A 55,265-nucleotide genomic window follows, 5' to 3' on the forward strand; every position below is an offset into this window, starting at 1 on the left:
GGGGGGGGGGGGGGGGGGGGGGGGGGGGGGGGGGGGGGGGGGGGGTTGGTTGTGGCCCCCCCCCCCCCCCCCCCGCCCCAAACCACACGACAAGCCCTAGACCGCCGGCTCCGCCACGCCCACGAGGTAGTTCCGCGCCGCTGGCCGCACCTGCGCCGCCCAGCCGAGCGAGGCCAGGTCCCCGGTCAGCGCCTCGGCCTCGTGGAAGACCTTCACGATCCGGTACCGGCTGCCGTCGTCGAGCTCGCGCACCGCCGCCGGGGACGCCTCGCCCGTCAGCACCTCCTCGTCCGCGGCCATGGACGGACCGTCGTCGACGAAGACGACCTTGCCGCCCGGCGCGAGAGAGGCGGCGACGGTGTTCCAGAACCCGGGCATCCGGGCCGGCGGCACGTGCGACAGCCAGAAACCGAAGAAGACGGTGTCGTAGCGCCGCGAGGGCCGCCAGTCGAACAGATCGGCCTGCTCGAAGCGGACGTTGGGCGCGACGACGCGCTCGCGCGCGATCGCGAGCACTTCTTCCGACGCGTCGACGGCCGTCACGGTCGCGGCCCTCGGCGCCAACACCGCGGTCCACTGCCCCGTCCCGCAGGCCAGCTCCAGCACGTCCCCGCCGACGGGCCACTCCTCGCTGGCCCGCAACAACTCCCGCAGGTCCGCCCGTTCCGCATAGGGCCGGTCGTACTGGGGCGCCCGTGCCCGGTAGTAGGCGAGCTGTTCCGTCTCCAAGGCGTCATCGAGGCTCATCCCCCGACCGTAACGGCCAAAGATCACCCTCGTCAGGCATTCAAACATCAAGTCGGCCCGGCACCCATCAAGTCGGCCCGGCACCCATCAAGTCGGCCCGGCACCCATCAAGTCGGCCCGGCACCCATCAAGTCGGCCCGGCACCCACCAAGCCCGTCCGGCGATTGAGGACAAAAAAGAACGAGGCCCGGGGACACCGCCCCGGACCCCGACCCCCAACCGCTCAGCCGCCGGAGGCAACCGGCTGGGGCGTGATCCCCAGTGCCGTCGTGTACTTCGCGAGCGCGAGCTTGCCCATCGCCGGGTACGCCCCCAGCGGCTCCGCTACGGCGCACCCCGCGTCCTTGGCGGCAGCCTCGAGCACGGCCGGGTCGAGCTCGGGCCCGACGAGATACGGCGCGAGCGCCAGCTGCTGCGAACCGGAACCGCGCAGCTGCTCGGCGGTGGCGGCGACCGCCCCCTCCTCGTCGAGCGCGGCGGCCATCACCGGCACGGCGAGCCGCGCGGCGAGCAGCATGCCGGTGATCCCGGCGGCCTGTACCGCCTCCTCGCCGCCTATGGAGGCGAGGATGATCCCGTCCGCGGCCGTGGTCACGGCGAACAGGCGTGCGCGGTCGGCGCGGGCCAGGCCGGCCTCCGAGAGCCGCACGTGCAGCGCCTCGGCGAGCAGCGGGTGCGGGCCGAGCACATCGGTCAGCTCCGCGGCGACCCGGCTCTCGGCGATGGCCTGCCGGATCTGCCGCAGCTGGGCGTTGTCCGGGCCCGCGAGCAGCGGCACGACGACCCCGACGGGTCCGGCCGGCTCCTGCGCCTCGACACCGGCCGCGAGCGCCTGCTCGTAGCGGGCGGTGCGCTCCTTCGCGGCGTGCGCGAGCACGGACGCCAGCGAGGGGAACTCCGCGGAGATCGGGAAGTCGGTGAGCTCACCCTCCACGAAGCCGACCCGTGCGTCCAGGCCGGGCAGCTCGGAACGGGCGATGCTCACCACCTCGTCGGCGAGCATGCGCGTGGCGGCGCTGGGAGTGCCGGGCACCGCGAGCACAAGAGACGGCGCGCCCTCGGGGGCGGCCACGGGTTCCGGACGACGGTGGCGTCCGGGCTGGCGGGGTCGCGGCATTCGTACGGGCAGGCCGGATGCGGGCCCAGTGGGGGTGCTCATGGCGCCGCATGCTACTGGCTCGACCGGCTTCGTTGTTCGGTCAGGGTGCAGGTGAGCGGTTTCCGTCCGAGATTGTCCTTTCAGTTACGAATCCTGTAAGTGTCCTGGTCCGGACGGGTGTGCGGCGGATTCGAAGTGAATTACGGCACATGCAGCAGGCGGTGGTCGCGCGGCAGCCGGAGCCCCTCCGTCGCGAGCGCGGAGGCGATCACGAGAGCGCCGTGCAGGGGGTCGCCGGTGGCGGTCACGACCGTGGCCCGCGGAAGCTGTGTGGTCAGCTCCTCGCGCAGCGGTCCGAGCAGCGGCTCGCCCGTCTTGAAGAGGCCACCGGTCAGGGCGACCTCGCCGCCGTCGGCCGGGCAGACCGCCGCGGCCGCCTCCGCGATGTGGCCGGCCGCCCGGCGCAGGATGCCGGCGGCCACGGGGTCGTCGGCGGCGCAGCGCGCCACGTCGGGGGCGAAGGAGGCGAGCGCGGCCGGGCGGTCGGTGCGCGGATAGATCAGGCCCGGCAGCTCGACGGCGGGCCCGAAGCGTTCCTCCGCGAGCGCGAGCAGCGCCTTGCTGCCGCCGCGCCGCCCGTCGAAGGCGCGCATCGCGGCGTCGAGCCCGGCCTGCCCGATCCACGAGCCGCCACCGCAGTCGCCGAGCAGATGCCCCCACCCGTCGGCCCGCAGCCAGCTCGCGAGGTCGGTGCCGAGGGAGATCATCCCGGTGCCCGCGGCGACGACCGCGCCGCGCCGCTGCCCGAGCGCACCCGCGTACGCGGTGACGCCGTCGGCGGCCAACGCGAGCCGCTCGACGCCCAGTTCACGCGCGAGCGCCCCCGGCAGCTCGGCCCGCAGCCCGTCGCCGAGCGTCGCCATCCCCGCCGCACCCAACGCGACGCCGGACAGCGTGACTTCCCCGGCGCGGTCGATCAACTCGCGGGCCATGGGCACCAGTTGCTCCACCATGTGCCCGGGGTCGATGCCGGAGCCGGACGTACGCACAGGGGCGGGCGAAGCGGTCGTCAGCGCGCGCTCGATGCCGCCGACGGGCGCGAGAGCGACACGGAGCCCCGAGCCGCCCGAGTCCACCCCGAGCACCCAGTCGGCCGACGTACGGGTCACGGCAGCCGCCAGTCGACGGGCTGCGCGCCCTGGCGTTCGAGCAGGTCGTTGGCCCGGCTGAACGGGCGGGAGCCGAAGAAGCCGCGGTCCGCCGACATGGGCGACGGATGCGGGGACTCGACCGCCGGGTAGTCGCTGAGCAGCGGCCGCAGATTGCGCGCGTCACGGCCCCACAGGATCGACACCAGCGGCGTTCCGCGTGCGGCGAGGGCGCGGATCGCCTGCTCGGTGACCTGCTCCCAGCCCTTGTCGCGGTGCGAGGCGGGACGGCGCGGGGCCACCGTGAGCGACCTGTTGAGGAGCAGTACACCCTGCTGCGCCCACGGCGTCAGATCCCCGTTGGAGGGCTCCGGCACGCCCAGGTCCGCGTTCATCTCGCGATAGATGTTGATGAGGCTGGGCGGTAGGGGGCGTACGTCCGGGGCCACCGAGAACGACAAGCCGACAGCGTGCCCTGGCGTGGGATACGGATCCTGCCCGACGATCAGCACCCGCACGTCGTCGAACGGCTGCTGGAAGGCGCGCAGTACGTTGGCGCCCGCCGGGAGGTAGGTGCGTCCGGCGCCGATCTCCGCGCGGAGGAATTCCCCCATCGCGGAGACCTGCCCGGCCACGGGCTCGAGGGCCTTCGCCCAGCCCGCTTCGACGATTTCATGCAGAGGTCGTGGTGCCACGGGCGTCACCCTACTGCCGCACCGGCACCCCGCCTCAACCGGCCGCCGTCAACCTCCCGTCGTGGTAAGGGCGGTGCGCAGCGCCCATGGGGTCGCCGCCGCCCACGCCTGCGGGGAGCAGGAGTGCGGGTAGGGGACGATCGCCACGATCCGCGCCACGGGCGACTCCCGCCGCTGGCTGGAGCTGACCTGCGAACACGAGAACGGCGCGGTGAGCCAGGCGTCACTCTCCGGCACCGTCTCCCGCGATCGCGCCCTCACCCGCGTCGAACTCTTCGGCCCGGACCCGGAACTCGTCTACGACACGGCCGAGATCGACCACGAGGAGTGCTGGCCGATCCTGCGACGCGAGTTCGCGAAGTCGGTCCGAACGGGCCGACCCGGCGAACTGGACGCGCATCGGGGGCTGCACCTGCAACGCCTGCTGGAGCAGGCAGATCAAGCCGGACCGGGCAATTCAAGCCCCTCCGGCGATTGCGGAGCGGGGTCCGGGGCAGAGCCCCGAAACCGCAACCCCGCCGCCCGCGGAGGAACGCCGACGTCACCCGACCAACGCCGCCCGCACACACAACACATCCGGCAAATGCGACGCCACCTGCTCCCACGTGTCGCCGTCGTCGGCCGAGGCGAACACCTCGCCATTGCGGTTGCCGAAGTAGACGCCCGCCGGGTCGTTGTCGTCCGTGCACAGGGCGTCGCGCAGGACCGTGCCGTAGTGGTCCTCCGCGGGGAGGCCGTGGGTGAGGGGTTCCCAGGTCGTGCCGGCGTCCTGGGTGCGATAGACGCGGCAGCGGTGGTCGGCCGGGACGCGGTCGATGTCCGCCGTGATGGGGAAGATGTACGCCGTGTCGCCGCGGTGCGGGTGCGCGGCCGCGGCGAAGCCGAAGGTCGAGGGGAGGCCCTCGCCGATGTCGAGCCACTTTCCGCCGCCGTCGTCGCTGCGGTACACGCCCCAGTGGTTTTGAAGGTAGAGGCGGTCCGGGTCGGCGGAGTCCCGCGTCACCTTGTGCACGCACTGGCCGAACTCGGGGTTCGGGTCGGGAAGGAAGACCGCCGCCACTCCGTTGTTCGCCGGTGCCCAGCTCTCCCCGGCGTCCGTCGTGCGGAAGACGCCTGCCGTGGAGACGGCGACCGTCACCGCCCGCGGGTCACGCTCGTCCGTCAGGATCGTGTGCAGGCCCTCTCCGCCGCCGCCCGGCACCCACTGCGACCGCGTGGGGTGCTCCCACAGCGGGCGGCACAGCTCGAAGGTCTCGCCGCGGTCCTCCGAGCGGTACAGCGCCGCCGGTTCCGTGCCCGCGTACACCACGTCCGGCTCCGAGGCGGAGGGGTGCAGCTGCCAGACCCGCTCCAGGGAAGTGCCCGTGAAGTCGGGGAACTTGACCGCGGGTTTGGGCGGCTCGGTCCAGGTGCGGCCCAGGTCGTCCGAGTGGAAGACGGACGGGCCGAAGTGCGCGCTGTCGCCGCCCGCGAGGAGTCGTGGCCGCTCCCCGCGGGTGTCGATGGCGACCGAGTACACCGCCTGTGCGTTGAAGTACGGGCTCTCGTCGAACTCGAACGAAGCCGAGCCGGCCCCCGAGCCGCCCACGCGCTTGCGGCCCAGAAAAAGGCCCTTGCGGGTGCCTACCGCCAGTAGTACGCCAGTCATGCCGACCCTCCGAAACGTCGTTGTCTCCAGGTATCGGCCAGTCTGCACCTCGGCACTGACAATGGCCCCCGCACGACGTATCGGTGCAGGTCAGGCCGGTGTCGGAACCGCCAGCGGGAAGTGGCACGCCACCCGGTGACCCGCCGAGTCCGGCGTCGACACCGGCGGCTCCGTCGTCGCGCAGACGTCCTGCGCGATCGGGCACCGCGTGCGGAACCGGCAGCCCGACGGGGGCTGCGCCGCCGACGGCGTCTCGCCCGTCAGCGGAGCTCCCGCGGCGTCCGCCTCCGGATCCGGCACGTTCACCGTGTCGAGCAGGCCCCGCGTGTACGGATGCAGGGGGCGCGCGTACACCTGCTCCGCCGGACCCACCTCCACCAGCTTGCCCAGGTACATCACGCCGACCGTGTCCGCGAGGTAGCGGACCACCGCCAGGTCGTGCGAGATGAACAGGTAGGTGAGGCCGCGTTCGCGCTGCAGCTCCCGCATCAGGTTCAGGATCTGCGCCTGCACCGACACGTCGAGCGCCGACACCGGCTCGTCCGCCACCACCAGGTCGGGCGAGAGCGTCAACGCTCGTGCGAGGCCCAGGCGTTGGCGCTGGCCGCCGGAGAACTCGTGCGGGTAGCGGTGCACCGCGCCGCGCGGCAGGCCCACCGCGTCGAGGAGTTCGCCGATCAGCTTCTCCTGCTCGGCCTTGTCGCCGACGCCCTGGATGACCAGCGGCTCGCGCAGGATCTCACCGACTCGCATCCGCGGGTCCATCGCCGCCGTCGAGTCCTGGAACATCAGCTGGACGTCGCGGCGGTGCGCGCGGCGTTCCGAGCGGGACAACGAGGCGCGGTCCCGGCCCCCGAAGCGTACGGAGCCCGCCGTCGGCTCCTCCAGGCCCGCCACGATCCAGCCGAGCGTCGTCTTGCCGCAGCCCGACTCGCCGACCATGCCGAACGTCTCACCCTTGCGGATGCTCAGCGACACCCCGCCGACCGCGCTGACCGTGCCGCGGCTGCGCGAGAACGGACCGCCCTTGAGCGGGAACTCCTTGACCAGGGAGTCGAGTTCGACCAGGGCCTCGCCGGGGGCCGCCTGGGAACGGATCGGGGCCGGGGCGATCACCTCGTCCGCGCCCGCCGCCTCCGCCTCGTGCGGCACCGGGTGGAAGCACGCGAACCGGTGCTCCGCGCCCTGCACCTCGTCCTCCTCCAGGAAGGGTTCGAGGGTCCGGCAGTCGTCCGTCGCGAACAGGCAGCGCGGCGCGAACCGGCAGCCCGTGGGCCGCACCGTCAGGCTCGGCGGCAGGCCTGGGACGGTGTGCAGCTGCGTCGCGTTGTCCGCCGCGCGCTCGGGCAGCGCCGCGAACAGCGCCTCCGTGTAGCGGTGCCGGGGCCGGGCGAACAGGCCGCGTACGTCGGACTGCTCCGCCACCTGGCCCGCGTACATCACGGCCACCCGGTCGACCCGGTTCGCGATGACCCCGAGGTCGTGCGTGACCAGGATCATCGCCATGCCGAGCCGCTCGCGCAGATCGTCGATGAGCTCCAGGATCTGGTGCTGGGTCGTGACGTCCAGGGCCGTCGTCGGTTCGTCCGCGATCAGGAGTTTCGGTTCGCAGACCAGGGCCATGGCGATGGCCACGCGCTGGCGCATGCCGCCGGACAGCTGGTGCGGATACGCCTTCATCCGCTCGGCCGGCTGCGGCATTCCGACCAGGCGCAGCGTCTCCTCGGCGCGCGCCCACGCCTCCTTCTTGGTCACGTTCCGGTGCAGCAGGAGCGGCTCCGCCACCTGCGCGCCGATCGTCATCGTCGGGTTCAGGGAGGTCAACGGGTCCTGGAACACCATGCCGATGGTGTTGCCGCGCACATCCTGGAGGACCGGCGCGGGCGCCGCCGCCAGATCCTGGCCGTCGAACAGGATGCGGCCGCCGGTCACCTCGCCGCCCGGCGGCAGCAGGCCGAGCACCGACAGGGCCGTCATCGTCTTGCCGCAGCCGGACTCGCCGACGATGCCGAGGGCTTCGCCCGGCGCGAGTTCCAGGGAGACGCCGTCCAGGGCGTGCACCGTGCGGTCGCGCGTGGCGATGTCGACGCGGAGGTCCTCGATGCGGAGCAGGGGAGTCGTCATGGTCGTGGTGCGGCCCTTCTCGCCGGTCAAATCCCTTGGTTCGTACGTCACTTGCGCAGCCGTACTTCGAACGCGTCGCGCAGTCCGTCGCCGATGAAGTTGAACGCGGCGACGACCAGGACGATCGCGATGCCCGGCGGGAAGATCAGCCACCAGTAACCGTTCTGCGTGTAGGTGATGCCGGAGGACAGCATCGAGCCCCAGTCGGCGGACGGCGGCGGGATCGACAGGCCGAGGAAGGCCAGGTAGCTGACGTAGAGGATGGCGTCGGCGATCTGGAACGTGCAGTTGACGATGACCGTGCCGATGGCGTTCGGGACGATGTGCTTGAAGACCGCGCGGGCGCCGCCTCCGCCCATCATCCGCATCGCCTGTACGTACTCCCTGTTACGAAGGGACAGCGCCTCGCCGCGCACCAGGCGGGCGGGGGAGAGCCAGGCGACGCCCGCGATGATGAGGATCAGGATGCCCTTGCTGGGCGTGATGATCGCGGCGACGACCACGAGCAGGAACATGGCCGGGATGGCGAGCGCGGCGTCGGTGATGCGCATCACCGTGGCGTCGACCCAGCCGCCGAAGTATCCGGCGACGGCGCCGTAGACGGTGCCGAAGAGGGTCGCCAGGAGGCCTGCCGCGAGGCCGATCTCCAGGGACGTCTGCCCCGCGACCATGAGCCGGCCCACCATGTCGTAGCCGAGGTCGGTGGTGCCGAGCAGATGTCCCGACGTGCCAGGGGAGAGGTTCGCCTGCGACAGGTCCGTGTGGACCTGCTCGGTCGGCATCAGCAGCGGGCCCAGGTAGCAGAAGGCCAGGAGCAGGACGAGCAGGATCACGCCGCCCAGGGCCAGCTTGTTGCCCGTGAACACGCGCAGGGTGCGGCGGGCCAGCGAGGGGGTGGCCTGGGCCGCCTCCTCGTGCCCGGGTATGGCAGAGGTCGTCACCGTGGTGGTCATGACACGCTCCGGATCCGCGGGTCGAGGACGGCGTACAGGATGTCGGTGAGCAGCGAGCCGAGGACGGTCGCGATGCCGACGACGAGCGTCACACCGAGCAGGACGGGGAAGTCCGAGCCCTGCGCGGCGTTCCAGAACAGCAGCCCCATGCCGGGATAGTTGAACATCGACTCGACGACGAGGGCGCCGCTGAACAGCGTCGGCAGATAGAGGCCGAGGAGGGTGGCGAGCGGGATCAGGGCGTTGCGCAGCACGTGCTTGACCATGATCCGGCGGCTCGACTGGCCCTTCGCCATGGCCGTGCGCACGTATTCCTCGGTGAGGTTGTCGAGGACCGCGGAGCGCATGTAGCGGCTGAACATGGCGACGATGCCGAACGCCATGGTCACGACCGGCAGGATCAACCCGGGCAGGTCGCCGAGGAGTTCGGAGATCGTCTCTCCCTGCGGGGCCTCCGCCGGGAAGATCGGCAGCACCTGCGCGAACAGGATGATCATGATGAGGCCGAGGAAGAACACGGGCGTCGCGTACAGCAGGAACGCGAGACCGGTCAGCGCGTAGTCGGACGCCTTGCCGCGCCGCACCGCCTGGAGCAGGCCGAGCGGCACCGCGATGATCACCGCGAGCACCGTCGACATGAGGGTCAGCAGGAGCGTCTTCGGCAGGCGCTGGGTGAGCAGGTCGAGCACCGGCGAGTTGAGCTTGTACGACTCGCCGAGGTCGCCCGTCACCAGGCGCTTGAGGTACATCAGGTACTGCGTCGGCAGCGAACGGTCGTAGCCCTGCGCATGGTTGAAGTGCTCGATCTGCTGCGGCGTGCCCTTGGGGCCGAGGATCGCGCGGGCGGGTCCGCCCGGCAGCAGGTGCAGCAGGGCGAAGACGATGATCGAGACGAGGAACAGGACGACGAGCGCCTGAAGGAAACGCTTGACCAGAAAGCCGGTCACTTCTCGGCCTCCTTCTTTACGCTCTTGGAGTTCTTGACGAAGTACCAGTGCGACGGCTGGAAGGTCACGGTCGGGTTCTGCTCGATGCCGCGCAGATCGTTGCGGATGACCGACACCTGGTAGGCGGGGTTCGGCATCCACATCACCGGCAGCTGCTCCGCCAGGTACTCGCCGTATTCATGAATGGCCTTCATGTCGGGTGCGTACTGCACGCCACGGATGAGGCGGTCGGCCTTCTTGTCGCTGTAGTTGCCGAAGTTGGAGGAGGCGCCGGTGGAGAACAGCTGCTCGCCGCTCGGGTTGAGCGGGTAGTACCAGCTGCCGGCCGTGCCGAAGAAGGACATGTCCCAGCTGCACCCGGGGTCCTTCGCCTTGCACGGAACGGAGTTGCCGAGCACGGAGTTGAGCGGCTGCTGGCGGACCGTCAGGTCGATGCCGGCCTTGCTGAGCGAGGACTTGAGCTCCTGCATCATGTTCGTCGTCTCGGTCGAGCCGGACTGCGAGAGCAGGGTCAGTTCCAGCGGGTCGTTCTTTCCGATGCCCTTGCCGCACTCGTCGTCGCCCGTGCCGGGCCGTACGCAGCGTGCCGTGCCGTCGACCGTCTGCCAGCCGTGCGCCGACAGCAGGGACTTGGCCCTGGAGACGGAGAACGGGTACTGGTTGTGCGCCATCTCCTTCGACAGGTACTGGCTCTTCGGTGTGACCGGGACCGGGCCGAGCGTCGCGGTCGCGCTGCCCTGCCAGATGACCTTGCTCATCGCGTTCTGGTCGACGAGGTGCTGCATCGCCTGGCGGATGTAGAGCTGGTTCATCTCCGGGCCCGCGTGCGTGGAGTTGAAGTTGTAGACGATGTAGGTGGCCGCCCAGCCCTCCCACGGGTCGACGCGGTACCCCTTGTCCTCGAACTTCTCCTTCTGCGCCATCACCGACGGCGGGATGTAGCCGTAGTCGACGCCGCCGGAGCGCAGCACGTTGTACTCGGAGTCGGCGGTGGTGAACGGCTTGAAGACGACCTTGTCGAGGTGCGGGCGCTCCGACGCCGGGCCGGTGTACTTCTCGTTCGGGACGAGCGTCACCTGCCCGTTGTCGCGCCAGCCGGCCAGCTTCCAGGGCCCGTTGACGGTCTTCCACAGCGGGTCGCTGCCGTACGAGCCGAGGCTCTTGGCGTGCCGGGTGAGGCGGGCGAAGACCGCCTTGGCGCCCTTCGTGGTGCGGTCGAAGTCGCCGACCTCGCCGCCGTCGGTCTTGGCGTCCCAGGCGTGCTGCGGCAGGGCGCGCATGTAGTAGAGCTGGTTCGCGGTGAACCAGTCCGGGTTGTACGCGCGCTTGAGGTGCAGTCGTACGGCGTGGTCGCCGACGAGCTCGAACTTCTTGACGTTGTCCGGGATGTTGCCGACCGAGTAGCCGCCCCAGTCGGCTTTGTTCGCCTTGACGAGGTTGAACCAGAACTCGAGGTCGCGGCCGGTCACCTCGGTGCCGTCGGACCACTTCACGCCCTTGCGCAGCGGCACGGTGACGGTCTTGTTCCCGTCGCTGTACCTCGGCTTCAGGCCGAGCGTGCTCGGGCCGTGCGTGACCAGCTCGCCCTTCTCCTGCACGGCGTCGTACACGGGCAGGTAGAGCTGGGACTGGATCGCGTAGTTGTAGGAGCCGCCGTAGCCGGGGGCGCCGATCGGGAAGATCCAGTTCGGGGTCGCCGCGGGCGGCAGGGCCATGGTGGCCGTGCCGCCCGCGACGGGAGTGCCGCCCGTGCGACCCATGGCGATGCGGCCGGCCTCGTGCGTGCAGCCGGTGAGCGCCACGAGCGCCGCCGCGAGGGCGAGCGCCACGGACGCCTTTGACCTGAGGGAACGCATGCCGAAGGGCCTCCAAGGGGACGGGATCCAGCCCCGTGTGAAGATTCGACGAGGGGCGCCCGAACGCTAAGTCGACCGTTCGAATCAAGTCAATAGGTTCATTCGGAAAGTAGTGTAAAAACCGGTGGGGCCTGGCGGACTTGGTTCGCTGATGGTTAGTGTTCGGTTCGACCTCGAACGAAGAAACCGAAGTAAGTCTCCAGGGGGACCCGATGGCGGACACCGCGAACGAAGGCGAGCCGGGTTCGGCCCAGCACATACTCCGGCTCGTCTCGTCCGGAGCCGCGTCCTCCCGCGCCGACCTCGTCAGGGAACTGGGGCTCGCGCCCTCCACCGTCTCGCTGCGCGTGCAGGAGCTGGTGACCCAGGGAGTGTTGACCGAGTCCGGCGAGGGCGCCTCACGCGGCGGCCGCAGGCCCCGCCTCCTTCGGGTCAAGGCGCAGGGCGGCGTCGCGCTCGCCGCCGACCTCGGCAGCCGGCACGCGCGGCTCGGCGCCGTCGACCTCGGCGCGGCCGTGCACGACGCCCTCGACCTGCCGCACGACATCACCGCGGGACCCGAGTCCGCCGTCGACTGGCTCTGCGCCCAGGTGGCCGAACTCGCCGAGCGGCAGCGGGAGTCGGGGCGGACCGTGCGCGCGCTCGGCGTCTCCTTCCCCGGCCCCGTCGACCCGGCGGACGGCCGTGTGCTGAGCCCCTCACGGATGCCGGGCTGGCACCGCTACCCGCTGCGCGACGTCCTCGCCGAGCGGCTCGGCATGCCGGTGACCGTCGCCAACGACGCCACGATGATGGCGGTCGGCGAGCACCGCACCTCCCGGCCCGAGCTCGACCACATGGTCGTCGTGAAGGCCGGCCGCGGCATCGGCAGCGGCGTCATCGTCGCGGGCCGGCCGCACGACGGCGCCAACGGAAGCGCCGGCGACATCAGCCACGTCCGCGTGGAGGAGGCCGGCGAGCGGCCCTGCTCCTGCGGGAACATCGGCTGCCTGGAGACCGTCGCGAGCGGCGCGGCCCTCATCCGCGATCTGGCGGCGCGGGGCGTCGACGTGGCCAACACGACCGAACTGCTCCAGCTCGTCGCCGACGGCGATCCCGTCGCCACCACCCTCGTACGGACCGCCGGTCGGCACATCGGCACCGTCCTGTCGGTCGTCGTCAACTTCTTCAACCCGCGGGCCGTCGCCATCGGCGGCGTCCTCGCCACCGCCGAACCCCTCGTCGCCGCCGTCCGCGGCGTGCTGTACGAGCGCTGCCTGCCGCTGGCCACGGCCGACCTGGAGATCACCACGACGGCCGCGGGCCGCGACGCGGGCCTGCTCGGCGCGGGCCTGACGGCGCTGCACCAGAACCTGTCGTCCACCGCCCCCGCCCTCAAGGAAGAGAGCCTCCACGCATGACGAGAACCACCCCGATCACCGGCCGCCGGCTGCGCATCGGTATCGGCGGCATCGGCATCGAGTCGTCCACGTTCTGCCCGCACCGCTCCACCACCGACGACTTCCGGCAGACGCGCGGCCAGGACCTCCTCGACCGCTACACGTGGACGCGGCCCGACTCCGACCTCGCCGAACTGGTCGAGTGGGTGCCGCTGCTGCACGCGACCTCGCTGCCCGGCGGCCCGGTGGAGGCCGAGTCGTACTTGATCCTCAAGGACGAACTCGTCGGCCGGATACGGGAGGCGGGCCCGCTCGACGGACTCGTGTACGACATCCACGGCGCCATGAGCGTCATCGGCCTCACCGACGCCGAGGGCGACCTCACGGAGGCGGTCCGCGCGGCGCTCGACCACAACGGCACCCCGGACGACCCGACCGGGGGCCGTCCCATGATCTCCACCGCCATGGACCTGCACGGCAACGTCTCGCGCCGCTTCGCCGAGCCGATCGACCTGCTGACCGCGCACCGCCTCGCCCCGCACGAGGACGCCTGGGACACCCGCGAGCGCGCCGCCCGCAACCTCGTGCGCTGCCTGCGCGAGGGCGCCCGCCCGCACCGGGCCTGGGTACAGGTCCCGGTGCTGCTGCCCGGCGAGAAGACCAGCACCCGCCTGGAACCCGCCAAGTCCCTCTACGCCTCGCTCGCCGACATCGAGCGGAAGGACGGCATCCTCGACGCCGCGATGTGGGTCGGCTACGCCTGGGCGGACGAGCCGCGCTGCAAGGCGGCCATCGTGGTGACCGGCGAGAACGCCGAACTGGCCGCGCAGGAAGCCGAGTCGCTGGCCCGTCGCTACTGGGACGCGCGCAAGGACTTCCTCTTCGTCGGCCCGACCGGCAGCGCCGAGGAGTGCATCGACCAGGCCGTCGCCTCCGACCAGCGGCCCTTCCTCATCAGCGACTCCGGCGACAACCCGACGGCGGGCGGCGCGGGCGACCTCGCGTACATGCTGGGCAGGCTCCTCGAGAACGACTCGATCCGCACGGGGAAGGTCACGGCGGTCCACCCCGGCATCACCGACCCGGTCGCCGTCGCGGCCTGCTTCGAGGCCGGAGTCGGTGCCGAGGTCACCCTCTCCGTCGGAGGCAAGGTCGACGCGAACCACGGCGGTCCCTACGAACTCACCGGCACCGTCGAGGCGTTGCAGCGGGCCGCGGACCAGAAGGGCCGCGCGGAGGGCGGGGCGTACGACCGCGGTGTCGACATGGCGGCCGTCCGCGCCGGCGGTCTCACCGTGATCCTCGTCGAGCGCCGCAAGCCGTTCCACACCCTCGCCGACTTCACGGGCCCGTCCGAGGGCGGCCTCGGCATCGATCCGCGCACGTACGACGTGGTCGCCGTCAAGATCGGCTACCTGGAGCCGGAGCTGCACGACATGGCCGCGGACTGGCTGCTCGCGCTCACCCCCGGCGGCGTCGACCAGGACCTGCTGCGCCTGGGACACCACCGGGTGGAGCACCCGCTGTACCCCTTCGACGAGGACGCGTACGAGGTCGGGACCGGTCCCGACCTCACACCCACCCTCCTGTAGGGCTCAACTCAGCCACTCCGCCTCGTACGTCTTGTACGTGCCGTCGTGCGTGGCCAGGTGGACGAACTGGTCGACGTACTCGTGGAAGTCGCGGTCGCCGCGCGGCGTCGCGTACGCCTTCTCCGCGAACGAGAACGGCTTGTCGGGGTGGATCGAGCACAGTTCGGGGTGGAGCTTGGACTGGTAGAGCGTCTCGCTGGCGTCCGTCATCATCACGTCCGCCCGGCCCGCCACGATCTCGTCGAAGATCGTGCGGTTGTCCGGGTGGACCTTGATGGTGGCGTTCTTGATGTGTGCCCGGGCGAACTGCTCATTGGTGCCACCGGGGTTGACGACGACCGTCGTCCCGGCCTGGTCGATGTCCTCGAGCGTCTGGTACTTGTCCTTGTCGGCGCAGCGCACGATCGGCGTCTTGCCGTCCTCGCGGGTCGGCTCGCTGAAGTACACCTGACGGGCGCGCGGCAGGGTGATCGAGACACCGCCGACCGCGACATCGCACTTCCCGGCGGCGAGGTCGCCCGACAGGTTCGCCCACGTGGTGTCCACCCACTTGGCCTTGGCATCCAGGCTCTTGGCCAGGTCCTTCGCCATGTCGATGTCGATACCGCTGTACGAACCGTCCTTCGGGTCCTTGTAGGTGAACGGCTTGTAGTCACCGGTCGTGCACACCCGCAGCACACCGGACTTCGGCACCGAGTCGAGCAGGCTGACGGGCTGCTTCTTGGCGCCCTGCTGAGTGGCCGACGGCGCCGCGGGCGCGGCGGCCGTCAGCCCCAGCAGACACACCAGGGCGGACAGGGTGGCGACACGTTGTCTGGATGTGCGGCGGCTCATCGCGACGGCTCCTCGGAAGGGTGATTGCAGACTGAACGGATCTCTCAGCCGCACACCCTGTCAGAAGAGTTCACACCGGTGAAGCCACTGTCCACGGCTCGGGCCCCTCAAGGCCCGCAGTCGATTGCCGGCACATCAAGCCCCGCCGGTGATTGAGGCGCGGGGTCCGGGGCAGCGCCCCGGCGTCACGCCGCCGCGGCCAGCCAAAGATCCGGCCCGAACACCTCGTAGTGGATGTCGGCCGCGGCCACCCCCTTGGCCAGCAACTGCTCCCGCATGCCCCGCATGAAGGGCAACGGACCGCACAGGTACGCGCGCGTGCCCGGCGCGACGGACACCTCCGCGAGATCGGCGAACCCCGTGTTCCCGCCGGCCGGAGCCCCCTGCGCGTACCAGAAGTGCCCGGCCCCCTCGGCGAGTTTCGCGGTGAGGGCCGCGTGCTCGGTGCGCAGTGCGTGGGTGTCGGGGGAGCGGTCGGCGTGCACGACGGTGACCGGGCCCGCGTGCCGGGCGGCCACCAGGTCCTCCAGCATGGCGAGCATCGGGGTGCAGCCGATGCCGGCGGAGGCGAGCAGCAGGGGCGCCTCGTCGGCGGTCAGGACGAGGTCGCCGTACGGCGCCGAGACCCGCAGCCGGTCGCCCTCGCGCACGCGCGCGTGCAGGTGGTTCGAGACCTCGCCGTCGACCCGCTTCACCGCGATGGACCGGCCCGTGGCTCCGGGCGCACCGGTCAGGCTGTACTGGCGTATCTGCCGCGCCCCGTCCGGGAGTTCGACCTGTACCGACACGTACTGGCCCGCCCGGAACGCGGGTGCGGGGGCGTCGTCGGCCGGGCGCAGCAGGAAGGACGCGACGTCGGGCGTCTCCTCGGCGCGGGACACCACGTCCCACTCCCGCCAGGCGTCGCCGTCGACCGCGCCCTGCTCCGCGTAGAGCCGTTCCTCGATGGCGATGAGGGCGTTTGCCATCAGCCAGTACACCTCGTCCCAGGCGGCCGCGACCTGTGGGGGGACGGCGTCGCCGAGCACCTCGGCGATGGCCGCGAAGAGGTGCTGGTGCACGACCGGGTACTGCTCGGCGCGCACGCCGAGGGAGGCGTGCTTGTGCGCGATGCGGGCGAGCATCACGTCGGGCCGGTCGTCCGGGTGGTTGACGAGGTACCCGGCGAACGCGGCGATCGACCCGGCGAGCGCCTGGCGCTGCGTGCCGGCCGCCTGGTTGCCGCGGTTGAACAGGTCGCGCAGCAGCTCGGGGTGGGCCGCGAACAGCTTCTCGTAGAAGAGGCCGGTGATGTCCTCGATGGCGGCGCCAACGGCGGGGAGGGTGGCGCGGACGACGGTGGCCGACTGGTCGGTGAGCATCGGCAGGGCTCCTTAATCTGACTCTCAGATTCATATTCAAGCGCGCGGGTGTTTCCCGGCTTGACGGGAGGCGGGTCGCGGGCGGCTGCCCGGCGTGTGTGCGCCGGGGTCAGCCCGTCCCGGGAGGGGCTGAAAGGGCCACCAGCAACGGGCCGGTGGGGGCCTTGACGAGATCGCTGAGGGCGAGCGGGTCGAGCGTCGCGAAGAACGCCTCCTGCGCCTCGCGCAGCGCTCCCCGCAGTCGGCAGGCCGAACGCAGGGGGCAGGGGGTCGCCCCCTCGCACTCCACGACGTCCCCCGGCCCTTCGAGTTCGCGCACGAGGGCGCCGACGGAGGCCGACCGCCCGGCCGCGGTGAGCGCGAGCCCGCCGCCCCGGCCGCGCCGCGCCTCCACAAGGCCCATCCGCTGGAGCTTGGCGACGACCTTCGCGGTGTGTGTGTACGGCGCCTCCATGGCGCCCGCGACCTCACGGGTGGTGGGCAGCTCGCCCTCCTCGACCGCGAGGCGCATCAGTACGCGCAGGGCCAGGTCCGTGAATCGCGTCAACCGCATGGGCGCAGGTTATTAATGTTGCATTTGAAAGGCAAATTAAACGGTGGTCGGCTCTGCGGGCGAGGCCGCCCGCATAAAAATGTTGACCTGAGCGTGAATATGCATCAAAGTGGCCCAGTCGCGGTGTTCCCCGAGGTCAGCGCAGGTCCGCACTCGGGGCCGTGCTGACGGGTCTCCGTGTCGCGCACCGCCCCCACGCCTTGTCCCAGGGAAGCCCGTGAGTTCATCCACACGCCTGTTCCACCGCTGCGCCGCGCTCGCGGCCGCGGCCGGCCTCGTGGCCGTGACCACCTCGTGCAGCAATGGCGCCGAGGCCACGACCACCGCGGACGGGGTGAAGCTGGTCCACAAGGGCCGGCTCACGACCTGTACGCATCTGCCGTTCGCTCCGTTCCAGTTCGAGAAGGACGGCAAGGTCGTCGGCTTCGACGTCTCCCTGATGGACCTCGTGGCCAAGCGGCTCGGGCTGAAACAGGACGTCATCGACAAGTCCTTCGAGACGATCAAGACCGGCGCCGACCTCAACGCGGGCCTGTGCGACGTCGCCGCCGCCGGCATGACGATCACCGACGAGCGCAAGCAGAACCTCGACTTCGCCGACCCCTACTTCGACGGTGAGCAGGCGCTGCTCGCCCGCAAGGGCGTCGACGCGAAGACGATCGAGGACGTCCAGCACGGGAAGTGGACGCTCGGCTCGCAGGCCGCGACCACCGGCGAGTCCCTGGCGCACGACAAGGGCATCGACTCGGTGTCCTTCGAGAGCTCCGACGCCGAGCTGAACGGGCTGCGCACCGGCCAGGTCGACCTGCTGATCCAGGACTACCCGGTCGCCCGGAACTGGCTCAAGACCAACGCCGACGACGCCGCCAAATTCAAGGTGGTCGGCTCCATCCCCACCGGCGAGCAGTACGGCTTCGCCGTGAAGAAGAACGGCAACCCCAAGCTGCGCGCCGCGATCAGCGACACGATCGCGCAGGCAAAGAAGGACGGGACGTACAAGAAGTTGTACGAGAAGTGGATCGGCCCGATGCCGAAGGACGTGACCTCGAAGTGAGCACCGTGAAGACACCGCACGCGGACGGAAGTTCGGAGCGTGCGACCGTGGACCGGCCGCGCATGTCGCCGCGTCGTCGGCGCAAGGTCACCCAGGGCGTCCAGTACGCGGTCCTCGTGGTCGCGGTGCTGCTCGTCGCGTCGCTCGCCGACTGGGGGCAGCTGCAGCGCCAGTTCCTCGACCCGACCGTCGCCCGGCAGATGTTCCCGGACCTGATCACCACCGCGCTGGTCAACACGGTGATCTACACGCTCTCCGGCTTCGGCGTCGGTCTGGTCCTCGGCCTGGTCGTCGCCCTGATGCGGCTCTCGTCCGTGGCTCCCTACCGCTGGCTCGCCTCGATCTACATCGAGTTCTTCCGCGGGCTGCCCGCCCTGCTCATCTTCATCTTCATCGGTGTCGGCGTGCCGCTCGCCTTCCCCGGCACGGCGCTGCCCGGCGGGGTGTACGGGCAGGTGGCCGTCGCCCTCGGCCTGGTCGCGGCCGCGTACATGGCGGAGACGATCAGGGCCGGCATCCAGGCGGTGCCGCGCGGTCAGATGGAGGCCGCCCGCACGCTGGGCATGTCGCGCTCCCTGGCCATGCGCTCGATCATCATCCCGCAGGCCTTCCGCGTCATCGTGCCGCCGCTCACCAACGAACTGGTGCTGCTGTTCAAGGACTCCTCGCTGGTCCTGTTCCTCGGTGTCTCACTGGAGACCCGTGACCTCACCAAGTTCGGCCGCGACCTGGCGGGCGAGTCCGCGAACAGCACCCCCATCTTCGTCGCGGGCCTGTGCTACCTGCTGGTCACCGTCCCGCTCGGTTATCTCGTACGCCGCCTCGAAGCGCGGCACGCGAAGGCCAGGTGAGGCCGGAATGACGAAGGAAACCACCAGTGGGCACCGGGACGAGGACACCGACATGACGGCCGCGGCCATCGAGATCCAGGGACTGCACAAGTCGTTCGGCGACCTGGAGGTGCTGCGCGGCATCGACTTCACCGTCGCGCACGGCGAGGTGGTGTGCGTCATCGGCCCCTCCGGGTCCGGCAAGTCCACCCTCCTGCGCTGCACCAACCTGCTGGAACAGCCCACGTCCGGGCGGGTGGTGGTGGCGGGCGCCGACCTCACCGACCCGGACCTCGACATCGACCGGGTACGCCGCCGGATCGGCATGGTCTTCCAGCAGTTCAACCTCTTCCCGCACCTCAGCGTCCTGGAGAACCTCACCATCGCGCAGCGCCGGGTCCTCGGACGGGGCCGGGCCGAGGCGGAGGCGACGGGGCGCGCGAACCTCGAGCGCGTGGGCCTCGCCGACAAGGAGAGCAGCTACCCGTCCCAGCTGTCCGGCGGCCAGCAGCAGCGCGTCGCCATCGCCCGCGCCCTGTCGATGGGGCCCGAGCTGATGCTGTTCGACGAGCCGACCAGCGCGCTCGACCCGGAGCTCGTGGGCGATGTGCTCGGTGTGATGCGCTCGCTCGCCGACGAGGGCATGACGATGATGGTCGTCACGCACGAGATGGGCTTCGCCCGCGAGGTCGCGGACCGCGTCGTGTTCATGGACGGCGGCGTGGTCGTCGAGGAGGGGACACCGGACGAGGTGTTGGGCAACCCCCGCCACGAGCGCACCCGTTCGTTCCTCGCCCGGGTCGTGAACCCGGGGGACGCGGCGGCCCCCGCGGACACGGAGCAGGACACCGAGCAGGACACGGAGCCGCGGACGTAGCGGACCGGCGCGGCGTTCAGCCGGTGAGCGGGGCTGTTCCCCACAGGTCCGGTGTCACCAGCCGTTCCCGCGTCCCGTCGGGACCCAGGATCTGCGCGCCCAGTTTCTGGATGCGCAGCGCCAGGGTCGTCTCGGTGACCCGGACCGAGGGGACTGCGCGGGTCAACCGCTCGGCGTACTCGGCGAGCTGGGCGGGGGAGCGGAGCCAGGCGCAGACCAGGAGGTTGTGCGGGCCCGTCACGGACGACACGTTGCGGGTGCCGCGCTGGCGCAGCACGGCCGCCGCGGTCTGGGCGACCTGCTCCGGCGGCACATTGAGGTACAGGAAGCCGAGCAGCGGGCGGGACGTGAACCGGGGCGCGAGCTTGACCACGTAGTGCAGGCCCGAGCGGCTCTCCAGCCGGTCGAGGCGCCGGCGGGCCGTCGCCTCGCTGAGGCCGCAGTCCTTCGCGAGGGCCGTCGCACCGAGCCGGGCGTCACCGGCCAGGGCGTGCAGCAGGGCGCGGTCGGCGGCGTCCGGTACCCCGTCCTGCGGCGTGCCGCCGGGCGAGAGGCGCGGAGCGAGCGAGGCCACGCGCCTGCGCAGGTCCGGGCCGAGCTGGTCGAGGTGGAGCGGGGAGACCGGGCCGTGCATCGTCGTGACCAGATTGGCTCGGGTGGCCCGGACGCCGGGGAGCGGATGCAGGCGCTCGCCCAGATAGCGGTCGAGGGCCGTGGTGTCGTAGCAGGTGACGAAGACCAACAGGTCGGCCGCGCCCGCCAGATGCACCACGCACAGCGTGCCCGGGTCGCGGGCGAGTTCGGCGGCGGTGGCCGCGACGCTTCCCGCCGTGCAGCGCACGTGGACCCACGCGGAGCACAGGGTCGTCCCGCCGCCGCGCACGGCGCCCGGCAGCACGCCGCTCCACGCGGTGCCCGCCTCCGTCAGCCGCGCCCAGCGCCGGGCGAGGGTGCCCGGGGAGTGGCCGATCACCTCCGCCAGTTGGGCCCAGCTGGCGCGTGGCGCGAGCTGCAGTGCATGGATCAGTGTCAGATCCGCCTCCGAAACGGCGGATTCCGCTGTTCTCACGGCTCTCCTTGGTGAATCCGCGCATATGCCACACGTACTTTCACTACAGAGTAACCATGGGTAGTGCGGCGCGCCGGATGTGTCACCGGTCGCATGGGCGACCGGTGGCGCAGTGCTCATGGAAGTACACGTCGCAGTGCTCGTTCATCGGAACGCGAAACTCTGCGAGGGTGTGGGTCGGCATGACTGAAGGGCAGTTGAAGGGGCGTGAGCGCGAACTGGCGGCGCTGCTCACGCGGTTGGCGTCGTGGCGCCTGGTGTCCCTGGTGGGCCCCTCGGGGGTGGGCAGGACCCGGCTCGCCCAGGAGGCCGTCGAGCACGTACGCGCGCGTGGCCGGCGCGAAGTGGTGTGGGAATCGGGGGCCGGGCTCGACGCGTGCGTGCTGGCGGGGGTCGCGGTCCGGCTGCGCCACCGGCTCGGTGTCCGGCCGGGTCGGCTCCTGCGGGCGCGCCCGTTGCTGGTTCTGGACGACTGGGAACACCTCGGCGGCGCGGGTACGGACCTGCTCGCCGAGCTTCTGGAGGACGTGCCGGGGCTCACGGTGCTGCGCATCTCCGACCGGCCGAGCTGGCTGCGCGGCGAGGCGGTGCACCGGCTGCCGCCGCTGAGCCCGAGCGCCGCCGTCGGGCTGCTCGCCGACGCCGCGGGCGGCCGGCTCCTGTCCGACCCGGGAACCGCCGCCCGCGGCACCGCCCTCGCCCACCGCCTGGACGGGCTGCCCGGCGCACTCCTGGACGCCGGCCGGCGTCTGCGCGGCCCCGCGGATCTGGCGGCCGTGGAGCGCCACCCGTACACCTCACGGGCGCTGGCGGACGCCGAACGGGCCTACGCGCGCAGCCCCCGGGGCGAGCGCCAACTCCTGCGTCGGCTGGCCGTGTTCGAGGGTGACTTCGACCTGCGGGCGGTGCGCGAGGTGTGCGCCACGGGGGCGCTGCCCGCCGCACGGATCCCGGTCCTCATGGAGCGGGTCGCGCCCTTCGCGCTCGTGCCCGGCGGCCAGGGCGGGGAGGGGCATCCCGGCGGGAGGCCGCGGTCCCGGCTCACCGGGCCGATGCGCGAGGTGTGCCTGCGCGCCCTGGAGGCGGCGGGGGAGCGCTGGGCGCTCGCCCTGCACCACCGCACGTGGTGTGCTCGGCTCGCCCGGCGGGCCGCCGAGTGCTGGAGTCGGGGGCGGCAGCGGGAGGCGCGCGCCCTCGTCCTTCGCCAACTCCCCGACCTCCAGCGGGCGATGGACCCCGGCACCGGACCCCGCTCGCCGACGGCGGAGGCGGGCGCCGCCCTCGACACCGTGCTGCACCTCTGGTTCCTGTGGGTGGCCTGCGGTCGGGCGCGGGAAGGGCGCGTGGCGCTGCGGCGGGTGCTGAGCCTGCACCAGGGCCCGGTCCCCGCCCGTGCCTGGTGGCTCACCGGGCTGTTGGAGCTGCTGTGCGCCGACGACGAGGCCGCCGAAGCCGCCCTCCTGAACGGCCGGCTCGCGGCCGAACGGGACGGCGACGACCGCTGCCTCGGCCTGCTCGCGCATGCCCGGGGCGTCGCCGCGCTGCGGCAGGGGCGCCTCGTCGAGGCGGTCGACGCGCTCCGGTGGGCCGCCGAACTCCTCGGCGAGGCACCGGGTTTCGGGCCCGGAGCCGCCGGGAGTCGGGCCGCCCTCGCGCTCGCCCTGGTCCGTACGGACCCGGAGGCCGCGCAGGAACTGGTGCTGCCGCGGTCGGGTGCGGCCGAGGTGCACGACCCGTGGGCCGAGGCCTGGCTCGGGCACGCGCAGGCCGAGCTGCTGCGCTGGGAGGGCGGCCCACTGGAGGTCGCCGCCGAGGAGGCGGGCCGCGCGCTGCACAGCCACCTCGCCCACGACGACACGGAGAGCGCCGCCTGCACCGCCGAACTCGCCGCGGACATCGCGGCGGCCCGCGGCCGGACCACCCTCGCCGCGCAACTGCTGCGCAGCGCGGACGAGTTGCGCGGCGCGGGCCCGCACGCCGCCGCGTACTGCGCGCCGGTCCGCCGCCGTGTGGAGGCGGCGCTGCGTGCCCCGGCCGGCCCCCGCCGCTCGCTCCCCGCGCGCGCCGCGGCCGCCGTGGCCCGGAAGCGGGCGGGACCGGTGCGGGGCCCCGGCGCCCGCACGGCCGGTCAGTGAAGTGCCCGGGGCGATGCGGCGTGGTGTCAGGCCGTCGGCACCCTGTCCAGGAAGCCGCGGACGTCCAGGATCCGGCCCTCCTCGTCCAGGACCAGGACATCGAACCCGATCGCCAGCGGCTCGGCCCCCTCGGGCCCCAGGCCCCACTGGAACCGCAGCTGCCGGTGGTGCGCGTCCACTTCGCCGACCGACGTGAACACGCAGCCCGGGAACTGCTGGTGCACCCCGTCGATCAGCGCGGCGAGCGCGGCGTGGCCCGCCACCTCGGCCAGCGGGTCGGTGTAGGTGGCGTCGGACGCCCAGTGCTCGGCGACGAGCTTCGTGAGCTGCTCACCCTGCGCGTTCCAGGTGGCGAGGTAGGCGTCGACGGCGTGGTGTGCGGTCATGGTCGAACCTCCGGTGTGCTGTGGCGTGCCGTGCTGACGTCCACCACACTGGCCGGGCCATGACGGAAGCTCCATGACCTCAGAGGTCATGGAGAGCCCGCCCCGCCGCCGTACGCTGCGGTCATGAGCACCCTCGTGGACTCCCTCGCCCCGGCGGACACCCAGGACGCCCGCGCGGTCGGCCCGCTGCTGCGCGGCTGGCGCGAACGGCGCCGCTTCAGCCAGCAGGAGCTGTCCAACCGCTCCGCGGTCTCCACCCGGCACCTCAGCCGCGTGGAGACCGGCAGGGCGCACCCGACGCCCGAGATGATCCTGCATCTGGCGGACCACCTCGATGTGCCGCTGCGTGCCCGCAACCAGCTGCTCCTCGCGGGCGGCTACGCGCCGCACTACCGCGACCGGGACTTGGCGGACGCCTCTCTCGCCGTCGTCATGGACGGGCTGCGGGGCCTCCTCGACGCTCACATGCCCTACCCGGCCCTGCTGTTGGACACCTACTGGGACGTCGTCGACGCCAACGACGGCGTGGCCGCACTGCTCGAAGGGTGCGCGCCCGCGCTGCTCGAACCCCCGATCAACGTCATCCGGCTGTGCGTGCACGAAGAGGGCCTGGCTCCGCGGATCCGCAACTTCACGGAGTGGGCCTCGCACCTGCACCACCAGCTGGTGCACCGCGCCGAACGCACCCATGACCCGCGCCACTTCGCGCTGGCCGAGGAGACCGCGCGACACCTCGCCGCGGTGCCGCGCACCGCTCCCACCGGCAGCCCCGTCCTCACGCTGGAACTCACCGTGCCGGACGCCGAACCGCTGCGGTTCTTCAGCACCTCCGCGCAGCTCACCACGCCCGCCGACGCGGCGCTCGAAGGGCTGCACCTGGAGACGTTTCTGCCGGCGGACGCCGCGACGCGACGCCGCTTCGAAAAGAACTCGTAGCCGCACGGGGCTTCTTGGTAGCGTCGACTCGCCGGACGCCGCCACAGCCACCACGTACTTCGCCACCTACCGCGTCGACGGCCACACCGGCGACCCGATCGTCCCGGCGCGGCCGCCGGTGAACGTCGGCCACTACGAGGACACCTTCCGCAGGCTGAACGGCCATTGGCTGATGGCGAGCCGGACACTGGTCCTCGCCTTCGGCGGGCCGACCGAACGGGTGGGGAACTGAGCCGCGTGCACGTGGGTCCGCCTGCGTTGACACGCGTGCGCCCCCGCGGTGCTCGGACCGCGGGGGCGCACGTCTGGCCGGTGGTGTCGGGTCAGACCGACCGGTGGTACTGGTCCGGCACGTGGCTTTCGGCGCCCAGTTCACGCGCCGCGTGGCGGGCGAAGGACGGATCGCGAAGGAGCTCGCGGCCGACGAGGACCGCGTCGGCCTCACCGTTGGCGAGGATCTTCTCGGCCTGCTCGGGCTCGGTGATGAGGCCGACCGCGGCGGCCGGGACCCCGGCCTCGTTGCGGACGCGGGCCGCGAAGGGGACCTGGTAGCCGGGGCCGAGGGGGATGCGGACTCCCGCCGCGTTGCCGCCCGTCGACACGTCGATCAGGTCCACGCCGTGGGCCTGCAGCTCGGCGGCGAACCGGACGGTGTCGTCGCCGGTCCAGCCCTCCTCGCCCTCCAGCCAGTCGGTCGCGGAGATGCGGAAGAGCAGCGGCAGCTCCTCGGGCCACACCTCGCGGACCGCGTCCACGACCTCGAGCGCGAAACGGGTGCGGTTCTCGTAGGAGCCGCCGTACTCGTCGGTGCGCTTGTTGGAGTGCGGGGAGAGGAACTCGCCGATGAGGTAGCCGTGCGCGCCGTGCAGCTCGACGACCCGGAAGCCGGCGTCGAGGGAGCGACGGGTGGCGTCGACGAACTGCTGGACGATCTCCTTGATGGCGTCGACGGTCAGCTCGGCCGGAACCGGGTGGTTCTCGTCGAAGGGCACCGCGCTCGGGGCGACGGCGTCCCAGCCGTACGTGTCCGGGCCGACCGGCGCGCCGCCCTTCCAGGGCTGGTCGGTCGAGGCCTTGCGGCCCGCGTGGCCCAGCTGGATGCCCGGCACCGTGTTCTGCGACGTGAGGAACGACGTGATCCGGCGGAAGGCCTCGACCTGGGTGTCGTTCCAGATGCCGAGGTCCTGCGGGGAGATCCGGCCCTCGGGGGAGACGGCCGTGGCCTCGACGATGATCAGGCCGGTGCCGCCCGCGGCGCGCGCTCCGTAGTGCTGGAAGTGCCAGTCGTTCGGCGCACCCACGAGCGGGCCCTCGGGAGCCGCGCTGTACTGGCACATCGGCGGCATCCACACGCGGTTGGGGATGGTCAGGGACCGCAGGGTGTAGGGCTCGAACAGTGCGCTCACGGCGGACTCCATTCGGTGTGGATCGCGGATGTGCCTCGCGGGTGGCGGCGAGGACCTGACTAGTACGATAGCCACCGTAGTACGGCGGATGTCAAACTACGATGGTTCTCGTACAATGACAATGACGTACCGCACGCAACGAGCCAGCCGCACCGCGAAGGGGAGTCGTCCATGACGGCCGCAGCAGCACCGCACACCGGGACCGCCACCGGCGGTCGCACGCTCGCGCACCCCGACCGCACGGAGATCCGGCTCGAATCGGTGCTGCACGCGCTGTCCGACCCGATGCGCCTGGCGGTCGTCCGGGAGATGGCGGCCTCGGAGGAGTCCGAGCTGTCCTGTTCGGCCTTCGACCTGCCCGTCACCAAGTCGACCACCACGCACCACTTCCGGGTGCTGCGGGAGGCCGGGGTGATCGTGCAGGTCTACCGGGGAACCGCCAAGATGAACGGACTGCGCAGGGACGACCTAGACGCGCTCTTCCCCGGTCTTCTGGACCACATCCTCGACGCGGCCGCCCGGCAGGAGAACCGGCTCGACGGGAAGTGACGGCGCCGAACCCGCCTTTTGCGGAAGGTGGTTGAACAGCAGGTTCAGTGCGATGGCCGTCAGGCAGCCCGCGCTGATGCCGCTGTCCATCACCGTCTGGAACCAGTGGGGGAAGTGCTCGTAGATTGTCGGGACGCCGACCGGGAGCAGGCCGACGGCGACCGAGACCGCCACCACGGTGAGATTGCTGTTGCCTTCGAAGTCCACCTTCGACAGCGTCTTGAGGCCGCTCGCCGCGACGGTCCCGAACATCACCAGACCCGCGCCGCCGAGCACGGGCGAGGGGATCGCGGCGACCACCGCGCCCAGCTTCGGCAGCAGCCCGAGCAGGATCAGGATGCCGCCGGAGACGGCGACCACCCAGCGGCTGCGCACCTTCGTCATGCCGACGAGTCCCACGTTCTGCGCGAACGCCGTGTACGGGAAGGTGTTGAAGACGCCGCCGAGGACGGTCGAGAATCCGTCGGCGCGCAGACCGTCGCCGAGGGCGCGCCGGTCCACCGGACGGCCCGTCATCTCGCCGACCGTCGCCGAGGGCGCGCCGGTCCACCGGACGGCCCGTCATCTCGCCGACCGCGATGAAGTCACCCGTGGTCTCCGTCATCGTCACCAGCGCCACGATCAGCATCGACACGATCGCCGCCGCGTGGAACTCCGGAGCGCCGAAGTGGAACGGCGTGCTGATCCCGAACCAGTGCGCGTCCCCGACGGCCGAGAAGTCCGTGAAGCCGGTGGGTATCGCCACCGCCGTGCCGACCACGATGCCGACCAGCACCGCGACCCGGCTGAGGGCGGGCGGCGCGAACCGCTGCACGCCCAGCACGAGCACCAGGACGAGCGCCGCGAGCCCGATGTTCTTCGGTTCCCCGAAGTCCTTCGCGCCGGAGCCGCCCGCCGCCCATGTACCCGCCGTCGGCAGCAGTGACAGGCCGATGATCAGGATCACGGTGCCCGTGACCAGGGGCGGGAAGAAGCGCAGCAGCCGTCCGAAAACCGGTGCCAGGAGCATCATCGCGAGACCCGCGACGATCACCGCGCCGTAGATCGCCGGCAGCCCGCCGCCCGTCGTGCCGATCAGCACCATCGGGGACACGGCAGCGAACGTGCAGCCCTGCACGATCGGCAGCCGGATGCCGAAGCGCCACACACCCACGCACTGGATGAGGGTGGCGATGCCGCACACCAGCAGGTCGGCGGTGATCAGATACGCGAGGTCGCCGGGCGACAGCCTCATCGCGCCGCCCACGATCAGCGGCACGGCGACCGCGCCCGCGTACATGGCGAGCACGTGTTGCAGCCCGAACGCCGCCAACTGGCGCGCGGGCGGGACCTGGTCCACCGGGTGCGTTGTCATGCACGAGAACGTAGTGAACTTGAACGTTTTGTTGATTTCCGCGGTGTTGCCGCTACGTGTCCTCACCCCGGAAACGCACCGGTTCGACTACGTCTCCCGCGCCGCGTTCAGCAGGCCGTCCCAGTCGGGAATTTTCACCGGCCCGCGCCCGAGCCCTCGGCCCAGCTCCGCCTCGGCCCGTTCGATCGCCCGCCACCCGTCCCACGGCACGGGCCGCACGCCGACCGCGATCAGGCCGGTCAGCGGGTCCTGCGCGGCACCGGCTTCCGTAGCGGTTCCCATGCCGGCCAGATCGTCCAGGAGTGACGTGACCGTCTCCTTGGCGCACGGTCGATTGGTGCCGATCACGCCCGTCGGACCGCGTTTGATCCACCCGGCGACGTACTCGCCCGGCGCGACCCGCGCATCCCGCAGTACCCGCCCCGCCTTGTGCGGCACGGTGCCGCCGCGCTCGTCGAACGGCAGGCCCTCCAGCGGCACCCCGCGATAGCCCACCGATCGCAGCACGAGCTCGGCGCCGATCTCCTCGAACACTCCCGTCCCGGCCACGCCTCCGTGCCCGTCGGGCCGCGTCCGCTCGAAGCGCACCCCGGCCACCCGGCCGTCGCCGCCCGCGAGCACCTCGACGGGGCGCAGGTAGAACCGCAGATGGATCCGGCGGCGTGTGTCCCGTGGCGGCACGGCGGCCCAGCCGCGCAGCACCTCGACGTTGCGCCGCTGCGCGGCCGGCAGGGCGGTGGGATCGGCGTACCCCGGATCGAGCGCCAACTCGCGTTCGCCGAGGACTACTTCGGTGTCCGGGAGCCCGCCCAGTTCGCGCAGCTCCTTCGTGGTGAAGCGGGCCTGCGAGGGGCCGCGCCGCCCCACCATGTACACGTCCCGGACCTCGCTGGCGCCGAGGGTGTCGAGCGCGGCGCACGGCATGTCGGTGGGCAGGAGTTCGGTGGCGCCGCGGGCCAGCATCCGGGTCACGTCCACCGACACATTGCCCACGCCGATGGCGACGGCCGTGCGCACACCCCGTACGAAACCGCTGTCGACCGCGTCCGGGTGGGCGCTGTACCAGGCCACGAAGTCGGTCGCCGACCAGCTGCCCGGCAGGTCTTCGCCGGGAATCCCGAGCCGCCGGTCGGCCGCCGCGCCCACGCAGTACACCACCGCGTCGTACAGCTCAAGGAGCTTCGCCGGCGGCAGCGCCGGGCCGATCTCCACGCCGCCGAGGAAGCGGACCCGCTCGTCCTCCAGGACCGTCCGCAGATTGTTCTGCAGCGACTTGATCTTCTCGTGGTCCGGGGCGACGCCGTAGCGCACGAGCCCGTACGGGCAGGGGAGCCGGTCGAGCACGTCGACTCGGATGTCCGGGACACGGTCCTGCCGCACGAGGCCCTGCGCGGTGTAGACCCCGCTCGGACCCGAGCCGACGACGGCGATGTGCGGCACGGGGTGCTCCCTCCGCCGGGATGCCGATGTGTCTCAGCAGTTCCAGCATGACACCCGCGGGCGCGGTGGGGGAGGGGCGCGGACGGCGGCGCTCAGGACATGTCGCGCATCCGCTCGATCTCGGTGGTCTGCTGCGCGATCACGTCGTCCGCCATCTCCTCCACCTGCACGTTGTTCCCGCCGCTCTTGACCTCCGTGGCCATCGTCACGGCCCCCTGGTGGTGCGTGATCATCATCTTCAGGAACAGCTCGTCGAACGCCTTGCCCTTGGCGGCCCGCAGCTTCTTCAGCTGGGCCGCCGTCGCCATCCCCGGCATCGTGTCGTGCGCCTGGTGGCCTTCGGGCGCTGCGCCGCGCCCGTACTTCTTCAGCCAGCCGCGCATCACCTCGATCTCCGGCCCCTGCGCGGCGGTGATCCGCTCGGCGAGCCCCTTGACCTGCTCCGACTCGGCCTGTGTCGGGGCGAGTTCGGTCATCTTCAGGGCCTGCTCGTGGTGCGGGATCATCATCCGCGCGTAGGTGACGTCGGCGGAGTTCGGGGTGTCGTCCGCACCGCGCTGCTTCGCGTCCTTGGCCGACAGGGTCTCGGCGGCGTCGCCCGGCTTTCCCGGAGCAATGACCGAAGGCCCTTCGGAGACACGGGAGTTGGCTTTTCCGGCGTCGTCCGAACCGCCCGCGTCGCACCCGGTCAATGCCAGCGCCGAGACCGCCGCCAGCGCGGCGACAGCAACTTTCATGACGATTGCGTTGCCACCTATTGATCTGTGCATGAGGAAGACGATACTCGGGGAGATCCGTGAATCGTTCACGTACGAGCGAAGTCACCGTCACCCAAGGAGACAACAGTGACCCTGTACTCCCCCCGAACGCGGCGCAGACGCCTGGGAGGTGCCACCGCGGCGGCCGGACTCCTCGCGGCGCTGCTCGCCGCGGGCCCCGTCTCGGCGACGCCCGACCCGGGCGACAAGTCGGCGGCGCCCAAGAGCGTGTCGAAGAGCACCGAGGCCGAGGTCGAGAAGGCGATATCCGCCGGCGACATACCCGGCCAGGACGAGGTCGTCCACTCGGACAACATCCAGCACGTCACCAACATCCCCAAGGACGCGCTGCCCGGCACCAATTCGGACCTCGCCTTCCAGGGCAAGTACGCCTTCGCCGGGAACTACGACGGGTTCCGCGTCTTCGACATCAGCAACCCGAAGGCACCGAAGACGGTCGCCCAGGTGCTGTGTCCCGGTTCCCAGAACGACGTCTCCGTCTCCGGGAACCTGCTGTTCCTGTCCACGGACAGCTCCCGCAGCGACGACTCCTGCGCCTCCACCACCCAGCCCGCGACCGAGAAGTCGTCCTGGGAGGGCATGAAGGTCTTCGACATCAGCGACAAGAAGAACCCGAAGTACGTCTCCGCCGTCGAGACCGCGTGCGGTTCGCACACCCACACCCTGGTGCCGGAGAAGAAGAACGTCTACGTCTACGTCTCCTCGTACTCGCCGAGCGCGACGTTCCCCGACTGCCAGCCGCCGCACGACGGCATCTCGGTCATCAAGGTGCCCCGCAACGCGCCGCAGAAGGCGGCCGTCGTGAACTTCCCGGTCCTCTTCCCCGGTGCGGGCGAGGACGGCGGCGGCAACCCCGGCGCGCCCACCAACCCGGGCGTCTCCAAGACCACCGGCTGCCACGACATCACGGTCCTGCCCTCCAAGGACCTCGCGGCGGGCGCCTGCATGGGTGACGGCATCCTGTTCTCCATCAAGGACCCGGAGAACCCGAAGGTCATCGACCAGGTCCAGGACAACGTCAACTTCGCGTTCTGGCACTCGGCGACCTTCAACCAGAAGGCCAACAAGGTCGTCTTCACCGACGAGTTGGGCGGCGGCGGCGCGGCCACCTGCAACGCCGAGATCGGCCCGGACCGCGGCGCCGACGGCATCTACGACATCACGGGCAAGGGCGACAAGCGCAAGCTCGTCTTCAAGAGCTACTTCAAGATCCCGCGCCACCAGGCCGACACCGAGAACTGTGTCGCGCACAACGGCTCGCTGATCCCGGTCAAGGGCAAGGACCTCATGGTGCAGGCCTGGTACCAGGGCGGCGTCTCCGTGTGGGACTTCACCGACTCCGCTAGACCTGCGGAGATCGGCTACTTCGAGCGCGGCCCGCTCACCACGGACACGATGACGACCGGCGGCTCCTGGTCGGCGTACTACTACAACGGGTACGTGTTCTCGAACGACATCGCGAAGGGCTTCGACGTCCTGAAGATCAAGGACGCCAGGACCGACCCGGCGTCGAAGATCCGCCTGGGCGAGCTCAACGTCCAGACGCAGCCGGACTACTTCGGCTGACCAGTCGGCTCGCCGCCGACGGCCGGTGGCAGCGGCTCGAAGTAGCGCGAGAAATCGGCCGGTCTGCAGTGGGCGGGGCTCCCGTCGGACGACGCGTCATCCTCGTCGTCCGGCGGGAAGCCCCCTTTCCACTCCAGGCCGTAACGGCGGAACAGCTCGGCGCGCATCGTGGGGAGCCGCATCGGCACCCCCGGCACGAGCATCGAGAACACGGCGCCCATCAGCACGGCGCGCAGCATCGGATAGTCCGTGTCGACGTCGAGCGTCCCGTGCCGCACGACGGTGTCGGCGAGCAGCGCCGCGAGCCGCTGCTGCTCCGGGCACTGCACGAAGCCCTCCGCCTGGAGGATCCCCGCCATGTGCGTGCGCATGAGGACCGGGTGGTCGCGGGCGAGGCCGAGGATCGCGTCGATGGCGCGGGCCAGTCGCTCGTCCCCGTCGTCGGGCGCGGGCCGCGGCTCCCGCTCCAGCGCCTCCTCCAGGGTCCGGTGCATCAGCCGGTGCACGGCGGACTGCAGCAACTGCCGCTTTCCTGGGAAGTAGTACGAGACCAGACCGCGCGCCGAACGGGCGCGGTCCGCGATGTCGCCGAGCGTCGTCGCGTCGTACCCGCGCTCCCCGACGAGCTCCAACGTCGCCTGTAGGAGCCGCTCGCGGGAACGTCGGCGCAACTCCTCATTGACCGATGCGCTGCGGGGGGACATTCTTGACTCCTGCGTTGACTGGCTCGCAGCCAACTATACTCAGCGCTTCCCGGCCACCGGCCTGTTGGGCGTGGTGTGCGCGGGAGGGCCGGCCGTATTCGGGCGACGCGGGGGATCGTCCGAATACGGCTGCGTCATGTGCGCCCGCGTCAGGTGCCGCCGCGTCAGGTACGGCGGGGTCAGATGAGGGCGGATCAGATGAGGCCGAGCACCGGGCGCAGCCCGTCCGGCCGGGCGTCGGCCGGCAGGTGGTCCACGAAGTGCACGGCGCAGCCGAGCTCCGCGGCCCCGCCGTCCGCGCGCCGGTCGTCGCCCACCATCAGTGCGTCGCCGGGCGCCACGCCCAGCTCCTCCAACGCCGCCGTGAACAGCCGGGCGTCCGGCTTCTGGACACCGTGCCGGTACGACAGGACGTACGCGTCGACGTACTGATCGAGGCCGTGCGCGGCGAAGACGGGGCGCGGGTCCCAGCCGATGTTGCTGACGACGGCCACCGCAAGCCCGCGCTCGCGCAGACCGGACAGCACCTCGTGGGCGTCGGGGTAGGGCCACCAGGCGGCCGGCGTCATGTGTCGGTCGTACAGGGCGTCGTAGAGCCGCTCGTCGGGCAGCGGCACCTGGCGGGCCAGGCCCGTGTACGCGGCGCGGTGCCGGGAGGCGTCCACGTCGCGGGCGGCGACGAGCTCGGCGAGGTGCGCGGGCACGTTCATCTGGTGCGTGCTGCCGCCCGGCAGCGCTCCCGCCGCGTCAAGACCTTCGACGGCGCGCGCGAACTCCTCGTCCGGCAGCGCCAGTCCGGTCTCGTCGAGCACGGCACGCAGCCAGGTCTCGGTGGGCTCGATGCGGAAGAGGGTCCCTGAGAAGTCGAACAGCACGGCTTTGATCGTCATGCCGCCGATCCTCCGGTGCGTCGAACACGCTGGTCAAGCGCGGGCGTTGGGCGCACCCCACTTGTCGTACGCGGCCGTGGACAGCGTCACCGTCAGCGCGCCGAGCAGCCAGCCGGCCAGCACGTCGGAGGGCCAGTGCACCCCGAGCCACAGGCGGGTCAGGCCGACGCCGACGACCGACACCACGGCGAGCGCGAGCGCGGTGCACCACAGCGCCCGCCCGGCCCCGTGCCGCCGCAGCAGCCACAGGGTCAGCGCGCACACCACCGTCGCCGTCATCGCGTGCCCCGAGGGGAACGCCGCGTAGTGCGCCGAGTCCACCGGGTCGCGCCAGCCTGGGCGCGGCCGGTCGACGGCGGCCTTCAGGCCCTGTTGCAGCAGCGCGCCGACCAGGCAGGTGGCCGCCACCCAGCCCGCGAGCAGCCAGTCCCGCGCGTGCCGGAGGAGCACCAGCACGATCACCGCGCACAGGAGCCGCATGGTCCAGGGATCCCACACCCAGTCGGTCAGGACGCGGTTGACCTGGGTGACATCGGGTTCGGCGAGGGCCCTGCCGTGCAGCGAGCGGGCGATGTCCCGGTCGAGGTCCATCAACGGGCTCCAGCGCATCGCCACCAGGACGAGCAGGAGTACGCAGAGCAGGGCCAGCGCGGTGGTGAGCGCCAGGACGGGGCGGGGGCGTCGGGGCGGGGAGTCGAGCCGTGCCGGGTGCATGGGAACGATCCTCGCTCATCGGGCACGGCGCGGGCCATCCCGGTGGGCCGCGCGGCGTGGTGCCATCGCGGTGGGCCGGGCCGCGTGGTGCCACCCCGGTGGGCCGTGCCGCGGGGTGCTATCCCAGCGCCCGCAGCGCGGGGACGAAGGTGACCAGGAGGGGGACGAGCGGGATCAGCGCCGCGGCCGCCGTGAGGCGCAGCCGGTGCGCGGGCGACAGCCGCGACGGCGGCGCGAGCAGCCGGTGCACGCGCTGCGGGACCTGCGCGTGCGGCGTCGGACAGGGGCCGAACACCCCGCGGTCCTCGTTCAGTTCGACCAGGGCGAGCGCGATGCTCATGCGCCCGAAGCGGCGCGAGGCGACGTCGTCCGCCGCCAGCTCCACCAGGCGGTGCATCTCGTCACGGAACGAGGCGAACACCGGAACCTGCGGAAAGCCGGAGGCCAGCGCGCCCGAGCAGTGCAGCAGCCAGTCGTGCCGCCAGCGCGCGTGCCCCATCTCGTGCGCGAGCACCGCGTCCAGCTGACGCCCCTTCAGGCGCTGCAACGCGGCCGTGGTCATGACGAGTTGCGGCGTCGCGCCCGACATCCACCAGGCGTCGGGGCGCTTGCCCTCCAGGATGACGAGGCGGTCGGGGCCCGGCTCCTCGCCCGGCAACAGCGGGGCCCGCTCCAGGAGTTCGGCCCGCCGGGCGCGCCGCCGCGCGCGGGCGCCGTGCACCTCGCGCACCAGCATCGCCGCCGTCCACGCCCCGCCCAGGGCGAGCGTCACGGCGACGGTCGCCGCCCACGGCCCGGCGGCGCGCAGCGCGTACGCGTCCACCACCCCGTGCGGAGCCCCCGCGAAGACATGGCCGCGCACGGCGCCCCAAGCGGCCGCCGCGCTCAACGTCATCGACAGGGCGCAGCACAGCAGTACACCGGCCACCACGCACTGCCACGCCCACAGCGCGACGATCGGCTCCCGCTCCGTCCAGTCCGCGCGCGCGAGCAGCCTCGGCGCGACCAGGGCGGCAAGGGCGCCGAGCAGCAACAGTGCTACGGGGACCGTCATGACCGTCACCCTATGAGGCGAGCGCTACCCACGGGTATGGCCTGGGGCGTCAAGTGACGCACGCCACGGTTTCGTTGGTGGGCCCCTCACATCGTCAGCAGCATCGCGAGCATCCCGATTCCCATCGACAGCCGGCACGCCCGCGCCAGTTCCGGGCGGTCGCCCCAGCCGGCGGCGACAGCGGGTCCGGTGGCCGTCGTGGCCGTCTCGGCCGACGTGGCCGACGTGCCGGGAACGAGGCGGGCGCCCGACCACAGGACGTAAACCGTGAAGTAGAGCAGGAGCGCGCCCGTGAGGGCCGGGGCGCCCGCGCCGCCGTGGTGCGCGTGGGCCGCCGGGCGGACGGCCATCGCCACCGCCATGTAGGCCATGGCGAACGTGCCCGCCAGATGGTGCAGGTGATGGGTGCCCGTCCGGGAGGCCCACAGGGCGCGGAGCGCGGCGGCCCCGAACACGGTCGCGTACAGCAGCCACGCCCAGTGCGGGGGTGTGAGCACCGCCGCAGGGACGGCCATCAGCGCCATCCCGAATCCCATCAGGGCCTCGCCGCCGGCCGTGCGGCGCTGCTCCTCGACGTCGCTGCGCAGGCGCAGCAGGCAGTACGCACCGGTCGCCGCGCAGAGCGCGACCAGCAGCCATGCGGCCGAGAGCGGTCCGTGCACCGGGTCCCCCATCGTGTCCGTCTCGTCGTCGGTGTCCGTCAGGGGGATGCCCCGGCGGGCAGGGGCGTATGGCGGCGCAGGGGAGCACGGATGGTCGCGCGGGCGGATTGTGCGTGCGGTCACGAGTAATCGTTCACGGGTAAAACACCTGCTAAAGTTTTCTTATGAGCAGCACACCACCGACATCTCGCACCCCCGCCGTCCATCGCCTCCCGCTCGCCGGAGTGCTGCGCCTCAACAAGCCGTCGGACGTCTGGCCCAAGCCCGCGACCAGCGTCGTCGTCGCCACCGCGATACCGAACCTGACGCTGCTCGCCCTGGGCCGGCTCGACCTGGCCATGTACACGATGGCGGGCAGCCTGTGCGCCCTGTACGGGCACAACCTCCCGTACGCGGCACGCGCGCGTGCGCTCGCGTGGGTGGTCCTCGGGATGCTCGCGAGCGTCGCGGTCGCCCTGGTCTCCGCCTCGCTCACCTCGTCCGCGGCCGTCCTCGTCGCCATCGGCGCGCTGCTCGCCGCCGCCCAGAAGGCGCTGTGCGACGCCACCCGGATCGGACCGCCGGGACACCTGATCTTCACGTTCATCAGCTCGGCGACCCTGTTCGCGCCACAGACCCTCGGGCAGGTGCCGGGCCACCTCGCGCTGACGCTGGCCGCCGGCGCCGTGTCCTGGATCGTCGGCATGGCCCCCGCCCTCGTCCGGCCGCACGGGCCCGAGCGCCGCGCCACCGCCCGCGCGCTGAACGCCGCCGCCGCGTACGTCGAGCGGCCGGAGCACGCGCCCGCCCGCGGCGCGGCGGCCGCCGCCGTGCATGCCGCGTGGCAATCGCTGCTCGCCACCGGCGCGCGCACCGAGGCGCGACGCGCCCTGGAACGGCTCGTGCTGCGCGCCGAGGTCGCCATCGCGGCGCCGGGCGACACCGACGCGGAACGGCTGCGCGCCTGGGCGGTCGGGCTGCGCGGGGCGGGTTCGGTGCCGCGGCCCGCGCGCATCGCGGGGATGGACGACGAACTCCTCGGTATCGAGGCCGAGCTCGCGGGCGGCAAGCCCTCCCTGTGGCGGCGGATCGGCCCCGGCTCGCCGTTGCTGCCCATCGCCCTGCGCACGTTCGTCGGCTGCGCGCTGGCCGGATACGGTTCGCTCGCCGTCGGCGTCGGCCGCCCCTACTGGGCCCTCGTCACCGCCGCCTCGATCTACCAGGCCAACCTCGCGCTGTCCTGGAACCGCGGCATCCAGCGCGTCGTCGGCAACATCGCCGGCGTCCTCGTCTTCGCCGCCGTCGTCCCGCTCGCCCACGCCAGCCGGCTCGCCCTGGTCCTGCTCTGCCTGGCCTGCGCCTTCGGGGCCGAGGCACTCATCACCCGCAACTACTGGCTGGGCAGCCTGTGCGTGACGCCGATGGCGCTCCTGATCACCGAGTTCGCCCGCTACCAGGAGGCCGGTGAGCTGATCGGCGACCGCGTCGTCGACACCCTCGTCGGCGCCGCGCTGGGCGTCGTGGCCGCCATCGCCGTCACCAACCGCCGCGCCACCGACGGCATCGAGCAGGCCCTCGACGCCACCGACGGCGCCCGCTGGGCCGCCGAGCGCACGCTCGCGCTGCCCACCCCCGACCACGCCGCCCTGGAGACGGCCCGCCGCGGCCTCACCGCCGCCCTCGTCGAGCTGCGGGCCGCCGCCGACACCGCGGCCGGCGAGTGGTGGCAGCGCGCCCTGCCCGAGGAGCGGGTGCTCGCCGCCGAGCAGTCCGGGCACCGTACGCTCGCCGCCACGGTCCGGCGGCAGGCGAGGGCCGGCGACCCGAGTGGTGCGGGCGCCCGGAAGTAGCGGATAGTGGCGGACGCACAACGTTCGGCCCATGAGGAAGGTCCGGTCAGGCAGGCATGAGCACGCAGCAAGGCCCGGCGGCAACGGCGCCGCTCGACATCGTGTCGTCGGTCGTACGGCAGTGGCAGGCCGTACGCCCCGACATCGACACCGGCCCCATGGAGATCATCGGGCGCATCAACCGGTGCGCCGCGCTGCTCCAGCAGGCCGAGGACGCGCCGCTGCGGCACGCGGGCCTGACCAGGGCCGAGTTCGACCTGCTCGGCACGTTGCGCCGCACCGGCCGCGAACTCACCCCCGGCGACCTCGCCCGCGAGACCTTCGCCTCCGGCGCCGCCGTCACCAAGCGCCTCAAGCAGCTCCAGGAGCGCGGCCTGATCGTTCGCCGCGGCGACACCCGCGACCGCCGCGTCTCCCACCTCCGCCTGACGGACGAGGGTCGCGCCCTCGTCGACGAACTGCTCCCGAGTCAACTCGCGTACGAGGGGGCGGTCCTTTCGGGTCTCGGCGAGGGCAAGGACACGCAACTGAGCGCCCTGCTGGGGGAGTTGCTGCTCCAACTGGAGGGCCGACTGGGGAGCGGCCCCCAGTAGAGGCCGCTCTACGTGGAACCAGACCTGCGCAGGGCCCGCTCCACGCCCGTTCTACGCGGATCCCGCCCCACGCACGGCCGCTCCACGCAGGGCCCGCTCCCACGCAGAGCCCCTCAGCGCGGCACCGTCGCCCCCTCGACGCCGTACTCCTCGCGGCGCCCGCACATGCCCAGGCCGCCGTGGCGGGTCGGGGTCGCCGTGTGGGTCGTCGACGTGGCCAAGTAGCCGTCCGCGTCGCCCCGTTCCAAGGCGTCGAGCTGGGCTCCGGTGCGTTCGGCGGCGGCCAGCGCCCCGGTGCGCCACAGCTCGCGCCAGGCGGCCACGCGCGGGCGGACCAGTTCCGCCGCCGCCCGCTGGAACGCGCGGAGCGGCTCCGCGTCGCCCGCGGCGAGCGCCTCACGCAGCGGCAGATACCCCTCGACCGCGAGATCCCGGCGACGGCGCGCGGCGGCCTCCGCCTCCGGGCCCGCCGGACCGGGCAGCGCCGCAGCGGCCGCGTACTTCTCCGGGTCCGCCAGATACTCCGGCGGGAACGTGAAGACGGCGTCGCCCGCCTCCGGCAGCCCGCTGTTCTGCATCAGGACCGTGATCCGTAGGTCCGCTCCCTGCACCATCCGGTGCACCGTGCCCGGCTCGAACCACGCGAGCGAACCGGCTTCGAGAGGCGTGTCCCGGTAGCCGTCAGGGCTCAGCGTCTGCACGGCGCCGTGCCCGCCCGTCACGACGTACGCCTCCGTGCACACCAGGTGCAGATGCGGGCTGCCGCCGCAGACGCCGTCCGCGGCCTCCCAGCCGTACGCGGAGATGTGGGACAGGCCGATGCCGCCGGGCAGCGGCCTGTCCAGGCTCACCACGCCAGCTCCTTCAGGCGGGCGGCCACCCGCTCCTCGTCCCAGGCGCCGTCGGCGACCAGGATCCGGTAGCGATAGCGGAACGTCTCGCCGGCGGGCAGCGCGAACTCCTCGAAGAACGCCCAGGAGAACGCGACCGTAGGGATCGGCTCCGAGCGCACGAACCAGTGCGAGGCGTGGATCGCCTCCGCGTTCTCCGGAGCGTGCTCGAACACCAGCGTGGAGTGCCCGTCCACGTCGTCGTGCTCACCGGTGAACGCCAGCCACGGCCCCTGCGTCCCCATCAACTCGCCCTCGGCGTCCGGGCCGAAGACCTTCCCGCCGGTGAAGTCCCGGGGCCCGCGCCACTGCAGCCCCGTGTAACCGGCCATCTCGCGCCCCGCCGTGGTCGGTGAGCCGAAGCGCAGCGCCTCGCCGTCCGCACGCGTGTTGGTCAGCTCGATCGACCAGTCGACGGCGTACGAACCGGACTCCGCGTCCACTGCGTGCACCCGCACGCCGCGCCGCTCGCGGGCCCACTCGGCGCCCCCGTTCTCGATCCAGGTGAGGCGCTCGGACAGGGACAGCTCGTCGTCGCCCGCCTCGACGGCGTCGAAGCCGTCGTGGCGCATCGAGCCGATGCGGTCGTGCAGCGGCAGATAACCCTCGCCGTGGACATAGCAGTTGCCGCCCCAGAAGTTCTGCCCGGAGAGGTGGCTCGCCGTCATCTGCAGGCCCTTGTGCCAGCGGTGGTCGTTGGGCCGGTAGCCCGAGACCAGGTTGCCGGACAGGGTGCGCAGCGGATGCACGTACGGCTTGCGGGCCTCGAAGGCTTCGGGGTCCGGCTTGTAGACGTAGGAGAAGAGGTCCGTGCCGGTCGCGGTGGCACGCACCACGACCCGGTCGCCTTGATGGTGCGTGACCTTGAGGGAAGACGAGGCGGTGCTCACTGCTTCGGGCTCCATTCCGGGTGGTCGCCGTGCATCGCGGCGTAGAACGGGTCGCCGGGGCCGATCTCCCCGGCCGTGACCGTGGCGCCGGTGAACGCCGACTTGTACAGCGCGGCGGCGAACTCCAGCGTGCTGCGGGCGCTCTGCCCGCTGCCGGGCGGACGGCTGCCGGCGTCGTACGCGTCGAGCAGCGCGGTCAGTTGGGCGGTGTGCGAGCTGGGTACGTCGGCGGTGGGCGCGGGCGGCTGCGCGCTGCCCGGGGCCGGGGTGTAGCGCCAGTCGTCGTTGCCGTGCCCGTACAAGTGCGTCAGCTCGACCGTGGCCTTCTCGCAGTCGATACGGATCCGGCTCGTCTCGTCCGGCGAGAGCACGGAGTTGACGACCGTGGCGAGGGCGCCGTCGTCGAAGCGGACGAGCGCGGTCGACACGTCCTCGCTCTCCGTGTCGTGCACCAGGCGGGCCGCCATCGCCTTGATCTCGGTCCACTCGCCGAGCAGATGCAGCATCAGGTCGTACTGGTGGATGCCGTGGCCCATCACGGGGCCGCCGCCCTCGCTGGCCCACTTCCCGCGCCAGGGCACCTCGTAGTAGGCGGCGTCGCGGTACCAGGTCGTCTGGCAGTGGGCGACGAGCGGCCGGCCGAGCGAGCCCCCGGCCAGCAGCGAGCGGGCGTGCACGGCCCCGGAGCCGTAACGGTGCTGGAAGACGACGGAGGCGTAGGCGCCGCTCGCCTCCTCGGCGGCGGCGATCTCGTCGTACTCGGCAAGGGAGAGGGTGAGCGGCTTCTCGCACAGCACCCAGGCGCCGGACTTGAGCGCCGCGACGGTCTGCTCGCGGTGGAACACCGGCGGCGTGCCGATGAGGACGAGATCGGGTCGCGCCGCTTCGAGCATCGCGGTCAGTTCGGTGTGCACGGAGACGTCCGCGAAACCGGCCTCGGCGGCCTTGGCGCGGAATCCGTCGAGGCGGTCCTGGTCCACGTCGACGGCGGCGACGAGTTCGACGCGGTCGCGCAGGGAGGTGAGGGCGGGCAGATGGCTACCGGTGACGATCGCGCCGGTGCCGACGACGGCGGCACGCAGACGGGATCCCTGGCGGGAGGGGCTTGGCATGCGGGTTCCTCGCGGAGAGCTGACGGTGGGAAAGCGCTTTCCGTTCCGTGTGACCCTAAGTGGGGGGCGTGGGTCCGGACAAGGGGGGTCGGGCGGGGGAGTTCGCGGGGGTGACCGCGGGAACGGTCGCGAGAATGGCCGCCGGTTTGAAACGTATTAATGCCTTCGCGTCTCACGGTGGGGAAAGCTTCCGGAATCCATTGACAGGGATGTACGCGGCGGGTTCGTATGGACCCGCCTGCGGGTCGACCATCTGTCGCCGTCGAGTACGGAGCCGCGAGGCCGCCATCAATGGAGCGTTTCAAGAACGGTGAAGACGACTGTCCGCCGCGCAAGCGCTTTCTACTCGGTGCTGTGGCCTGATCACACCAAGGAGAGCCATGAGCGTGACCGCGTCAAAGGAGTCGCGTACCGCGGACGCGCCCGCCGCCGGGCGGGCGATGTCGAGGAAGGCCGCGGCCAGCGGCTGGATCGGCAGTGCCCTCGAGTACTACGACTGGTTCATCTACGCCCAGGCGGCGGCGCTCGTCTTCCCGGGGATCTTCTTCCCCGAGGGCAACGCGACGATCGCCGTGCTCGCGTCACTCGGCACCTACGCCGTGGGCTACGTCGCGCGCCCCATCGGCGCCGCCGTGCTCGGCCACTGGGGAGACAAGAAGGGCCGAAAGAACGTCCTCGTCCTGGCCATGCTCCTGATGGGCGTCTCCACGTTCGTCGTGGCACTTCTGCCCACCTACAGTCAGGTCGGGATCATCGCACCGATCCTGCTGACCCTCGTCCGCCTCGTGCAGGGTTTCGCCGTGGCGGGGGAGTTGAGCGGGGCCAGCGCGATGATCATCGAGCATGCTCCGCACGGCAGGCGCGGATTCCTCGCGAGCTTCGCCCTGCACGGGACCGTCGCCGGGCAGATCCTCGGCGCCGCGATCTTCCTGCCGATGTCGATGCTGCTGTCCGACGAGGCCTTCAAGTCCTGGGGCTGGCGCATCCCGTTCGTGCTCAGCGCGGTGGTCGTCCTCGCCGGCTTCCTGATCCGGCGCCGCGTCGAGGAGACGAAGACCTTCGCGGAGCAGCGGGAGACCGGCCCCGAGGCGCACAAGGTGCCATTCGTCGAGGCGTTCCGGGAGAACTGGCGCGAGATCGTGCGCGCGGTGTGCATGACGCTCGTCAACGTCATCGGGGTCACGGTCTCCGTCTTCGGCGGCGCCTACGCGACGCAGTCCGGCTACGGCGTCGGCATGAGCACGACCGTCTACCTCTGGATCCAGATCGCCGCGAACGTGGCGGGCATGTTCGTCGTCCCGGTCTTCGGCCACCTCTCCGACCGGTTCGGCCGCCGCCCCATCATGATCGGCGGTGGCCTGGCGGCGGGCCTGCTCTGCTACCCGTACCTATGGGCCGTGGGCGCGAACAACGTGCCGCTGACCTTCGCCCTCGCCGTCCTCTCCTGGGGCGTCGCCTACCAGTCCTGGAACGCCACGTTCGCCTGCTTCTTCCAGGAGCTGTTCCCTGCGGCCCGCCGCGTCACCGGCTTCGCGCTGGCCCAGAACATCGGCCTGGCGATCGTCGCGTTCCTGCCGACGATCTTCACGATGGTGGCGCCGCCCGGCTCCTCGAACGTGCCGCTCACCATCGGCACGCTCTGCCTCGCCATCACCGTCGTCGCTTCGATCGCGACATGGAAGTCCCCGGAGACGTACCGGATCCCGCTCGACCGGCTGGGCGTCCCGGATGCCGAGCCACTGTCCCGTGAGGAGTACGAGGAGCTGCGCGCGGCGGGGAAGTGAGGCGGTAGTGGGGGCGCAGAGCGGCAGTGGTGGGGGTGTGGAGCCGGGATGCCACCGGCCCCACACCCCCACCGGAACCGGTCTTCTACGGCGAGAAGTCGTCCCAGAACGCCTCACTCGCGTCGCCGTTCCATCCCGGTGAGCGCACGGAGCGCAGATCGTCACCGATGGCCTCAACCGAGCTGGCCTTCTTGGCCAGTTCGCCGGCTGCGTGGCGCAGCCGGGACGGCTCGCCGGGGATGAATGCCTTCGGGTCCGTGGACTCGCCCAGTTGGGCCGTCACCGGAGTACCGGCCCCTGCTGGGCCGCGAACGACCCGTTGACGAGCTGCTCCTGGCGCTCGTACTCGCGCGCGGTGTCGGCCAGTTTGTCGGCCGATTCTTCAGCGTCGTCCTTGAGCGTCTTGGTCAACGCCTGGTGCCACGTGCCCATCAGTTGCTCGAACGCCAACTCGGCTTCGGAATGGCCGAAGTCGGCGGTTTTCTCGGTGAGTTCGTCGAGATGGAGCTTGTCCACGTCGCTCACCGCGTCGCGGATCTTCTTGGCCGCGGAACGCAGCACTTCTGGCTCGACGGAATACCCCGTCATGGATCTCCCCCACGCCAATGTGTGATCACCCGAACCTGGCGAGCGGGGAGTCTAACGTGATCTTGGAGTTCGCGATTGCACGTTGATGGGCCGTCATGTGCCCAGCCGTGATGCGCTCAAAGAGGAGTCGGCGGGCGCGCGGGGGCGGCGCGACGGCGGCGAGGGTCTTCTCGATCGGGCCGGGCCGATTGGTGAACTCGGCCTGAAACTAGGACCGTTCGAGGTAACTGTTGTTTCGTGTGGACGGCTGAACGCGAAGCCCCCCACCCCGACGCTCTCTGCGGCGGGGGTCAGGGGGGCGCGAGCTCAGAAGGCATGAGCTGTTGCGAAGGCAATGGGGCGTGATTGGGCAGCCCCAATGGCGGTCAAGTGATCGGAAGGTGCGGTTTCTCCGGGGACATCGAGCGGCCGTCGACCCGCGCCGACACGACCTCCTGCAACTCCTCGGGAGAAAGATACGCGTCCGTCATCTCGAAGTCCCGGAGCGTCGCGGGGCGATGGCGCTGGAAGCCGGTGCGGACAAAGTCGTCGCCCGCGACGGCGTTGAGGGCCCAGTTCGCCGCCGTGCGGAAGCGCGCGGTCAGGGTGCGCAGCGCGCCGATGTGGTAGCCGCGTGCCACGACCTGGGCGGGCAGGCCCGTCAGTTGGATGCCCAGGGGCTTCGACACGGCCTGGATGCCGCCCAGGTCGACGACGAGGCCGAGGTCCTTGTGCCGGTAGGGCGTCAGCGGGTTGCCGCGCACGGAGGCGAGGATGTTGCGGGCCGCCGCCCAGCCCTGTCGCATCGCGTGCTGCGCGGTCGGCGGGCACATCGCGTCGCCGCCCTTGACGATGTCGGGGACGGCGGCCGCGTCGCCCAGCGCGAACACGCCGTCGAGGCCGGGCACCGTCAGCTCGGGGGTCACCACGAGCCGGCCGCGGTTGGTCTCCGCGCCGAGGGTCGCCACGAGCGGGCTGGGCGCGACACCGGCCGTCCAGATCAGCGTGTGGCAGGGCAGTTCGCGCCCGTCGGTGAGGTTGACCGTGTCCTCGGTGACGCTCTTCACCGACACCCCGAGCGAGACGTGCAGTCCGCGCCGCTCCAGGATGTCCATGGCCTTGTCGCCGAGCCGCTCGCCCAGCTCCGGCATGAGCTTCGGTGCCACATCGACCAGGTGCCACTTGATGAGTGACGGATCGAGCCCCGGGTAGCGCTTGACCGCTGCCGTCGTCAGGCGCTGGAGGTACGCGGCCGTCTCCGTGCCCGCGTAGCCGCCGCCGACCACCACGAACTGCAGCCGCGCCGCGCGCTCGGCCGGGTCGGAGCTGGCCGCCGCCAGGTCCAGCTGCGTGATCACGTGGTCGCGGATCCAGGCCGCCTCCGCGAGCGTCTTCACGCCGACCGCGTACTTGTCCAGGCCCGGGATGTCGAACTGGCGCGTCACACTGCCCGGCGTGAGCACCAGGTAGTCGTAGTGCTCGACACTGACCTCGCCGTTTATCTTCCGTACGACGACGGCCTTCGCCTGCGGATCCACACCGATCGCGCCGCCCGGCACGATCTCGGTGCGCCGCAGCATCCGGCGCAGCGGGACCGCCACGGACTGCGGCGTGAGCACGCCGGAGGCCACGTGCGGCAGCAGCGGCAGATACAGCTGGTGCGCGGTGGGGCTGACGAGCCGCAGCACCGCCTCTCCGGGCTTGAGCTCCTTCTCCAGCTTGTGCGCGCACTCCATCCCGGCGAATCCCGCGCCGATGATCAGGATCCGGGGGACGGACGACGAACGGGAAGCGCTGGTGTTCCGCGGAGTGGTCATGTGGGATCTCTCCTGGGGTGGGCTGCGTGGGACCAGTGATGCGTCGTCGATCCCTGCGTATCCGGATTCGGCAGGCCCGAATCCCGAACTCACGCCATCCTCCGTCCCCGGCCGGGCCACCGCACGCGATCCGGGGACCGTAGGGGACACCCCGCCCGCGCCCCACCACACCCGAACGGCCGCGTACGCGGGACCCCGCGGCGTAGGCCGTTCGAGCGAGGAGGGTCGCCGGGGCGGCTCAGATTCCCGGTCGGTACCGGATCGGATGCTCCTCGGGCACCTCCACGAGGACGATCTCGTGGCCGTCCGGGTCCGTGATCCACATTTCGACGAGGCCCCACGGCTCCTGGACCGGCTCCCGGACCACCGTGACGCCCCGCTCGGCCAGCTCCTGGTGCGCCGCGCGCACGTCCGCCACCTGCATCCACAGCTTGAGGCTCGGCACCACGGGATCCGCGGAGCGCCCCGCCACCTCCAGGAAGCCGCCGCCCAGGAAGTACACGGTGCCCCGCTCGGGCCCGCTGCCGAACTCCCGGTAGACCGCGAGGCCCAGCGCCTCGCCGTAGAACGCCCTCGACCGCTCGGGGTCGGTCGGCCGGATCAGGACCCTGCTGCTCAGTACGTGAACCATGCCGACGCAGCGTAGTGCGGTCGCGTTAATCTCGACGGCGCCCCGTACGCCCGCCGCCCAAGAAGTCGGAGAACGCCCCATGACCATCGTCGACCTTGCCTTCCGTGACGCCGCACCCGAGGACGTCGACGTGCTCGTCGCGCTCATCGAGTCGGCCTACCGAGGGGACGCCAGCCGGGCCGGCTGGACCACGGAGGCGGACATCCTCCAGGGGCAGCGGACCGACCCGCAGGGCGTGCTCGAGGTCATCGAGGCGCCCGACAGCCGGCTGCTCACGGTGGAGCGGGACGGCACGGTCGTCGCCTGCTGCCAGCTGGAGCACCGCGGCGACCACGCCTACTTCGGCATGTTCGCGGTCAGCCCCGCCCAGCAGGGCGCCGGACTCGGCAAGACGATCATCGCGGAGGCCGAGCGCAGGGCCCGCGAGACGTGGGGCGTCAGCGAGATGCACATGACGGTGATCGACGCCCGCGAGGATCTCATCGCCTGGTACGAGCGCCGCGGCTACCGCCGTACGGGACGGTTCAGCCCCTTCCCGTACGGCGACGAGCGCTTCGGTATCCCTCAGCGCGACGACCTGAAGTTCGAACTGCTCGTCAAGCCGCTCGACGACTGACGACGCGGTGCGTCACGCGGTGAAGCGGCCCGTCCGCTTGATCTCCGGGTAGTCCGTGGTCGCGCCGTCGAGGCCGAGCGCCCGCACCAGCCGCAGATCGTCCTGGGTGTTCACGACCCAGCCGATGATCCGCAGGTCGGCCTTGCGGGCGTGCTCGACGATCTCCTGCGTGAGCCGCCGGATGTTGAGCACCAGCGTGGTGGCCCCCGCCGTGACGGCCCGCTCGACGACGCCCGTGCCGTAGCGGCTGGCGACCAGCGCCGTACGTACTCCCGGCACCAGCCGGGCGATCTCGGCGATCGCCTCGTCGTGGAACGAGATCACCTCGACGCGGTGTACCAGATCGCGGCGCAGCATCACGTCCGCGAGGGCCCGCGCCGCCGCCGTGTCCTTGATCTCGGCCTGCAACGGGGTGCCGACCGCGTCGACCACCTCTTCGAAGACCGGTACGCGCTCGCCGCGTCCCGCGTCGAGGCCGCGGATCTCGGCGAGGGTCTTCTCGGCGATCGGCCCGTGACCGTCCGTGGTCCGGTCGACGTCGGCGTCGTGCATGACGACGAGCGCCCCGTCCTTGCTCAGGTGCAGGTCCAGTTCGATGATGTCGAGGCCCCCGCGCTCGGCGGCGACGAAGGACCGCAGGGTGTTCTCGGGTTCGACACCCATGGCCCCGCGATGCCCGATGGTGAGGAAGTTCAAGGTCGTCTCGCCTCCGTCGACTGGCGCTCGGTGCTGCCGCGCGGACGCGACAGACTCGTACACTAACGGGCCGTCTGCGCGAGGGAACCGTGCCTGCGCGAAGGACCGGAGTCGTGGGTTCTGGTGCCCACCACCCCGAGGATCAGTCCAGTGATCACGGCGGCGACGAGGACGGCACGGGTACTCATGGCGGATGCGCCTCCGGGCGGTACGGGCGGGGCTTCGGCCCGTCCTACCGTGCGGCTCTGACTCGGCGCGAGTCCGCTCACCCGGTGGTGGGCGCGTCCTCACAGGCGTTGACTTCCCGGGAGCCGGGCAGTGCGTCCAGGTCCGCCAACATGCCCCGCGCGAGCCCGACTTCGGCCTCGAGGTGCCGCTCGCTCCAGCGCAGCGCGATCTGCGGGTGCGCCCACGCCTCCACGCCGTCCGCCCGCGCGAGCGCGTCCCGCACCTCCTTCAACTCGCCCTCGGTGCGAGCCACATGCTCCTCGACGAGGGTCCGCAGCCGTTCGGGGGCGGCGAGATGGCCCAGCCAGACGCGCAGCAGCACCGGGTGCCGCAGCGACACGGCGGCCGTGTCCTGGTCGTCCGCCGCCCACGCCGCGAGCGCGTCCCTGCCCGCGCGCGTGATGGCGTACGTGCGCTTGGTGCGCGGCTCCTCAGGGCCCGAGCGCCTGGACGTGGCGTAGCCGAGCCCCTCCAGTCTGCGCAGCTCGGCGTAGATCTGGCTGAACGCGGGGGAGCCGTAGAAGAAGCGCAGGGACGCGTCCGCCCATTTCTTCAGCTCGTACCCGGTCCGCTCGCCGGGCGGGAACGACAGCAGCCCGAGCACGGCCCAGGCGGTCGGCGGCAGCTGCGTGGTCGGCATGGCTCCGCATTGAAGCCAGCTTCAGGTCACGGGCGCAAGACCCCATCGCGCCGCAGCCGCGCGGAGAGGTGGTGCTGGAGCGGCTGCCCGACGGCGGCCATGTCGTGGCTGAACGTCAAGGTCCCGTCATCGGTGAGCGTGTAGCGGCGACCCGTCGCGTCGACCTGCTTGGCCGTCGGGGTGAGGCCCACGGTGTGCGTGGTGAGCTCGACGGTGCCGTCGACGGCCTGCCCCACCATCACCTCCGCGATCCCGGTGGGCTGCGTGATCAGTGCCTCGACGCGGCCCTCGGGCTGGATCCGCCACCAGCCGCTCTCGCGCGCGGCGGGCCGCACGGGGGCGTCGTCGGCGTCGATCAGCCAGGCCCGCGCCTCGTAGTGCAGAAAGGGCCGGCCGTCATGGCTGAAGGTGACCTCCTGCGCGTACGTGAAGTCGCCGTCCAGTGTGGGGTATTCGCCCCGGCCCCGGCCGTGCCAGCTGCCGATCAGGCCGAGGACGGGCGCGAGCAGCGGATGCGGCTCGGGGGTCTCGCCGTACGGGTACGAGGGCGCGGGTGCGGGGTCGAACATGGGTGACTCCTGGGGCTAGGGGGTTACCAGGGAAGCGTAGAGCGTGTCCCGGCCGCCCCTCCGCGGTGTCGTGGCCCTTCCCATCTATGACGAGCCGTCATATAGCTATTAGTCATATGGCAACCCGTCCAGACCCCGGGAGGGAACCGTGAAGTTCAGCGTCATCTTCGAGGCCCAGCTCGCCGACCCCACCGTCGAGCGCGAGCACCAGTTGCTGCGGGACAGCGTCGAACAGGCCGTGTTCGCCGAGGAGATGGGCTTCGACCGGATCTGGGCGGTCGAGCACCACTCCCTCAAGTGGTACGCGCACATGTCGGCGCCGGAGATCTTCCTGACCTGGGTCGCGGCGCGCACCTCCCGTATCCGCGTCGGGCACGGCGTGGTGTGCATGCCGTTCAACTTCAACCACCCCGCGCGCGTGGCCGAGCGTGCCGCGATGCTCGACCTGCTGTCCGGCGGGCGGCTCGACCTGGGGGCGGGGCGCGGCGGCACCACGCAGGAGACGTCGCTGTGCGGGGTCGACAAGGAACGGACCACGCAGGAGGTCGAGGAGGCGCTGAGGATCATCGGGAAGGCGTGGGAGAAGGACGAGCTGGAGCACCACGGCCCGCTCCTCGACATCGACTCGCACCCGATCCTGCCCCGTCCCGCCCAGACCCCGCACCCGCCGCTCTTCCTCGCGTGCAGCCGCACGGAGACGCTGCGCCAGGCCGCCGAGCTCGGCGTGGGCGCCCTCGTGATGGGGTTCGCGGGACCGGAAGCCATCGCCGACATGCGCGGCGCCTACGACGCGGCGCTCGCGGCGCGCACCCCCGAGCGCCTCGTGTCGTCCGTCGTCAACGACCACTTCTCCGTGCTCTGCCCCACCATCGTGCTCGACGACCGGGAGACGGCCCGCAGCATCGGCATCCGCGGCCAGCGCTTCTTCGCGCAGTCCATCGGCCACTGGTACGGCGGCGCGGGCATCCCGGACGAGGCCGTCGTGGAGGGCGCGGACGAGGCGGAGGAGATGCGCCGGGCCGCCGAACAGGTCGTCGCCCGCCTGCACGAGCACCACATCCCGGTCCGTCCCACCGCCACGGCCACCTTCAACGCCGACCACGCGTACGGCACCGCCGACGACGCCATCGCCTACGTCGAACGCCTCCGTGACGCGGGCGCCGACGAGATCATGTGCCTGATCCAGATGGGCACGGTGCCCCAGGAGGCGTGCATGGAGACGCTGCGGCAGTGGGGCGAGAAGGTGATCCCGCACTTCCGGGACCAATAGCCCCGCCGGCGATTGAGGCGCGGGGTTCGGGGCAGAGCCCCGTGACGTCGCGCACGGCCGACCGCGGCCGAGCATCCATCCCCGCCGAACCAAGGAGCCGCCCATGACACCCGACCCGGTCGACCGCCTCGCGCCCGAGGCCCGGCCCCTCGTCGACGCCATCACCGCCGCCTTCCCCGACCTCGGGGGCGCCGTCACCGACGCCGTCGAGGCCCGCGGGATCCTCGCCGCGGCCCCCGACTCCCCGTTCCCGGCACCGGTGGTGGGGGCCGTCGAGGACCGCGAGATACCCGGGCCGCCGGACGCGCCCGCGATCCCCGTGCGGGTGTACCTGCCGGAGCCGGACGCCGCGCCGGGGCCCCGCCCCGTCGTCGTCTTCTTCCACGGCGGCGGCTGGGTCGTCTGCGACCTCGACAGCCACGACCACACCGCCCGCGCCCTGTGCCGGGACGCGGGTGCCGTCGTCGTGTCGGTCGACTACCGGCTCGCGCCCGAGGCACCGTTCCCCGCCGCCGTCGAGGACGCGTACGCCGCCGTGTGCTGGGTCGCCGACCACGCGGACGAACTGGGGGCCGACCCCGAGGCGTTGACGGTGGCGGGCGACAGCGCCGGCGGGAACCTCGCCGCCGTCGTCGCGCAGATCGCCCGCGACGAGGACGGTCCCGCCATCGCGCGCCAGGTCCTCGTCTACCCGGCCACCGACGCCCGCCAGAAGTCCGGCTCCTTCGACGCCAACGCCGAGGGCTACTTCCTCACCGCCGCCCACTGCGGCTGGTTCCGCGAGCAGTACCTGGGCGCCGACGGGGACCCCGCCCACCCGCACGTGTCGCCGCTGCTCGCGGAGGACCTCGCCGGGCTGCCCGCCGCGCACATCGTCACGGCCGGCTGCGACCCGCTGTGCGACGAGGGCCGCGCGTACGGGAAGGCGCTGCGGGACGCGGGCGTCGCGGTCACAGAGGGCCACTTCCCGGGGATGTTCCACGGATTCTTCGGGTTCCCCGAGCTTCTGGAGGACTCCCGGCAGGCCTTGGCGGGCGCGGCAGAGGCGATCGCCGCCACCGCCCGGCACGGGAAAAACAGCGGTGATCTAGGGGGTGACGCAGGATAATTTCCCGAGTCCCCCCTTGTGGTCGGGAACCTCGCGTGCATACGGTGTTCTTACGCGAGGTTCTCCCGTGGAGGTTGGGACATGACGGAAATTCTTGTGCAGGCCGGCGAGGAGGGGGCGGATTCTCCGGTCCAGGTGGTCGGACCCAGGGTGGTGGAACACCCGGCCTGGCCGTTGCTCAAGGACGCCGTGGAGGAGTTCAGGCCCCTACAGAGCAAGGACGGGTCGATCGACTTCGAGGCCGAGGACGCCCCGGCGAAGGCCGACGCCGAGCGGATCCTGGGCCGGGTCATGGCCGCGGTCGAGGAGCTCGCCCCGCTGCTGCCGCACGACGTCGCGTACCACGAGGCGCTCGTGCACGACCTGCGCCGCTGGGCGGACGGCGGCTTCGCGGTCCCGGACTTCCTGGACTCGCTGCTCGCCTTCCAGCCGGCGGCCCAGCGCCGGGACGGCCTCCAGCACCTGGTGGTCTTCCCGATGTACACGCAGAACGGCAACCCGGACCGCAATCTGGAAGCCGTCGTCCTGAAGATGGTCTGGCCGCAGTGGCTCGCCGAGCTGGAGGCGACCCGCTACGACAACCCCCTCTTCTGCGGCATCACCTTCGAGGACTTCACCTCCGGGTACGACACGAACTCGGCGGTGCTCTTCCCGGAGACGATCGCCGTGCGCGAGGCGCCCGAGCGCTTCTCCTGGGGCGGCATCTTCTGCGACCGCGAGGCGGCCCGCTTCCGCCGCGTCACCGAGGCCGCCGTCGACATCCTGGGCGTCGAACTGCCCAAGGACATCGAGGAGATGGTCGGGGACCAGGAGCGCTGCCAGCAGGCGTTCGTGCTGTGGGACATGGTCCACGACCGCACGCACAGCCACGGCGACCTGCCCTTCGACCCGTTCATGATCAAGCAGCGCCAGCCGTTCTGGATGTACGGCCTCGAGGAGCTGCGCTGCGACCTCACCGCCTTCAAGGAGGCCGTGAAGCTGGAGGCGGACGGCGTCCCGCAGGCGCGCGACGTGCAGTACGCCGTGCTCTTCGACCGGATGTTCCGCTTCCCGGTCACCGGCGACCGCGTCAAGAACTACGACGGTCTGGGCGGCCAGCTGCTCTTCGCCTACCTGCACAAGCACGACGTGGTGCGCTGGACGGACAACAAGCTGCACCTCGACTGGCAGCGCGCCCCCGAGGTCACCAACCAGCTGTGCGGCGAGATCGAGCAGCTGTACCGGGACGGCATCGACCGCCCGAAGCTGGTGCACTGGTTCGCCGCGTACGACCTGGTGTCGACGTACCTGTCCCCGCACCCCGGCTCCACCTGGGCCAAGGGTCCGGACGCCCTGGACACGTCCCTGCCGCCCCGCAAACTCGTGGACGAGGTGCTTCCCGACGAGTTTCCGCTCAGCATGTTTTATGAGGCGCTTTCGAAGAAGCTGAAGAAGGTGATCGCCTCCACGAAGGGGATCACGGCACAGAGCACCAATGGGGTCTCCCCTGCTCGAGCGGATTCGAGAGCTCGGGGATGGGTGGCCGCGTGAGCCACGGCGAACAGCAGCAGGAGGCGACGGACATGACCGACACCAACGGGACCAGGGACACGCTGGGCGGTGCGGTGATCGCGGTCGCCGGAGCCGCGGGTCCGGCCGGAAAGGCCACCCTCAAGCGACTCGCGGAGGCCGGTGCCACCGTCATCGGGGCCGACGCGGACGCGGAGCGCCTGGTGGCCGCCGTCGACGAGGCGCGCTACGCGCACGGGGGCGCCACCGTCATCGGCGACAACGTCGACCTGCTCGACCTGCACGCCACCCGCGATTGGGCGGGCCGCATCGAGAAGGACTTCGGCCGGGTCGACGGCCTCGTGCACCTGGTGGGCGGCTGGCGCGGCGGCGCGACCTTCGCCGACACCGACCTCGCGGACTGGGACCTGCTCGAAAAGCTTCTGATCCGCACGGTGCAGCACACCTCCCTCGCGTTCCACGAGGGCCTGTCCCGCAGCGACCGCGGCCGCTATCTGCTGATCAGCGCCGCGGGCGCCGCCAAGCCGACCGCGGGCAACGCCGCGTACGCAGCCTCCAAGGCCGCGGCCGAGGCGTGGACGCTCGCGCTCGGCGACGCCTTCCGCAAGGCGGGGGGCGAGGCGGGCCCGCAGCAGGCGGCTGCGATCCTGGTGGTCAAGGCGCTGGTGCACGACGCGATGCGCGCCGAACGCCCCAACGCGAAGTTCGCGGGCTTCACGGACGTCACGGAGCTGGCCGAGGCCATCACCGGCGTCTGGGAGCGGCCCGCCGCCGAACTGAACGGGACCCGTCTGTGGCTGACCGAGAAGCCGTGAATCCTGCGAAGACCGACGCCCACCGGCGTCACGACCCCGACACCAGGGGCTTCGCCAGCGACAACTACGCGGGGGGCCACCCCGAGGTGATGGCGGCGCTCGCCCTCGTCAACGGCGGGCACCAGGTCGCGTACGGCGGGGACGCGTACACGGACCATCTCCAGCAGATCATCCGCAGCCACTTCGGCCCGACCGCCGAGGCGTTCCCGGTGTTCAACGGCACGGGGGCCAATGTCGTCGCGCTCCAGGCGGTCACCGACCGCTGGGGCGCGGTGATCTGCGCCGAGTCCGCGCACATCCACGTGGACGAGGGCGGCGCCCCCGAGCGGATGGGCGGCCTGAAGCTGCTCACCGTGCCGACCCCGGACGGCAAGCTCACCCCCGAGCTGATCGACCAGCAGGCGTACGGCTGGGACGACGAGCACCGGGCGATGCCGCAGGTCGTCTCGATCACGCAGTCCACCGAACTCGGCACGCTCTACACGCCCGACGAGATCCGCGCGATCTGCGAGCACGCCCACGAGCACGGCATGACGGTGCACCTCGACGGCTCGCGGATATCCAACGCCGCCGCGTCCCTCGACGTCCCCATGCGGACGTTCACGAACGCGGTCGGCGTCGACATCCTGTCGCTCGGCGGCACCAAGAACGGCGCGCTGTTCGGCGAGGCCGTCGTCGTCCTCAATCAGGACGCGGTGCGCCACATGAAGCACCTGCGCAAGCTTTCCATGCAGCTGCACTCCAAGATGCGCTTCCTGTCGGTGCAGTTGGAGGCGCTGTACGCCAAGGACCTGTGGCTGCGCAACGCCCGGCACGCCAACGAGATGGCCCAGCGCCTCGCCGAGGGCGCCCGCGCCGTCGACGGCGTCGAGATCCTCTACCCGGTGCAGGCCAACGGCGTGTTCGCCCGGCTCCCGCACGACGTGTCCGAGCGTCTGATGAAGAAGTACCGCTTTTACTTCTGGGACGAGGCGGCCGGCGACGTGCGCTGGATGTGCTCCTTCGACACGCGCGAGGAGGACGTCGACTCCTTCGTGGCGGCCCTCAAGGAGGAGATGGCGCGCTAGCCGCTCATCGCATAGGTATGCGGTCGACCGTAAATGCATTGACTTACGGTCGATCGCATTTCTATGCTCCCGAGGCATGGAGCTGATCCAGCAGAACCCCGATCTGTCCGAGTACTTGGCGGCCGACGAGGCCGTCGACCACCACCACCCGCTCGTACGCGAGACGGCGGCGCGCCTCGCGCGCGACGTCGCCGACACATATGCATACGCCCATGCCGCCTACGAATTCGTGCGGGACACCATCCCGCACTCCGCCGACAGTGGAGACCCGCGCGTCACGTGGCGGGCGTCGGACGTCCTGGAGCAGGGCACCGGAATCTGCCACGCGAAGGCGCACGCGCTGGCGGCGCTGCTGCGCGCCGAGGACATCCCGACGGCGCTCTGCTATCAGCGGCTGACGCACGACGCGGGCACGGGCTGGTGCGTGCACGGGCTCGTGGCCGTCCGGCTGCGCGGCGCGTGGCACCGGCAGGACTGCCGGGGGAACAAGCCGGGCGTCGACGCCCAATTCGCCCTGGCCGGGGAGCGGCTGGCGTGGATCCCCGATCCGGCGGCCGGGGAGGCGGACTACCCGGCGCTCTTCGACGCGCCGCACCCGGCGGTGCTCGACGCGCTGCGCGGCGCGCCGGACCGTCCGTATCTCTGGGAACACCTTCCGGACGCACTCCCGGACGTGCTCCCGGTGTGACTCAGCCGGCCTCGGCGGCCTTGACCTCTTCCGGGGTCGGCGCGGTGCCGCCGAGGTGGGCCGGCATCCACCAGGTGTCGTCGGGGCCCTTGGGGCGCACCGGGTAGGCGCGCTGCGCGGCCTCGAGCAGCTCCTGCATGCGCGTGCGCAGACGGCGCGTGATCGCTCCCGCGTACTGGTCGCTCGGCGCCTCCATGGCCTCACCGACGCGGACCGTGATCGGGATGTGCTGCCGCTTGAAGTTCTTCGGGCGGCCCTTGGTCCACAGCCGCTGCGTGCCCCACAGCGCCATCGGGACCAGCGGCACCCCGGCCTCCTGGGCCAGGCGCACGGCGCCCGTCTTGAAGCTCTTGAGCGTGAACGACTCCGAGATCGTCGCCTCCGGGAAGACCCCGATGATCTCGCCCGAGCGCAGCGACCGCAGCGCGTGCTGGTACGCGTGCTCACCCTGGGAGCGGTCCACCGGGATGTGCTTCATGCCGCGCATCAGTGGGCCGGAGATCTTGTGCCGGAAGACCGACTCCTTCGCCATGAAGCGGACGAGACGCTTTTGCGGCAGAGCCGCCAGGCCGTCGAAGATGAAGTCCAGGTAGCTGATGTGATTG

General features: G+C 71.6%; 53 protein-coding genes and 3 pseudogenes (1 of these 56 running past the window's edge). 21 read left to right on the top strand and 35 right to left on the bottom strand.

Annotated features, from left to right (window positions below; genetic code table 11):
- Window positions 1-96: 96 nt before the first annotated feature.
- From ACIA8D_RS36300 to ACIA8D_RS36315, 4 genes are all read right to left on the bottom strand, one after another.
- The gene (locus ACIA8D_RS36300) at window positions 97-747 is read right to left on the bottom strand and encodes a class I SAM-dependent methyltransferase (protein ID WP_399238747.1); all 651 of its coding nucleotides are present in this window, start codon (window positions 745-747) and stop codon (window positions 97-99) included.
- A gap of 223 nt (window positions 748-970) precedes the next feature.
- The gene (locus ACIA8D_RS36305; RefSeq protein WP_399238749.1) at window positions 971-1,906 is read right to left on the bottom strand and encodes a sirohydrochlorin chelatase; all 936 of its coding nucleotides are present in this window, start codon (window positions 1,904-1,906) and stop codon (window positions 971-973) included.
- Window positions 1,907-2,046: 140 nt separating this feature from the next.
- Window positions 2,047-3,015, bottom strand: a complete 969-nt coding sequence (locus ACIA8D_RS36310) for an N-acetylglucosamine kinase (protein ID WP_399238751.1) — start codon at window positions 3,013-3,015, stop codon at window positions 2,047-2,049.
- A complete protein-coding gene (locus ACIA8D_RS36315) occupies window positions 3,012-3,689 on the bottom strand; it encodes a uracil-DNA glycosylase (RefSeq protein ID WP_399238753.1) in 678 nt (225 codons plus the stop codon). Before ACIA8D_RS36315 ends, ACIA8D_RS36310 begins: the two co-directional genes overlap by 4 nt.
- Window positions 3,690-3,828: 139 nt before the next feature.
- Between ACIA8D_RS36315 and ACIA8D_RS36320 the strand changes: the two are divergent.
- A pseudogene (locus ACIA8D_RS36320) lies at window positions 3,829-4,125 on the top strand (gfo/Idh/MocA family oxidoreductase); the annotation flags it as partial.
- A gap of 105 nt (window positions 4,126-4,230) precedes the next feature.
- Here ACIA8D_RS36320 and ACIA8D_RS36325 read toward each other — a convergent pair.
- From ACIA8D_RS36325 to ACIA8D_RS36345, 5 genes are all read right to left on the bottom strand, one after another.
- Entirely contained in the window at window positions 4,231-5,337 is a 1,107-nt protein-coding gene (locus tag ACIA8D_RS36325) for a WD40/YVTN/BNR-like repeat-containing protein (RefSeq protein ID WP_399238755.1), read from the bottom strand.
- A gap of 90 nt (window positions 5,338-5,427) precedes the next feature.
- Window positions 5,428-7,461 carry a dipeptide ABC transporter ATP-binding protein gene (locus ACIA8D_RS36330; protein WP_399238849.1) on the bottom strand — a complete coding sequence of 678 codons (2,034 nt, stop codon included), beginning with the start codon at window positions 7,459-7,461 and terminating at the stop codon, window positions 5,428-5,430.
- A 47-nt stretch (window positions 7,462-7,508) separates the two neighbouring features.
- Window positions 7,509-8,414, bottom strand: coding sequence for an ABC transporter permease (locus ACIA8D_RS36335; protein ID WP_399238757.1), 906 nt, complete (start codon window positions 8,412-8,414; stop codon window positions 7,509-7,511).
- Window positions 8,411-9,361 (bottom strand): ABC transporter permease, encoded by a 951-nt coding sequence (locus ACIA8D_RS36340; RefSeq protein ID WP_399238759.1) that lies wholly within the window; start codon window positions 9,359-9,361, stop codon window positions 8,411-8,413. Before ACIA8D_RS36340 ends, ACIA8D_RS36335 begins: the two co-directional genes overlap by 4 nt.
- A complete protein-coding gene (locus ACIA8D_RS36345) occupies window positions 9,358-11,217 on the bottom strand; it encodes a peptide ABC transporter substrate-binding protein (RefSeq protein WP_399238761.1) in 1,860 nt (619 codons plus the stop codon). The genes ACIA8D_RS36340 and ACIA8D_RS36345 overlap by 4 nt, the downstream gene beginning before the upstream one ends.
- Before the next feature lie 212 nt (window positions 11,218-11,429).
- Between ACIA8D_RS36345 and ACIA8D_RS36350 the strand changes: the two genes are divergently transcribed.
- Window positions 11,430-12,617, top strand: a complete 1,188-nt coding sequence (locus ACIA8D_RS36350) for an ROK family protein (protein WP_399238763.1) — start codon at window positions 11,430-11,432, stop codon at window positions 12,615-12,617.
- Window positions 12,614-14,188, top strand: coding sequence for a M81 family metallopeptidase (locus tag ACIA8D_RS36355; RefSeq protein ID WP_399238765.1), 1,575 nt, complete (start codon window positions 12,614-12,616; stop codon window positions 14,186-14,188). Before ACIA8D_RS36350 ends, ACIA8D_RS36355 begins: the two co-directional genes overlap by 4 nt.
- A 3-nt stretch (window positions 14,189-14,191) precedes the next feature.
- On the opposite strand, the gene ACIA8D_RS36360 is transcribed toward ACIA8D_RS36355, so the two are convergent.
- From ACIA8D_RS36360 to ACIA8D_RS36370, 3 genes are all read right to left on the bottom strand, one after another.
- Entirely contained in the window at window positions 14,192-15,022 is an 831-nt protein-coding gene (locus tag ACIA8D_RS36360) for a transporter substrate-binding domain-containing protein (protein ID WP_399238767.1), read from the bottom strand.
- 185 nt (window positions 15,023-15,207) lie between these two features.
- Complete coding sequence (locus ACIA8D_RS36365) at window positions 15,208-16,383, bottom strand: globin domain-containing protein (RefSeq protein ID WP_399238769.1); 1,176 nt, start codon at window positions 16,381-16,383, stop codon at window positions 15,208-15,210.
- Between the two features lie 109 nt (window positions 16,384-16,492).
- Window positions 16,493-16,936 (bottom strand): RrF2 family transcriptional regulator, encoded by a 444-nt coding sequence (locus tag ACIA8D_RS36370; protein WP_399238771.1) that lies wholly within the window; start codon window positions 16,934-16,936, stop codon window positions 16,493-16,495.
- 217 nt (window positions 16,937-17,153) lie between these two features.
- On the opposite strand from ACIA8D_RS36370, the gene ACIA8D_RS36375 reads away from it, so the two are divergent.
- From ACIA8D_RS36375 to ACIA8D_RS36385, 3 genes are all read left to right on the top strand, one after another.
- Complete coding sequence (locus tag ACIA8D_RS36375; RefSeq protein ID WP_399238773.1) at window positions 17,154-17,990, top strand: ABC transporter substrate-binding protein; 837 nt, start codon at window positions 17,154-17,156, stop codon at window positions 17,988-17,990.
- Between the two features lie 62 nt (window positions 17,991-18,052).
- Complete coding sequence (locus tag ACIA8D_RS36380) at window positions 18,053-18,841, top strand: amino acid ABC transporter permease (RefSeq protein ID WP_399238851.1); 789 nt, start codon at window positions 18,053-18,055, stop codon at window positions 18,839-18,841.
- Window positions 18,842-18,848: 7 nt separating this feature from the next.
- Window positions 18,849-19,697 (top strand): amino acid ABC transporter ATP-binding protein, encoded by an 849-nt coding sequence (locus ACIA8D_RS36385; protein ID WP_399238775.1) that lies wholly within the window; start codon window positions 18,849-18,851, stop codon window positions 19,695-19,697.
- A gap of 16 nt (window positions 19,698-19,713) precedes the next feature.
- Here the strand turns inward: ACIA8D_RS36385 and ACIA8D_RS36390 are convergent, their stop codons facing one another.
- Complete coding sequence (locus tag ACIA8D_RS36390; RefSeq protein ID WP_399238777.1) at window positions 19,714-20,766, bottom strand: Lrp/AsnC family transcriptional regulator; 1,053 nt, start codon at window positions 20,764-20,766, stop codon at window positions 19,714-19,716.
- Between the two features lie 182 nt (window positions 20,767-20,948).
- Here ACIA8D_RS36390 and ACIA8D_RS36395 point away from each other — a divergent pair, with 182 nt between their 5' ends.
- Window positions 20,949-22,901: an ATP-binding protein gene (locus ACIA8D_RS36395; protein ID WP_399238779.1), complete on the top strand. Its 1,953-nt coding sequence runs from the start codon at window positions 20,949-20,951 to the stop codon at window positions 22,899-22,901.
- A gap of 26 nt (window positions 22,902-22,927) precedes the next feature.
- Here ACIA8D_RS36395 and ACIA8D_RS36400 read toward each other — a convergent pair whose 3' ends face one another.
- Window positions 22,928-23,287 carry a nuclear transport factor 2 family protein gene (locus ACIA8D_RS36400; protein WP_399238781.1) on the bottom strand — a complete coding sequence of 120 codons (360 nt, stop codon included), beginning with the start codon at window positions 23,285-23,287 and terminating at the stop codon, window positions 22,928-22,930.
- 123 nt (window positions 23,288-23,410) lie between these two features.
- On the opposite strand from ACIA8D_RS36400, the gene ACIA8D_RS36405 reads away from it, so the two are divergent.
- Together ACIA8D_RS36405 and ACIA8D_RS36410 are read left to right on the top strand one after the other, a co-directional pair.
- Window positions 23,411-24,223, top strand: a complete 813-nt coding sequence (locus ACIA8D_RS36405) for a helix-turn-helix domain-containing protein (protein ID WP_399238783.1) — start codon at window positions 23,411-23,413, stop codon at window positions 24,221-24,223.
- A pseudogene (locus tag ACIA8D_RS36410) lies at window positions 24,198-24,455 on the top strand (nuclear transport factor 2 family protein); the annotation flags it as partial. The gene ACIA8D_RS36405 and the pseudogene ACIA8D_RS36410, both read left to right, overlap by 26 nt.
- A 91-nt stretch (window positions 24,456-24,546) precedes the next feature.
- Here the strand turns inward: ACIA8D_RS36410 and ACIA8D_RS36415 are convergent.
- Window positions 24,547-25,629 (bottom strand): NADH:flavin oxidoreductase/NADH oxidase, encoded by a 1,083-nt coding sequence (locus ACIA8D_RS36415; RefSeq protein ID WP_399238785.1) that lies wholly within the window; start codon window positions 25,627-25,629, stop codon window positions 24,547-24,549.
- Window positions 25,630-25,800: 171 nt separating this feature from the next.
- Between ACIA8D_RS36415 and ACIA8D_RS36420 the strand changes: the two genes are divergently transcribed.
- Complete coding sequence (locus ACIA8D_RS36420) at window positions 25,801-26,178, top strand: ArsR/SmtB family transcription factor (protein ID WP_399238787.1); 378 nt, start codon at window positions 25,801-25,803, stop codon at window positions 26,176-26,178.
- Here ACIA8D_RS36420 and ACIA8D_RS36425 read toward each other — a convergent pair.
- From ACIA8D_RS36425 to ACIA8D_RS36435, 3 genes and pseudogenes are all read right to left on the bottom strand, one after another.
- Window positions 26,098-27,532: pseudogene (locus ACIA8D_RS36425) on the bottom strand (nucleobase:cation symporter-2 family protein). The gene ACIA8D_RS36420 and the pseudogene ACIA8D_RS36425 overlap by 81 nt on opposite strands.
- Window positions 27,533-27,619: 87 nt before the next feature.
- Window positions 27,620-28,972, bottom strand: a complete 1,353-nt coding sequence (locus ACIA8D_RS36430; protein ID WP_399238789.1) for an NADP oxidoreductase — start codon at window positions 28,970-28,972, stop codon at window positions 27,620-27,622.
- A 92-nt stretch (window positions 28,973-29,064) separates the two neighbouring features.
- The gene (locus ACIA8D_RS36435) at window positions 29,065-29,709 is read right to left on the bottom strand and encodes a DUF305 domain-containing protein (protein ID WP_399238791.1); all 645 of its coding nucleotides are present in this window, start codon (window positions 29,707-29,709) and stop codon (window positions 29,065-29,067) included.
- A gap of 108 nt (window positions 29,710-29,817) precedes the next feature.
- Between ACIA8D_RS36435 and ACIA8D_RS36440 the strand changes: the two genes are divergently transcribed.
- Window positions 29,818-31,317 (top strand): LVIVD repeat-containing protein, encoded by a 1,500-nt coding sequence (locus tag ACIA8D_RS36440; RefSeq protein ID WP_399238793.1) that lies wholly within the window; start codon window positions 29,818-29,820, stop codon window positions 31,315-31,317.
- Here the strand turns inward: ACIA8D_RS36440 and ACIA8D_RS36445 are convergent.
- The 5 genes from ACIA8D_RS36445 to ACIA8D_RS36465 form a co-directional block, all read right to left on the bottom strand.
- Window positions 31,305-32,021: a TetR/AcrR family transcriptional regulator gene (locus tag ACIA8D_RS36445; protein WP_399238795.1), complete on the bottom strand. Its 717-nt coding sequence runs from the start codon at window positions 32,019-32,021 to the stop codon at window positions 31,305-31,307. The two genes, ACIA8D_RS36440 and ACIA8D_RS36445, sit on opposite strands and share 13 nt — an antisense overlap.
- Window positions 32,022-32,215: 194 nt before the next feature.
- Window positions 32,216-32,911 carry an HAD family hydrolase gene (locus tag ACIA8D_RS36450; RefSeq protein ID WP_399238797.1) on the bottom strand — a complete coding sequence of 232 codons (696 nt, stop codon included), beginning with the start codon at window positions 32,909-32,911 and terminating at the stop codon, window positions 32,216-32,218.
- Between the two features lie 33 nt (window positions 32,912-32,944).
- A complete protein-coding gene (locus ACIA8D_RS36455; RefSeq protein WP_399238799.1) occupies window positions 32,945-33,625 on the bottom strand; it encodes a phosphatase PAP2 family protein in 681 nt (226 codons plus the stop codon).
- Between the two features lie 118 nt (window positions 33,626-33,743).
- On the bottom strand, window positions 33,744-34,679 hold the full coding sequence (locus tag ACIA8D_RS36460) for a M56 family metallopeptidase (protein ID WP_399238801.1): 936 nt from the start codon (window positions 34,677-34,679) through the stop codon (window positions 33,744-33,746).
- An 86-nt stretch (window positions 34,680-34,765) separates the two neighbouring features.
- On the bottom strand, window positions 34,766-35,341 hold the full coding sequence (locus tag ACIA8D_RS36465) for a DUF5134 domain-containing protein (RefSeq protein WP_399238853.1): 576 nt from the start codon (window positions 35,339-35,341) through the stop codon (window positions 34,766-34,768).
- Between the two features lie 164 nt (window positions 35,342-35,505).
- Here ACIA8D_RS36465 and ACIA8D_RS36470 point away from each other — a divergent pair, with 164 nt between their 5' ends.
- The gene (locus ACIA8D_RS36470; RefSeq protein ID WP_399238803.1) at window positions 35,506-37,170 is read left to right on the top strand and encodes an FUSC family protein; all 1,665 of its coding nucleotides are present in this window, start codon (window positions 35,506-35,508) and stop codon (window positions 37,168-37,170) included.
- Window positions 37,171-37,226: 56 nt separating this feature from the next.
- Entirely contained in the window at window positions 37,227-37,763 is a 537-nt protein-coding gene (locus ACIA8D_RS36475; protein ID WP_399238805.1) for a MarR family winged helix-turn-helix transcriptional regulator, read from the top strand.
- 113 nt (window positions 37,764-37,876) lie between these two features.
- Here the strand turns inward: ACIA8D_RS36475 and ACIA8D_RS36480 are convergent, their stop codons facing one another.
- Genes ACIA8D_RS36480 through ACIA8D_RS36490 form a run of 3 tightly spaced genes read right to left on the bottom strand, consistent with a single transcriptional unit; the run spans window position 37,877 to window position 40,655 of the window.
- Window positions 37,877-38,617 (bottom strand): cupin, encoded by a 741-nt coding sequence (locus tag ACIA8D_RS36480; protein WP_399238807.1) that lies wholly within the window; start codon window positions 38,615-38,617, stop codon window positions 37,877-37,879.
- Entirely contained in the window at window positions 38,611-39,543 is a 933-nt protein-coding gene (locus ACIA8D_RS36485) for a PmoA family protein (protein WP_399238809.1), read from the bottom strand. Before ACIA8D_RS36485 ends, ACIA8D_RS36480 begins: the two co-directional genes overlap by 7 nt.
- Window positions 39,540-40,655, bottom strand: coding sequence for a Gfo/Idh/MocA family protein (locus tag ACIA8D_RS36490; RefSeq protein ID WP_399238811.1), 1,116 nt, complete (start codon window positions 40,653-40,655; stop codon window positions 39,540-39,542). The genes ACIA8D_RS36485 and ACIA8D_RS36490 overlap by 4 nt, the downstream gene beginning before the upstream one ends.
- Before the next feature lie 386 nt (window positions 40,656-41,041).
- On the opposite strand from ACIA8D_RS36490, the gene ACIA8D_RS36495 reads away from it, so the two are divergent.
- Window positions 41,042-42,439, top strand: a complete 1,398-nt coding sequence (locus tag ACIA8D_RS36495; protein ID WP_399238813.1) for an MFS transporter — start codon at window positions 41,042-41,044, stop codon at window positions 42,437-42,439.
- A gap of 85 nt (window positions 42,440-42,524) precedes the next feature.
- Here the strand turns inward: ACIA8D_RS36495 and ACIA8D_RS36500 are convergent, their stop codons facing one another.
- From ACIA8D_RS36500 to ACIA8D_RS36515, 4 genes are all read right to left on the bottom strand, one after another.
- The gene (locus tag ACIA8D_RS36500; protein ID WP_399238815.1) at window positions 42,525-42,722 is read right to left on the bottom strand and encodes a putative T7SS-secreted protein; all 198 of its coding nucleotides are present in this window, start codon (window positions 42,720-42,722) and stop codon (window positions 42,525-42,527) included.
- The gene (locus tag ACIA8D_RS36505; RefSeq protein WP_399238817.1) at window positions 42,719-43,027 is read right to left on the bottom strand and encodes a WXG100 family type VII secretion target; all 309 of its coding nucleotides are present in this window, start codon (window positions 43,025-43,027) and stop codon (window positions 42,719-42,721) included. Before ACIA8D_RS36505 ends, ACIA8D_RS36500 begins: the two co-directional genes overlap by 4 nt.
- Window positions 43,028-43,392: 365 nt before the next feature.
- On the bottom strand, window positions 43,393-44,823 hold the full coding sequence (locus ACIA8D_RS36510; protein WP_399238819.1) for an NAD(P)/FAD-dependent oxidoreductase: 1,431 nt from the start codon (window positions 44,821-44,823) through the stop codon (window positions 43,393-43,395).
- Window positions 44,824-45,061: 238 nt separating this feature from the next.
- Window positions 45,062-45,454, bottom strand: a complete 393-nt coding sequence (locus tag ACIA8D_RS36515; protein ID WP_399238821.1) for a VOC family protein — start codon at window positions 45,452-45,454, stop codon at window positions 45,062-45,064.
- 79 nt (window positions 45,455-45,533) lie between these two features.
- On the opposite strand from ACIA8D_RS36515, the gene ACIA8D_RS36520 reads away from it, so the two are divergent.
- Window positions 45,534-46,070, top strand: a complete 537-nt coding sequence (locus ACIA8D_RS36520) for a GNAT family N-acetyltransferase (protein WP_399238823.1) — start codon at window positions 45,534-45,536, stop codon at window positions 46,068-46,070.
- Between the two features lie 12 nt (window positions 46,071-46,082).
- Here ACIA8D_RS36520 and ACIA8D_RS36525 read toward each other — a convergent pair whose 3' ends face one another.
- The 4 genes from ACIA8D_RS36525 to ACIA8D_RS36540 all read right to left on the bottom strand — a co-directional run bounded on the left by ACIA8D_RS36525 (window position 46,083) and on the right by ACIA8D_RS36540 (window position 48,203).
- Window positions 46,083-46,766: a glycerophosphodiester phosphodiesterase gene (locus ACIA8D_RS36525; protein WP_399238825.1), complete on the bottom strand. Its 684-nt coding sequence runs from the start codon at window positions 46,764-46,766 to the stop codon at window positions 46,083-46,085.
- Between the two features lie 62 nt (window positions 46,767-46,828).
- Entirely contained in the window at window positions 46,829-46,954 is a 126-nt protein-coding gene (locus ACIA8D_RS36530; protein ID WP_399238827.1) for a hypothetical protein, read from the bottom strand.
- A 77-nt stretch (window positions 46,955-47,031) separates the two neighbouring features.
- A complete protein-coding gene (locus ACIA8D_RS36535) occupies window positions 47,032-47,634 on the bottom strand; it encodes a PadR family transcriptional regulator (RefSeq protein WP_399238829.1) in 603 nt (200 codons plus the stop codon).
- A 26-nt stretch (window positions 47,635-47,660) separates the two neighbouring features.
- On the bottom strand, window positions 47,661-48,203 hold the full coding sequence (locus tag ACIA8D_RS36540; RefSeq protein ID WP_399238831.1) for an FABP family protein: 543 nt from the start codon (window positions 48,201-48,203) through the stop codon (window positions 47,661-47,663).
- Between the two features lie 148 nt (window positions 48,204-48,351).
- Here ACIA8D_RS36540 and ACIA8D_RS36545 point away from each other — a divergent pair, with 148 nt between their 5' ends.
- From ACIA8D_RS36545 to ACIA8D_RS36570, 6 genes are all read left to right on the top strand, one after another.
- Complete coding sequence (locus ACIA8D_RS36545; protein ID WP_399238833.1) at window positions 48,352-49,473, top strand: LLM class flavin-dependent oxidoreductase; 1,122 nt, start codon at window positions 48,352-48,354, stop codon at window positions 49,471-49,473.
- A gap of 103 nt (window positions 49,474-49,576) precedes the next feature.
- Window positions 49,577-50,581 carry an alpha/beta hydrolase gene (locus ACIA8D_RS36550; protein WP_399238835.1) on the top strand — a complete coding sequence of 335 codons (1,005 nt, stop codon included), beginning with the start codon at window positions 49,577-49,579 and terminating at the stop codon, window positions 50,579-50,581.
- Window positions 50,582-50,662: 81 nt separating this feature from the next.
- Window positions 50,663-52,111 carry a DUF6421 family protein gene (locus ACIA8D_RS36555; RefSeq protein ID WP_399238837.1) on the top strand — a complete coding sequence of 483 codons (1,449 nt, stop codon included), beginning with the start codon at window positions 50,663-50,665 and terminating at the stop codon, window positions 52,109-52,111.
- A gap of 32 nt (window positions 52,112-52,143) precedes the next feature.
- Window positions 52,144-52,905 (top strand): SDR family NAD(P)-dependent oxidoreductase, encoded by a 762-nt coding sequence (locus ACIA8D_RS36560; protein WP_399238855.1) that lies wholly within the window; start codon window positions 52,144-52,146, stop codon window positions 52,903-52,905.
- Window positions 52,902-53,972, top strand: coding sequence for a threonine aldolase family protein (locus ACIA8D_RS36565; protein ID WP_399238839.1), 1,071 nt, complete (start codon window positions 52,902-52,904; stop codon window positions 53,970-53,972). Before ACIA8D_RS36560 ends, ACIA8D_RS36565 begins: the two co-directional genes overlap by 4 nt.
- Before the next feature lie 76 nt (window positions 53,973-54,048).
- The gene (locus ACIA8D_RS36570) at window positions 54,049-54,660 is read left to right on the top strand and encodes a transglutaminase domain-containing protein (protein WP_399238841.1); all 612 of its coding nucleotides are present in this window, start codon (window positions 54,049-54,051) and stop codon (window positions 54,658-54,660) included.
- Window position 54,661: 1 nt separating this feature from the next.
- Here the strand turns inward: ACIA8D_RS36570 and ACIA8D_RS36575 are convergent, their stop codons facing one another.
- Window positions 54,662-55,265, bottom strand: partial view of a lysophospholipid acyltransferase family protein gene (locus tag ACIA8D_RS36575; RefSeq protein WP_399238843.1) — the 3' portion only. 125 nt of this gene lie beyond the right edge of the window; 604 of the gene's 729 nt are visible here — the last part of the coding sequence; the start codon falls outside the window, past its right edge; it ends in the stop codon at window positions 54,662-54,664.

The organism is Streptomyces sp. NPDC051684 (assembly GCF_044453445.1).
Lineage (GTDB): Bacteria > Actinomycetota > Actinomycetes > Streptomycetales > Streptomycetaceae > Streptomyces.

Excerpts from the sequence above, each read along its gene's own strand:
- ACIA8D_RS36395 (WP_399238779.1), top strand. The coding sequence starts at position 20,949 with ATGACTGAAGGGCAGTTGAAGGGGCGTGAGCGCGAACTGGCGGCGCTG.
- ACIA8D_RS36385 (WP_399238775.1), top strand. The coding sequence starts at position 18,849 with ATGACGAAGGAAACCACCAGTGGGCACCGGGACGAGGACACCGACATG.
- ACIA8D_RS36555 (WP_399238837.1), top strand. The coding sequence starts at position 50,663 with ATGACGGAAATTCTTGTGCAGGCCGGCGAGGAGGGGGCGGATTCTCCG.
- ACIA8D_RS36305 (WP_399238749.1), bottom strand. The coding sequence starts at position 1,906 with ATGAGCACCCCCACTGGGCCCGCATCCGGCCTGCCCGTACGAATGCCG.
- ACIA8D_RS36330 (WP_399238849.1), bottom strand. The coding sequence starts at position 7,461 with ATGACGACTCCCCTGCTCCGCATCGAGGACCTCCGCGTCGACATCGCC.
- ACIA8D_RS36475 (WP_399238805.1), top strand. The coding sequence starts at position 37,227 with ATGAGCACGCAGCAAGGCCCGGCGGCAACGGCGCCGCTCGACATCGTG.
- ACIA8D_RS36445 (WP_399238795.1), bottom strand. The coding sequence starts at position 32,021 with ATGTCCCCCCGCAGCGCATCGGTCAATGAGGAGTTGCGCCGACGTTCC.
- ACIA8D_RS36325 (WP_399238755.1), bottom strand. The coding sequence starts at position 5,337 with ATGACTGGCGTACTACTGGCGGTAGGCACCCGCAAGGGCCTTTTTCTG.
- ACIA8D_RS36355 (WP_399238765.1), top strand. The coding sequence starts at position 12,614 with ATGACGAGAACCACCCCGATCACCGGCCGCCGGCTGCGCATCGGTATC.
- ACIA8D_RS36510 (WP_399238819.1), bottom strand. The coding sequence starts at position 44,823 with ATGACCACTCCGCGGAACACCAGCGCTTCCCGTTCGTCGTCCGTCCCC.
- ACIA8D_RS36550 (WP_399238835.1), top strand. The coding sequence starts at position 49,577 with ATGACACCCGACCCGGTCGACCGCCTCGCGCCCGAGGCCCGGCCCCTC.
- ACIA8D_RS36560 (WP_399238855.1), top strand. The coding sequence starts at position 52,144 with ATGACCGACACCAACGGGACCAGGGACACGCTGGGCGGTGCGGTGATC.
- ACIA8D_RS36515 (WP_399238821.1), bottom strand. The coding sequence starts at position 45,454 with ATGGTTCACGTACTGAGCAGCAGGGTCCTGATCCGGCCGACCGACCCC.
- ACIA8D_RS36530 (WP_399238827.1), bottom strand. The coding sequence starts at position 46,954 with ATGAGTACCCGTGCCGTCCTCGTCGCCGCCGTGATCACTGGACTGATC.
- ACIA8D_RS36490 (WP_399238811.1), bottom strand. The coding sequence starts at position 40,655 with ATGCCAAGCCCCTCCCGCCAGGGATCCCGTCTGCGTGCCGCCGTCGTC.
- ACIA8D_RS36460 (WP_399238801.1), bottom strand. The coding sequence starts at position 34,679 with ATGACGGTCCCCGTAGCACTGTTGCTGCTCGGCGCCCTTGCCGCCCTG.
- ACIA8D_RS36335 (WP_399238757.1), bottom strand. The coding sequence starts at position 8,414 with ATGACCACCACGGTGACGACCTCTGCCATACCCGGGCACGAGGAGGCG.
- ACIA8D_RS36470 (WP_399238803.1), top strand. The coding sequence starts at position 35,506 with ATGAGCAGCACACCACCGACATCTCGCACCCCCGCCGTCCATCGCCTC.
- ACIA8D_RS36520 (WP_399238823.1), top strand. The coding sequence starts at position 45,534 with ATGACCATCGTCGACCTTGCCTTCCGTGACGCCGCACCCGAGGACGTC.
- ACIA8D_RS36365 (WP_399238769.1), bottom strand. The coding sequence starts at position 16,383 with ATGCTCACCGACCAGTCGGCCACCGTCGTCCGCGCCACCCTCCCCGCC.
- ACIA8D_RS36300 (WP_399238747.1), bottom strand. The coding sequence starts at position 747 with ATGAGCCTCGATGACGCCTTGGAGACGGAACAGCTCGCCTACTACCGG.
- ACIA8D_RS36570 (WP_399238841.1), top strand. The coding sequence starts at position 54,049 with ATGGAGCTGATCCAGCAGAACCCCGATCTGTCCGAGTACTTGGCGGCC.
- ACIA8D_RS36370 (WP_399238771.1), bottom strand. The coding sequence starts at position 16,936 with ATGCGGTTGACGCGATTCACGGACCTGGCCCTGCGCGTACTGATGCGC.
- ACIA8D_RS36540 (WP_399238831.1), bottom strand. The coding sequence starts at position 48,203 with ATGTTCGACCCCGCACCCGCGCCCTCGTACCCGTACGGCGAGACCCCC.
- ACIA8D_RS36505 (WP_399238817.1), bottom strand. The coding sequence starts at position 43,027 with ATGACGGGGTATTCCGTCGAGCCAGAAGTGCTGCGTTCCGCGGCCAAG.
- ACIA8D_RS36535 (WP_399238829.1), bottom strand. The coding sequence starts at position 47,634 with ATGCCGACCACGCAGCTGCCGCCGACCGCCTGGGCCGTGCTCGGGCTG.
- ACIA8D_RS36360 (WP_399238767.1), bottom strand. The coding sequence starts at position 15,022 with ATGAGCCGCCGCACATCCAGACAACGTGTCGCCACCCTGTCCGCCCTG.
- ACIA8D_RS36455 (WP_399238799.1), bottom strand. The coding sequence starts at position 33,625 with ATGCACCCGGCACGGCTCGACTCCCCGCCCCGACGCCCCCGCCCCGTC.
- ACIA8D_RS36450 (WP_399238797.1), bottom strand. The coding sequence starts at position 32,911 with ATGACGATCAAAGCCGTGCTGTTCGACTTCTCAGGGACCCTCTTCCGC.
- ACIA8D_RS36405 (WP_399238783.1), top strand. The coding sequence starts at position 23,411 with ATGAGCACCCTCGTGGACTCCCTCGCCCCGGCGGACACCCAGGACGCC.
- ACIA8D_RS36400 (WP_399238781.1), bottom strand. The coding sequence starts at position 23,287 with ATGACCGCACACCACGCCGTCGACGCCTACCTCGCCACCTGGAACGCG.
- ACIA8D_RS36420 (WP_399238787.1), top strand. The coding sequence starts at position 25,801 with ATGACGGCCGCAGCAGCACCGCACACCGGGACCGCCACCGGCGGTCGC.
- ACIA8D_RS36345 (WP_399238761.1), bottom strand. The coding sequence starts at position 11,217 with ATGCGTTCCCTCAGGTCAAAGGCGTCCGTGGCGCTCGCCCTCGCGGCG.
- ACIA8D_RS36380 (WP_399238851.1), top strand. The coding sequence starts at position 18,053 with ATGTCGCCGCGTCGTCGGCGCAAGGTCACCCAGGGCGTCCAGTACGCG.
- ACIA8D_RS36350 (WP_399238763.1), top strand. The coding sequence starts at position 11,430 with ATGGCGGACACCGCGAACGAAGGCGAGCCGGGTTCGGCCCAGCACATA.
- ACIA8D_RS36435 (WP_399238791.1), bottom strand. The coding sequence starts at position 29,709 with ATGAAAGTTGCTGTCGCCGCGCTGGCGGCGGTCTCGGCGCTGGCATTG.